General features: G+C 67.6%; 54 protein-coding genes (1 of these 54 only partly in view). 31 read left to right on the top strand and 23 right to left on the bottom strand.

What is annotated here, in order from left to right:
* The first annotated feature begins 358 nt into the window (after positions 1–358).
* Positions 359–2,053, top strand: a complete 1,695-nt coding sequence (locus HUW53_RS00825; protein WP_237343837.1) for a methyl-accepting chemotaxis protein — start codon at positions 359–361, stop codon at positions 2,051–2,053.
* A gap of 86 nt (positions 2,054–2,139) precedes the next feature.
* On the opposite strand, the gene HUW53_RS00830 is transcribed toward HUW53_RS00825, so the two are convergent.
* From HUW53_RS00830 to HUW53_RS00850, 5 genes are all read right to left on the bottom strand, one after another.
* Positions 2,140–3,336 carry an amidohydrolase family protein gene (locus HUW53_RS00830; RefSeq protein WP_237343838.1) on the bottom strand — a complete coding sequence of 399 codons (1,197 nt, stop codon included), beginning with the start codon at positions 3,334–3,336 and terminating at the stop codon, positions 2,140–2,142.
* Positions 3,337–3,455: 119 nt separating this feature from the next.
* Positions 3,456–4,229, bottom strand: coding sequence for a ferredoxin--NADP reductase (locus tag HUW53_RS00835; protein WP_237343839.1), 774 nt, complete (start codon positions 4,227–4,229; stop codon positions 3,456–3,458).
* A gap of 38 nt (positions 4,230–4,267) precedes the next feature.
* Positions 4,268–4,597: a ferredoxin FdxA gene (gene fdxA, locus HUW53_RS00840; protein ID WP_237343840.1), complete on the bottom strand. Its 330-nt coding sequence runs from the start codon at positions 4,595–4,597 to the stop codon at positions 4,268–4,270.
* Positions 4,598–4,769: 172 nt separating this feature from the next.
* The gene (locus tag HUW53_RS00845; RefSeq protein WP_237343841.1) at positions 4,770–8,345 is read right to left on the bottom strand and encodes a molybdopterin cofactor-binding domain-containing protein; all 3,576 of its coding nucleotides are present in this window, start codon (positions 8,343–8,345) and stop codon (positions 4,770–4,772) included.
* A complete protein-coding gene (locus HUW53_RS00850; RefSeq protein ID WP_237343922.1) occupies positions 8,338–8,907 on the bottom strand; it encodes a (2Fe-2S)-binding protein in 570 nt (189 codons plus the stop codon). The genes HUW53_RS00845 and HUW53_RS00850 overlap by 8 nt, the downstream gene beginning before the upstream one ends.
* Positions 8,908–8,984: 77 nt before the next feature.
* Here HUW53_RS00850 and HUW53_RS21720 point away from each other — a divergent pair, with 77 nt between their 5' ends.
* The 10 genes from HUW53_RS21720 to HUW53_RS00895 all read left to right on the top strand — a co-directional run bounded on the left by HUW53_RS21720 (position 8,985) and on the right by HUW53_RS00895 (position 18,080).
* Positions 8,985–9,113, top strand: a complete 129-nt coding sequence (locus HUW53_RS21720) for a hypothetical protein (protein WP_272903685.1) — start codon at positions 8,985–8,987, stop codon at positions 9,111–9,113.
* Positions 9,114–9,219: 106 nt separating this feature from the next.
* A complete protein-coding gene (locus HUW53_RS00855) occupies positions 9,220–10,716 on the top strand; it encodes a 6-hydroxynicotinate reductase (protein ID WP_237343842.1) in 1,497 nt (498 codons plus the stop codon).
* A 3-nt stretch (positions 10,717–10,719) separates the two neighbouring features.
* A complete protein-coding gene (locus tag HUW53_RS00860; RefSeq protein ID WP_237343843.1) occupies positions 10,720–11,664 on the top strand; it encodes a UPF0280 family protein in 945 nt (314 codons plus the stop codon).
* Positions 11,657–12,241, top strand: a complete 585-nt coding sequence (locus HUW53_RS00865) for an amino acid synthesis family protein (RefSeq protein ID WP_237343844.1) — start codon at positions 11,657–11,659, stop codon at positions 12,239–12,241. Before HUW53_RS00860 ends, HUW53_RS00865 begins: the two co-directional genes overlap by 8 nt.
* Complete coding sequence (locus HUW53_RS00870; RefSeq protein WP_237343845.1) at positions 12,238–12,822, top strand: amino acid synthesis family protein; 585 nt, start codon at positions 12,238–12,240, stop codon at positions 12,820–12,822. Before HUW53_RS00865 ends, HUW53_RS00870 begins: the two co-directional genes overlap by 4 nt.
* A gap of 67 nt (positions 12,823–12,889) precedes the next feature.
* Positions 12,890–14,083 (top strand): ABC transporter substrate-binding protein, encoded by a 1,194-nt coding sequence (locus tag HUW53_RS00875; RefSeq protein WP_370877822.1) that lies wholly within the window; start codon positions 12,890–12,892, stop codon positions 14,081–14,083.
* Between the two features lie 100 nt (positions 14,084–14,183).
* The gene (locus HUW53_RS00880; RefSeq protein ID WP_237343846.1) at positions 14,184–16,109 is read left to right on the top strand and encodes an ABC transporter permease; all 1,926 of its coding nucleotides are present in this window, start codon (positions 14,184–14,186) and stop codon (positions 16,107–16,109) included.
* Positions 16,106–16,888 carry an ABC transporter ATP-binding protein gene (locus tag HUW53_RS00885; RefSeq protein WP_237343847.1) on the top strand — a complete coding sequence of 261 codons (783 nt, stop codon included), beginning with the start codon at positions 16,106–16,108 and terminating at the stop codon, positions 16,886–16,888. The genes HUW53_RS00880 and HUW53_RS00885 overlap by 4 nt, the downstream gene beginning before the upstream one ends.
* Positions 16,885–17,589, top strand: a complete 705-nt coding sequence (locus HUW53_RS00890; protein WP_237343848.1) for an ABC transporter ATP-binding protein — start codon at positions 16,885–16,887, stop codon at positions 17,587–17,589. Before HUW53_RS00885 ends, HUW53_RS00890 begins: the two co-directional genes overlap by 4 nt.
* Positions 17,586–18,080 (top strand): MarR family winged helix-turn-helix transcriptional regulator, encoded by a 495-nt coding sequence (locus HUW53_RS00895; protein WP_370877821.1) that lies wholly within the window; start codon positions 17,586–17,588, stop codon positions 18,078–18,080. Before HUW53_RS00890 ends, HUW53_RS00895 begins: the two co-directional genes overlap by 4 nt.
* A 74-nt stretch (positions 18,081–18,154) precedes the next feature.
* On the opposite strand, the gene HUW53_RS00900 is transcribed toward HUW53_RS00895, so the two are convergent.
* The 3 genes from HUW53_RS00900 to folB form a co-directional block, all read right to left on the bottom strand.
* Positions 18,155–19,768, bottom strand: coding sequence for an acyl-CoA synthetase (locus tag HUW53_RS00900; RefSeq protein WP_237343849.1), 1,614 nt, complete (start codon positions 19,766–19,768; stop codon positions 18,155–18,157).
* A gap of 212 nt (positions 19,769–19,980) precedes the next feature.
* On the bottom strand, positions 19,981–20,976 hold the full coding sequence (locus tag HUW53_RS00905; RefSeq protein WP_237343850.1) for a class 1 fructose-bisphosphatase: 996 nt from the start codon (positions 20,974–20,976) through the stop codon (positions 19,981–19,983).
* 95 nt (positions 20,977–21,071) lie between these two features.
* Positions 21,072–21,512 (bottom strand): dihydroneopterin aldolase, encoded by a 441-nt coding sequence (folB, locus tag HUW53_RS00910; protein WP_237343851.1) that lies wholly within the window; start codon positions 21,510–21,512, stop codon positions 21,072–21,074.
* A gap of 338 nt (positions 21,513–21,850) precedes the next feature.
* Between folB and HUW53_RS00915 the strand changes: the two genes are divergently transcribed.
* Positions 21,851–22,549 (top strand): HisA/HisF-related TIM barrel protein, encoded by a 699-nt coding sequence (locus HUW53_RS00915; RefSeq protein ID WP_237343852.1) that lies wholly within the window; start codon positions 21,851–21,853, stop codon positions 22,547–22,549.
* Positions 22,550–22,574: 25 nt separating this feature from the next.
* Here HUW53_RS00915 and HUW53_RS00920 read toward each other — a convergent pair whose 3' ends face one another.
* Complete coding sequence (locus tag HUW53_RS00920) at positions 22,575–23,273, bottom strand: toll/interleukin-1 receptor domain-containing protein (RefSeq protein WP_237343853.1); 699 nt, start codon at positions 23,271–23,273, stop codon at positions 22,575–22,577.
* Between the two features lie 647 nt (positions 23,274–23,920).
* Positions 23,921–24,631 carry a L,D-transpeptidase gene (locus tag HUW53_RS00925; RefSeq protein ID WP_237343925.1) on the bottom strand — a complete coding sequence of 237 codons (711 nt, stop codon included), beginning with the start codon at positions 24,629–24,631 and terminating at the stop codon, positions 23,921–23,923.
* Between the two features lie 475 nt (positions 24,632–25,106).
* On the opposite strand from HUW53_RS00925, the gene fabD reads away from it, so the two are divergent.
* The 10 genes from fabD to HUW53_RS00975 all read left to right on the top strand — a co-directional run bounded on the left by fabD (position 25,107) and on the right by HUW53_RS00975 (position 33,877).
* On the top strand, positions 25,107–26,090 hold the full coding sequence (gene fabD / locus HUW53_RS00930) for an ACP S-malonyltransferase (RefSeq protein WP_237343854.1): 984 nt from the start codon (positions 25,107–25,109) through the stop codon (positions 26,088–26,090).
* Positions 26,091–26,365: 275 nt separating this feature from the next.
* A complete protein-coding gene (gene fabG, locus HUW53_RS00935; protein ID WP_237343855.1) occupies positions 26,366–27,109 on the top strand; it encodes a 3-oxoacyl-[acyl-carrier-protein] reductase in 744 nt (247 codons plus the stop codon).
* 287 nt (positions 27,110–27,396) lie between these two features.
* Entirely contained in the window at positions 27,397–27,633 is a 237-nt protein-coding gene (locus HUW53_RS00940) for an acyl carrier protein (RefSeq protein WP_237343856.1), read from the top strand.
* 180 nt (positions 27,634–27,813) lie between these two features.
* On the top strand, positions 27,814–29,076 hold the full coding sequence (gene fabF / locus HUW53_RS00945; protein ID WP_237343857.1) for a beta-ketoacyl-ACP synthase II: 1,263 nt from the start codon (positions 27,814–27,816) through the stop codon (positions 29,074–29,076).
* A 78-nt stretch (positions 29,077–29,154) separates the two neighbouring features.
* Positions 29,155–30,309 (top strand): endolytic transglycosylase MltG, encoded by a 1,155-nt coding sequence (mltG, locus tag HUW53_RS00950; RefSeq protein WP_237343858.1) that lies wholly within the window; start codon positions 29,155–29,157, stop codon positions 30,307–30,309.
* A gap of 38 nt (positions 30,310–30,347) precedes the next feature.
* Positions 30,348–31,274, top strand: a complete 927-nt coding sequence (locus tag HUW53_RS00955; protein WP_237343859.1) for a YicC/YloC family endoribonuclease — start codon at positions 30,348–30,350, stop codon at positions 31,272–31,274.
* A gap of 23 nt (positions 31,275–31,297) precedes the next feature.
* On the top strand, positions 31,298–31,972 hold the full coding sequence (gene gmk, locus HUW53_RS00960; protein WP_237343926.1) for a guanylate kinase: 675 nt from the start codon (positions 31,298–31,300) through the stop codon (positions 31,970–31,972).
* 93 nt (positions 31,973–32,065) lie between these two features.
* Entirely contained in the window at positions 32,066–32,365 is a 300-nt protein-coding gene (locus HUW53_RS00965; protein WP_237343860.1) for a hypothetical protein, read from the top strand.
* Positions 32,366–32,491: 126 nt separating this feature from the next.
* Positions 32,492–32,986 (top strand): ion channel, encoded by a 495-nt coding sequence (locus HUW53_RS00970; protein ID WP_237343861.1) that lies wholly within the window; start codon positions 32,492–32,494, stop codon positions 32,984–32,986.
* Between the two features lie 201 nt (positions 32,987–33,187).
* Positions 33,188–33,877 carry a sulfotransferase family protein gene (locus HUW53_RS00975; RefSeq protein ID WP_237343862.1) on the top strand — a complete coding sequence of 230 codons (690 nt, stop codon included), beginning with the start codon at positions 33,188–33,190 and terminating at the stop codon, positions 33,875–33,877.
* A gap of 81 nt (positions 33,878–33,958) precedes the next feature.
* Here HUW53_RS00975 and guaB read toward each other — a convergent pair whose 3' ends face one another.
* A complete protein-coding gene (guaB, locus tag HUW53_RS00980; protein WP_237343863.1) occupies positions 33,959–35,485 on the bottom strand; it encodes an IMP dehydrogenase in 1,527 nt (508 codons plus the stop codon).
* 270 nt (positions 35,486–35,755) lie between these two features.
* Positions 35,756–36,259, bottom strand: a complete 504-nt coding sequence (locus HUW53_RS00985; RefSeq protein ID WP_237343864.1) for a L,D-transpeptidase — start codon at positions 36,257–36,259, stop codon at positions 35,756–35,758.
* A gap of 197 nt (positions 36,260–36,456) precedes the next feature.
* Between HUW53_RS00985 and HUW53_RS00990 the strand changes: the two genes are divergently transcribed.
* Both HUW53_RS00990 and panB read left to right on the top strand, forming a co-directional pair.
* On the top strand, positions 36,457–37,023 hold the full coding sequence (locus HUW53_RS00990) for an NnrU family protein (RefSeq protein ID WP_237343865.1): 567 nt from the start codon (positions 36,457–36,459) through the stop codon (positions 37,021–37,023).
* Between the two features lie 87 nt (positions 37,024–37,110).
* Positions 37,111–37,950 (top strand): 3-methyl-2-oxobutanoate hydroxymethyltransferase, encoded by an 840-nt coding sequence (gene panB, locus HUW53_RS00995; RefSeq protein WP_237343866.1) that lies wholly within the window; start codon positions 37,111–37,113, stop codon positions 37,948–37,950.
* A 68-nt stretch (positions 37,951–38,018) separates the two neighbouring features.
* Here the strand turns inward: panB and HUW53_RS01000 are convergent, their stop codons facing one another.
* Both HUW53_RS01000 and HUW53_RS01005 read right to left on the bottom strand, forming a co-directional pair.
* On the bottom strand, positions 38,019–38,576 hold the full coding sequence (locus tag HUW53_RS01000; protein WP_237343867.1) for a TetR/AcrR family transcriptional regulator: 558 nt from the start codon (positions 38,574–38,576) through the stop codon (positions 38,019–38,021).
* Positions 38,576–39,043 (bottom strand): nuclear transport factor 2 family protein, encoded by a 468-nt coding sequence (locus tag HUW53_RS01005; RefSeq protein ID WP_237343868.1) that lies wholly within the window; start codon positions 39,041–39,043, stop codon positions 38,576–38,578. Before HUW53_RS01005 ends, HUW53_RS01000 begins: the two co-directional genes overlap by 1 nt.
* A 242-nt stretch (positions 39,044–39,285) precedes the next feature.
* Here HUW53_RS01005 and thrC point away from each other — a divergent pair, with 242 nt between their 5' ends.
* The 3 genes from thrC to HUW53_RS01020 all read left to right on the top strand — a co-directional run bounded on the left by thrC (position 39,286) and on the right by HUW53_RS01020 (position 42,700).
* On the top strand, positions 39,286–40,698 hold the full coding sequence (gene thrC / locus HUW53_RS01010; RefSeq protein ID WP_237343869.1) for a threonine synthase: 1,413 nt from the start codon (positions 39,286–39,288) through the stop codon (positions 40,696–40,698).
* Between the two features lie 8 nt (positions 40,699–40,706).
* Entirely contained in the window at positions 40,707–41,969 is a 1,263-nt protein-coding gene (locus tag HUW53_RS01015; protein ID WP_370877827.1) for a M16 family metallopeptidase, read from the top strand.
* 107 nt (positions 41,970–42,076) lie between these two features.
* Positions 42,077–42,700 carry a GNAT family N-acetyltransferase gene (locus HUW53_RS01020; protein WP_237343871.1) on the top strand — a complete coding sequence of 208 codons (624 nt, stop codon included), beginning with the start codon at positions 42,077–42,079 and terminating at the stop codon, positions 42,698–42,700.
* 29 nt (positions 42,701–42,729) lie between these two features.
* Here the strand turns inward: HUW53_RS01020 and HUW53_RS01025 are convergent, their stop codons facing one another.
* From HUW53_RS01025 to HUW53_RS01040, 4 genes are all read right to left on the bottom strand, one after another.
* A complete protein-coding gene (locus tag HUW53_RS01025; protein ID WP_237343872.1) occupies positions 42,730–44,664 on the bottom strand; it encodes an AsmA family protein in 1,935 nt (644 codons plus the stop codon).
* 331 nt (positions 44,665–44,995) lie between these two features.
* Positions 44,996–45,478, bottom strand: a complete 483-nt coding sequence (gene bfr / locus HUW53_RS01030; RefSeq protein WP_237343873.1) for a bacterioferritin — start codon at positions 45,476–45,478, stop codon at positions 44,996–44,998.
* Positions 45,479–45,637: 159 nt separating this feature from the next.
* Positions 45,638–45,874, bottom strand: a complete 237-nt coding sequence (locus HUW53_RS01035; RefSeq protein ID WP_237343874.1) for a (2Fe-2S)-binding protein — start codon at positions 45,872–45,874, stop codon at positions 45,638–45,640.
* Positions 45,875–46,133: 259 nt separating this feature from the next.
* On the bottom strand, positions 46,134–48,644 hold the full coding sequence (locus HUW53_RS01040) for a PAS domain-containing protein (RefSeq protein WP_237343875.1): 2,511 nt from the start codon (positions 48,642–48,644) through the stop codon (positions 46,134–46,136).
* A gap of 197 nt (positions 48,645–48,841) precedes the next feature.
* Between HUW53_RS01040 and HUW53_RS01045 the strand changes: the two genes are divergently transcribed.
* Positions 48,842–49,381: a phasin family protein gene (locus HUW53_RS01045; RefSeq protein WP_237343876.1), complete on the top strand. Its 540-nt coding sequence runs from the start codon at positions 48,842–48,844 to the stop codon at positions 49,379–49,381.
* A 235-nt stretch (positions 49,382–49,616) separates the two neighbouring features.
* Positions 49,617–50,090, top strand: a complete 474-nt coding sequence (locus HUW53_RS01050; protein ID WP_237343877.1) for a phasin — start codon at positions 49,617–49,619, stop codon at positions 50,088–50,090.
* Between the two features lie 98 nt (positions 50,091–50,188).
* Here HUW53_RS01050 and HUW53_RS01055 read toward each other — a convergent pair whose 3' ends face one another.
* Complete coding sequence (locus tag HUW53_RS01055) at positions 50,189–51,361, bottom strand: vWA domain-containing protein (RefSeq protein ID WP_237343878.1); 1,173 nt, start codon at positions 51,359–51,361, stop codon at positions 50,189–50,191.
* An 80-nt stretch (positions 51,362–51,441) separates the two neighbouring features.
* Positions 51,442–52,203 (bottom strand): metallophosphoesterase, encoded by a 762-nt coding sequence (locus HUW53_RS01060; protein WP_237343879.1) that lies wholly within the window; start codon positions 52,201–52,203, stop codon positions 51,442–51,444.
* 242 nt (positions 52,204–52,445) lie between these two features.
* On the opposite strand from HUW53_RS01060, the gene cbiB reads away from it, so the two are divergent.
* The gene (gene cbiB / locus HUW53_RS01065) at positions 52,446–53,411 is read left to right on the top strand and encodes an adenosylcobinamide-phosphate synthase CbiB (protein WP_237343880.1); all 966 of its coding nucleotides are present in this window, start codon (positions 52,446–52,448) and stop codon (positions 53,409–53,411) included.
* 4 nt (positions 53,412–53,415) lie between these two features.
* Here cbiB and cobU read toward each other — a convergent pair whose 3' ends face one another.
* Complete coding sequence (cobU, locus tag HUW53_RS01070) at positions 53,416–53,928, bottom strand: bifunctional adenosylcobinamide kinase/adenosylcobinamide-phosphate guanylyltransferase (protein ID WP_237343881.1); 513 nt, start codon at positions 53,926–53,928, stop codon at positions 53,416–53,418.
* A gap of 194 nt (positions 53,929–54,122) precedes the next feature.
* Here cobU and argE point away from each other — a divergent pair, with 194 nt between their 5' ends.
* Entirely contained in the window at positions 54,123–55,280 is a 1,158-nt protein-coding gene (gene argE, locus HUW53_RS01075) for an acetylornithine deacetylase (RefSeq protein ID WP_237343882.1), read from the top strand.
* 25 nt (positions 55,281–55,305) lie between these two features.
* Here the strand turns inward: argE and HUW53_RS21725 are convergent, their stop codons facing one another.
* Both HUW53_RS21725 and rfaE1 read right to left on the bottom strand, forming a co-directional pair.
* Positions 55,306–55,590 (bottom strand): tautomerase family protein, encoded by a 285-nt coding sequence (locus HUW53_RS21725; RefSeq protein WP_307500413.1) that lies wholly within the window; start codon positions 55,588–55,590, stop codon positions 55,306–55,308.
* Positions 55,587–55,606: the 3' end of a D-glycero-beta-D-manno-heptose-7-phosphate kinase gene (gene rfaE1, locus HUW53_RS01085; RefSeq protein ID WP_237343884.1), read on the bottom strand. The gene runs 1,417 nt beyond the window's last position; only the last 20 of its 1,437 coding nucleotides appear in the window; its start codon lies beyond the right edge, outside the window; the stop codon is at positions 55,587–55,589. Before rfaE1 ends, HUW53_RS21725 begins: the two co-directional genes overlap by 4 nt.

The raw sequence follows: 55,606 nt of genomic DNA on the forward strand, positions 1-55,606 counted from the left end.
TTTTCATGTCTGTTGGGAGACGAGTGATGGAGGGGAGGTAAAATATAACTGTAATATGAATTTTTGGTTGCAAAATAAGTAATTACATCAATAAATTATATACTGAGGCCGCATGTAAGCGAATATATGTGAGCGACATTGTATTATTTATGGCCGAATACACAAATATGACGTTACGTAATTTGAGATAAAACAAATATAATTGAATTTCGGTGACCTAAGTTGGGCACTGTGGGGAGATGTTGTCATCTGCAAGGTGGCGCGCGACGGGCGATCAGAGCGGAGCGACGACACAGCTTCTCATTTGAAGCTGCGAAGCGCCGCACCGGCGCAGTCGGTCGAACAAGAGAGGGCAAAAATGTCGTTCAAGAACTGGCCTCTGGCCTGGAAAGTGGTGAGTCTTCTTTTGCTTTTGGGTGTGGTGAGCCTCGGGGGCGCCTATTACGCGATCTCGCAGACGCTGTGGGCCGACGCTCAATATTCCAGGTTGCTCAACGACGAGGCGACCGGCTCCCTGAAACTGGCGCGGGTGGCGCGCTTCGTTGCGCAGTTCAAGGGCGCCATCTACGAGCAGGCGGCATCGGACACGGAGCAGACCGTTCGCACTGCACTGGAAAGCCAGAAAACACAACGGGAAGGTGTGCGGAGCAATTTCGCCGATGCGATCGAGAACCTGCCCGCGTTTCGGACGGACATCGAAGCCGTGCACGCGAGCTTCACGCAGGCCGCTGACGGAGTGTGCAAGGAGGCGAGCCGTCTGGCGATGGGGACCTCAGCGGAAGAAAATATAAAGGCCGGCATGGTCATGCGCGACACCTGCTCGCCCGCGCTTGATGCGGTGGTGGCAAGTCTCGTGGACTTCAATGGCCGCCTGACCCAGAGGCTCGATGCGGAGAGCGACGACCTGACGGCGGCGCTGCATCGCGTGTTCTGGACCACCCTGCTGGGTATCCTGGCCGCGGTGCTGGTGGTGACCGCGCTGGCGGTGCTCGTGGTGCGCGCGGGGGTTGTTGGTCCGCTCCAGAAGGGCATCAATGTCATGTCTTCGCTCGGGCGCGGAGAGCTGAATGTGGAGGTGGAGGGCCAGGAACGCGCCGATGAGATCGGCACCATCGCCAAGGCGCTGGCCACCCTGCGCGGCCAACTCCAGGAGGCCGCGCACCTGCGTGAGCAGGCGGCCACGCGTGAGCGGGCGGAGCGCGAGGCGCTCGCCCGTCGCGAGACCCTCGCAACGGCCTTCGTCGAGCGGATGCAGAATCTGGCCGCCGGCTTTGCCCGGTCGTCCGGCGAGGTGGCGTCCGCCGCGCGGAACCTGTCCGCCACGGCCGAGGAAACCTCGCATCAGGCCCAGGCGGTGGCTGCCGCCGCCGAGCAGGCTTCGTCCAACGTGCAGACGGTGGCCTCGTCGGCGGAGGAGATGGCGGCATCGGTGCGGGAGATCAACGGCCAGGTGACCCGTTCTGCGATGGTCGCCGACACCGCCTTCACCGAGGCCGAATCGTCCAACGCGCGCATCGGTCTGCTCGCGTCCGCCGCGGTCGCCATCGGCGATGTGGTGGACCTCATCAAGGGCATCGCGGCGCAGACCAACCTTCTTGCCCTCAACGCCACCATCGAGGCGGCCCGCGCGGGTGACGCCGGCAAGGGCTTCGCGGTGGTCGCCGCCGAGGTGAAGCAGCTTGCCGAGCAGACCGGTAGGGCCACCGATGAAATCGCCGGCAAGGTCGGCGAGATCCAGGAGGCCACCGAGGGCACGGTAAAGTCCATGGGCGAGATCGTGCGCGTGATCGCGAGCATCAAGGAGACCTCCACCGCCATCGCCGGGGCGGTGGAGCAGCAGGGGGTGGCCACCTCCGAGATCGCCCACAACTGCCAGCAGGCCGCCACCGGCACCCAGCAGGTGACGCAGAACATCACCGGCGTGCATCAGGCCGCCGGAATGACGGGGTCCGCCTCGGCGCAGCTCATGAGCCTGTCCACCGGACTTTCCGAGCAGGCCGGCGACCTCAAGGGGGTGGTGGATACCTTCGTGCGGGAGTTCGCTGCGGCCTGATCGCGCCCGCCCGGCCGCCATCGGCCGGGCGGGCTGTCGGAGCCTCTCCCCTTGACCGTCACCGGGCGAACGCCGCCCGGTGACGGTCATTTCACGATGGTGGGCACGCGGGTGGCCGGGGGGGTGTTGCGCGAACGCTCGGTGCGCACGAGGCCATCGATGATGGTCATGCCGATGCCCGGCAGGTCGCCGAGCTGGACGCTCTCCAGCAGGGTCTTGCCGGCGGAGTGCTGGGCCGTGTCCATGATGACGAAATCGGCGCTGCGCCCCACCTCGATCAGTCCGCAGTCGAGCCCGCGCATGCGCGCCGTGTTGCCGGTGGCGAGGCAAAAGGCCTGCTCAGCCGGCAGCTCACCCATGGACGACAACAGCGCGACCATGCGCAGAATGCCCAGCGGCTGCACGCCGGAGCCGGCCGGGCCGTCGGTGCCGAGAATGACGCGGTTCAGCTCGCCCATCTCCCGCGCGGTGCGCAGGGTGAACAGGGCGGAGCGCTCGTTGCCGTTGTGGACCAGCTCCAGGCCCCGCTTGCAACCTTCGCAGATGCAGCGGATCTGGCCATCGGGAAGGGCGGTGTGGCCGCCGTTGATGTGGCCGACCACGTCGGCGTCGGTCTCCAGCACCACGTCCTTGTCGATGAGCCCGGATCCGGCGATGGAGGGGCCGCCAGTGTGAATGGTGGACTGGATGCCGTATTTGCGGGCCCAGTTCACCATCTTGTTGGCGGTGGGGCCATCCTTCACGCCGCCGAGGCCGATCTCGCCCAGGAGTTTCACGCCCGCCGCCGCGAGCTCCTTGAAGTCGTTCTCCTCCATCTCGTGCTCGATGACGGGGGCGCCCGCATGGAGCTTCACGCCACCGGGGCGAAAGGCGGAAAAGGTGCGCTGGGCGGTGATGGCGAGCGCCTTGATGCCGATGACGTCGCGCGGGCGGCCGGGATAATGCACCTCGCCCGCCGAGATCATGGTGGTGACGCCGCCATGCAGCGACGAATCGATCCAGTTCATCTGGCTCTGGCGCGGGGTCCAGTCGCCGGCGACGGGGTGGACATGGCTGTCGATGAGCCCCGGCGTCACGGTCGCGCCATTGGCGTCGATGGTGGTCGTGGCGCCCTCGGTGTCCGCGTCCTTCAGCCGGCCGATGGCGCTGATGCGTCCGTTCTCGGCGACGATGGTGTCGGCATCGAGGATCGGCCGGTCGAGGTCGCCGCTGATGATGAGGCCGATGTTGCGGATGACGAGCTTGGTGTGGCCCTTGGGGCCGGCTGGGGCGTCGTGTGCCATGCCTTCAATCTCCGGAAGCAATGAGCCGGAGAGGCGAGGTCGACCCCGGCCGTTTATTTGTAGGCATATAAATTCTAGGCCGCCCCGAAGCGGTTGAAAACCGCCTCGGGGGAATTTTTTCAGCGCTCGGCGAAGGCCTTCTCCAGCACGAAGTCGCCGGCCTCGCCATGGTTGCCTTCGACGAAATCGAGGGCGGTCAGGCGGTTCTTGAGGTCCACCATCATCTGCGGCGAGCCGCACAGCATCACCCGGTCGCGGGCCTTGTCGAGGGGGGGCAGGCCGATGTCGGCAAAGAGCTTGCCGCTCTCCATGAGGGTGGTGATGCGGCCCTGGTTGCGGAACGGCTCGCGGGTGACGGTGGGATAATAGACCAGCTTGACCTTCGCCTCCTCACCCAGAAACTCATGGGCCTGGAGCGCCGCGACCATCTCTTCGCCGTACGCGAGCTCGGACACCTGCCGGCAGCCGTGGATCAGCACGATCTTTTCGAACCGGTCATAGGTCTGTGGGTCGCGGATGATGGAGAGGAAAGGCGCAAGCCCGGTGCCGGTGCCCAGCAGGTAGAGGTTCGCGCCGGGGTTGAGGTTGTCGATGACGAGGGTGCCGGTGGCCTTGCGGCCGATGATGATGGGGTCGCCCGCCTTCAGGTGCTGGAGGCGGGAGGTGAGGGGGCCGTCGGGCACCTTGATGGAATAGAATTCCAGGGTTTCCTCATAGTTCGGGCTCACCACCGAATAGGCGCGCATCAGCGGGCGACCCTCCACCTTGATGCCGATCATGGTGAATTCGCCGTTGCGGAAGCGGAAGCCGGCGTCGCGGCTGGTGGTGAAGCTGAACAGGCGGTCGGTCCAGTGGCGCACGTTGAGCACGCGCTCTTCCATCAGGTTGCTCAAGGCAGGGCTCCGGAGGTTCGGGAATGGGGGAGGGGGTGTCAGGCCGCGGGGGCGGACGAGAGCAGGTCGCGCTTGCCATCCTTGCCGTTCCAGGCGTCGGCATCGGCGGGCGGGTCGATCTTCTCGGTGATGTTGGGCCATTGCGCCGCATATTCGGCGTTGAGCGCGGCCCAGTTCGCGGCACGCGGATCGGAATCGGGCATGATGGCGCCGGCCGGGCACTCGGGCTCGCAGACGCCGCAGTCGATGCATTCGTCGGGGTGGATCACCAGCATGTTCTCGCCGGCATAAAAGCAGTCCACCGGGCACACGGCCACGCAGTCCGTGTATTTGCAGCGGATGCAGTTCTCGGTCACCACATAGGCCATGGCAGGCTCGCTCTCACCGCCGCGCGCAGCGGCATTTTGTTTGTGTACAAATGAAATAGAGCGCAGGCGGACCCCTGTCAACGCGGGGAAAGGCTGCGCGATGCAGACATTTCAGGCATCGGTGCCGGGAGTTTGGGCAGGGGCGACGCGTGCCGCCCGCGCGCCGCTGTCGTCAGTGGGTGCCCGGAGTGGCGCGCAGGCGGGCCACCGCCGCCTCGACGCCGCTCCAGGCGGGGGCCTGCGGCGCGAAGGTGCCGCGCAGGTAGCGCACCAGGGCCGCCACCTGCCCGTCGTCCAGGCTGTCGCGGAAGGCGGGCATGTCGCCGAGATCACGGGCGGCGGGGTTCGGGATGCCGTCCAGGATGACGCGGATGAGATTGTCCGGCCGCGCGGCGTGGACATTGGTGTTGAGCGCCAGTGCCGGGCGCACGCCGAACAGGGTCGGGCCGTCATCCGCGTGACAGGCGGCGCAGGCGCCCTCATAGAGCTTGCCGCCGAGCGAATCGAGCGGGCGCAGGGCGGTGGTCGCCGCGGCCTGGAGCGTGGCGGCGCGTGCGGCGGGCTCGGCCTGGGCCGGCGGCGCGAATGATGCCAGATAGGTCGCCATGGCGCGGATGTCGGCGTCGGGCAAAGCGGACAATTCCTCTACCACCGGCGCCATGGGGCCGGCGGCGGTGCCGTGGAAGCGCGAAAATCCCGTGCGCAGGTAGGAGAACAATTCCTCTTCCGTCCAGGGAATGGGGGCCATGGACAAGGTGTTGAGGGCGGGGGCCTCCCAGCCATCCACCATGCCGCCACCGAGATAGGCGGCGCCCGCCTTCTCGGCACCCAGGGCGTTGCGCGGCGTGTGGCAGGCGCCGCAATGGCCGAGGCTTTCCACCAGATAGGCCCCGCGATTGAATTGGGGCGTGCGCGCCGGGTCGGCCTCGATCTGTCCGGGGCGCAGGAACAAGCTGTTCCAGCCGGCCATGAGCGGGCGGATGTTGAACGGGAAGCTCATGTTCGCTTTGGGCGTCGGCGCCACCACCGGCGCTTGCGACATCAGGAAGGCGTAGAGGGCCTGGAGGTCGGTGTCGGAGGTCCGGGTGAAGGAAGTGTAGGGAAAAGCGGGGTAGAGGTGGTGCCCGTCGCGCGAGATGCCTTCGCGCATGGCGCGCTCGAACGCGGCGTAGGACCAGCGGCCGATGCCGGTTTCCGGGTCGGGCGTGAGGTTGGTGGAATAGACCGTGCCGAAGGGCGTCTCCATGGGCCGCCCGCCGGTGTTCACGGCCCCGCCGGGCCCGGTGTGGCATACGGCGCAATCGCCAAGGGCCGCGAGCTGGCGCCCGCGGGCGATCATGTCGGCGGAGAAGGACGAGGGGTCCGGTGGCGTGATGGGGGCGATGGCGCCCCGGATGGGCAGGGCCACCGCCGCCATGCCCAGCGCGCCCGCCAGCGCCGCGCCGGCCAGAGCGAACCAGGAACGGGTCTTCGGCGGTGGCGGCGCGTCTTCCTGCGGCAACGGGTTGCCGAGCGCCGCGCGCACCCGCTCGGGGGTGAAGGGCGGTTCGCGCAGGCGCACGCCGGTGGCGTCGAAGATGGCGTTGGCGATGGCGGCGGCCGAGGGGACAGAGGCCGATTCGCCCGAGCCCAAGGGCGGATCATCGGGGCGCGGCATCAGCACCACGTTGATGACCGGCACCTCGGGGAAGGTGAGGATGGGGTAGGCGCCCCATTCCTTGTCGGCGACGGCGGTGTCGGTGAAGCTCACCTCTTCCTTCAGCACGCGGCTGGTGGATTGGATGACGTTGCCGTGGATCTGGTGCTCGATGCCGGCCGGGTTGATCATGAGCCCGGAATCCTGGCCCACCACCACCCGCTTCACGGCCACGTCGCCGGTGGCGGTGTTCACCTCCACCTCGGCCACCCAGGCCGACCAGGCGGCGCCGTAGCCGGGGAACTTGGAATGCACATAAAGGGCATAGGCGAAGCCCTGCCCGCGCACCACGTCGCCCTCCACCGCCTCGCGGCGCGGGCCGGTGCGATGCACCCAGCCGGCGCGGGCCGCAACTTCCTTGACGAGGTCCACCGCGCGCGGGTCGTGGAGATAGCGCAGGCGGTACTCCACTGGATCGACGCCGGCGGCGGCCGCCAGTTCGTCGATATAGCTTTCGTGGGCGAAGGAATTGGGCAAGGCTGAGACGCCGCGCAGCCACGCGGCCCGCACGATAGGCGCCATGTCGAGGGCCTGAACGCGGATGTTGTCGTAGGCGTAGGGCGGAATGGCCGTGCGGTCGCCCATCTGGAACACGGGATTGTCGGCCGGCACCCGTCCGGTCAGCAGCAGCGCCAGGGTGGTGGCGGCGTTGGAGGGATAGCGGGTCGAGAAATCATACGCGGCCGGGGTGCCGTCCGCATTGAGGCCGCCGGAAACCTCCATGAGCTGGGCCGAGCCCTTGGGCTCCCAGGCGTGTTCCTGCTCGCGGGTCAGTTGGACCCGCACCGGGCGGCCCACGGCGCGGGAGAGCAATGCGGCGTCGGCGGCCACGTCGTCGGCGCAGTTGCGGCCATAGCAGCCCGCCGCCTCGAACCGCAGCACCTCGATCCGCTCTTCCGGAATGCCGAGCAGGACCGAGATGTCGAGCCGCAGCGGATAGGGGTTCTGCGTGCCCGACCAGATGGTGGCGCCACCGTCGCGGACATCGGCGACGGCGCAGGAGGGGCCGATGGAGCCGTGCATCTGGTAGGGCCACACATAGGTGCGGTCCATGGGTACGGCGGCATGGGCGCGGGCGGTCGCCACATCGCCCTTGTCGAGCAGCAGGCGGGGCGTGCTCGGATTGGCGCGCAGGGCTTTTGCGATATCGCCGAGATCGGGCAGCGGCGGGGGCGCGGTCCACTCCACCTTCAGGGCCAGGGCGGCGGCCGCCGCCTGCTCCTCGCGCTCGGCCACCACGCCGACGAAGTCGCCCATGGTGACCACCGCCACCACGCCGGGAATGTGGGCGACGGAGGCCTCGTCCACGGCGATGAGGCTCTTGCCGATGAAGTCGCCGGCATCCACGCCGGCATAAGGCGGGCGCACCACGCGACCGTGCAGCATGCCGGGCACGCGCACATCGTGGACATAGGTGAAGGCGCCGGTGGCCTTGGCGGGAATATCCACGCGCGGCATGCGCTGGCCGACGATGCGATGCTCCGATGCCGGTTTCACCGCCACGCGCTCGGCTAGCATCAGGCGGTCCCGGCGCCCCTCCAGCAATGCGGCGTAGGAGCGGCTTACGTTGCCCCCGGCGCGCGGGTGCACCACGCCGTCGGTGACGGTGAGGTCGGCGGCCGGCAGTTCCAGCGCCGCCGCCGCGAGGGACACAAGATGGTGCCGGGCTTGGGCCGCGGCATGGCGCAGCGGAATCGCCGACATCTGGATGCTGTCGCTGGCGATGGTGGCGCCCTGGTTGGGCGTGCCGGAGGTGTGGCCGAGCACCATGGTGACGGCCGACAACGGCACATCCAGTTCTTCCGCCACGATCTGCGCCAAGGCCGTGCGGATGCCGGTGCCGAGATCCACATGGCCGTTGAAGGCCAGGATCCGCCCACCGTCGTCCAGGAACAGGAACAGGTCGAGGGCGCCATCGGGCGGCGGTGCGGTGGGCACCAGCCCCTTCACATGCTGCGCCGGCCGCAGCACCGCCAGGGTGCCGGCGCGCGCGAGCAGGTCGGCCGGGGAGGGGGTCGGCTCGCTGACCGGGTCGCTCAGGTGTTCAGTCATGGGGCTGGCTCTCCGGACGCTCACCTGCATCGCGCTCGCCCGAAGCGGTCGGCGCGCCCTCCGGCGAATCGCTGGCAGCCCCGCCAAACGCTTCGGCGGCGGACATCACGGCGCGCAGGATTTCCACATGGGTGCCGCAGCGGCAGAGATTGTAGCGCAGGGCGTGGCGGACCTGTTCGAGGGTGGGGGCGGGGTGGCGCAAAAGGAAGGCGGTGGCGGTCATGATCATGCCGTTCAGGCAATAGCCGCACTGGGCCGCCTGGGCGGCGATGAAGGCCGCCTGCACCGGGTGCGGGCTCTCCCGCGTGCCGAGCCCCTCAAGGGTGGTGACGGCGCGATTTTCCGCGGTTTTCAGGGTGGTCACGCAGGCGCGGGCCGCCACCCCGTCGATGAGCACGGTGCAGGCCCCGCACTCCCCGAGGCCGCAGCCGAACTTGGGGCCGTTGAGCTGAAGGTCGTTGCGCAGCACATAGATGAGCTTGGTGTCACGCGGCAGGTCGAAGCTGTACGCGATGCCGTTCACCGTCAGCTGAACCGGGCCATCATTGGCATGTCTGGGCATCTCAGGCACGATCAAGGCTCCGCGCAGGGCAGCGGAACCGGCGGGCCATCGCCCGTGTTGGACGTCCAAGGTCGGTCATGTCTGCCCTTCTGGATGCTGCGGCAGCGCTGTTGTTTTCGCAGATTGTTTCTATACAAATGAAACTCGTCAAGGGTCCTTTGCGCGAAGATGCCCTTTCAGGCAGCGTGCCCATTCCTTGTGCTTGACAGGATCGGGGATGGTGATTTCATTAGTACACATATGAACTGCGCCGTCGCCGGGAGCCACCCAGGCAAGGTGCATGCGGCGACAAGAGCGACGAGCGAGAGCGTGATGGGTGACGAAGCGACCACCGGCATGCGGCCGGCCGGCGACGAGAAGATCCGGTGCGATGCCTGTCCGGTCATGTGCTACATCAAGCCCGGCATGACAGGGGCCTGCGACCGTTATGCCAACCAGGCCGGCGAGCTGATCCGCGTCGATCCCCATGTGGTGCTCGACCGCACGCTGGCGCAGGGTGGGCCGGTGGTGGCCTTCCATCGCGGCGGGGATTGGGACGGCAAGCTGGTCTCGACCCCCGACACCTTCGTGACCGCCATCGGCGCCGGCACCACCTATCCCGATTACAAGCCCGCCCCCTTCATCGTCTCCTCGCAGGTGGACGGGGTGGACATGGTGACTGTCGTCACCGAAGGCATCTTCAGCTATTGCGGCGTGAAGGTGAAGATCGACACTGATCGGTTCCTCGGGCCAGAGCAAGCCACCGTGCGCGCGGCGGGCGAGGCGGTGGGCCATGTGACCACCTCCGAATATGGCTCGCAGATGCTGTCCCTGGGCGGGGTCCATCATCTCACTGGCGGCGGCAAGAAGGAAGGCCGCGTAACCTGCGAGGCGCTGCTCGACCTGTGCAACGGCAAGCCGGTGGAGCTGACCATCGACGGCGGGGCGACGGTGCTGGTGGAGGCCGGCAAGGCGCCGATCGTCAATGGCGCCCTGGAAGAGCGGATGCGGGTCGGCTGCGGCTCCGCCACCATCGGCATGTTCGCCAAGCAATGGTTCGATAAGGCCGACGAGGTGGTGGTGGTGGACGACCACATCACCGGCGTCCTGTCGGAGCATCAGGCGGGCAAGCTGCTCGGCGTGCGCGAGACCGGCATCAAGATGAAGGGTCGCCGCTCCACGCCCGGCCGTTACTTCCAGGTGGCCGCGCCCGGCACCGGCTGGGGCGGCACCGACATTTCCGATCCGCTGTCCATCATCGGTCCGTTCGATCCCAAGCTGGCCTGGCCGGGGCTGCGCCTGTTCTTCATTTCCACCACCGGCGAGCATGCCGCCTATTTCGAGCTCGACGAGACCCTGACCCCGGTGGAGAAGGCGCTGCCGCCGGAGCTTGCCGCCTCCACCCAGCGGGTGAAGGACAATTGCGAGCCGGCCCTGTCCACCGTGCTGTTCATGGCGGGTGCCGGCGGCTCCCTGCGGGCCGGCGTCACCGAAGACCCGGTGCGCCTCACCCGCTCGGTGAAGGATGCGCTGACCTATGTCACCTGCGGCGGCGCGCCGGTCTATGTGTATCCCGGCGGCGGCATCACCTTCATGGTGGATGTGACGCGGCTGCCCGAGAATGCGTTCGGCTATGTGCCGACGCCGGCCCTGGTGGCGCCCATCGAGTTCACCTTGCGCCTCGACGATTACCAGGCCCTCGGAGGCCATATGGCGGAGGTGCGGCCCCTGTCCTCGGTCAAGAGCGAGGAGGCGCTGAAGCCGGTCGCGCCCCTGTCCGACAATCCCTGGCCGCTGGCGCCCCAGGCGGCCAAGCGGTCGCACGGCTGAGCCATGGCCGCCCCGCGCCCCCTTCCCGATCTCGCGCGCCGCGCGCCGCAGGTGGCCCTGCTGCCCGACGGCCGCCGCCTGCACCTGCAGGACGGCCCCATCGATCTCGTCATCGAGGCGATGGGGGAGGATGGGGCCGTGCAGCGAGCCTATGGGGCGGCGGCGGCGCGTTTCACGGGCCTGCTCTACGCCCTTTGCGAGGAGCTGGATGTCTTGCGGATGCCGGCGGGTCGCCATGGGCCGGCGCTGACCCATCGGGTGGCGCAACGCATGGGCCGGGCGGTGGCGCCGTTCGCGGACGCCGTCTTCATCACCCCCATGGCCGCTGTCGCCGGCGCGGTGGCGGAAGAGGTGCTCGAGGCCCTGATCGCGCCGGGCGTCCACCGCGCCTATGTGAACAACGGCGGCGATATCGCGCTGTACCTAGCGGCCGGCGCGCGGTTCGCGGTGGGGCTGGTGGACCGGCCCGACCAGCCGCGCCTGATCGGCGCGGCGGAGGTCGATGCCGACGACCCCGTGCGCGGCGTGGCGACCAGCGGCTGGCGCGGGCGCAGCTTCTCCCTCGGCATCGCCGATGCCGTGACCATCCTCGCCCCCACCGCGGCCATGGCCGACGCGGCGGCCACCGTGGTGGCCAATGCGGTGGATCTGCCGGGGCATCCCGGCGTGGTGCGCGTGTCCGCCTGCCAGATGCAGCCGGACAGCGACCTTGGCACCCTCCCGGTGACGCGGGCGGTTCCCGAACTGACCGCCGCCGAGCGGGCGCAGGCGCTGACCGCCGGTCTGGCGGTGGCGCGCGATCTTTCGGCACGCGGTCTCATCTGCGCCGCGGCCTTGCACCTGCAAGGCGAAACCATGAGCACCGGAGATGGTCTTCTGTCTCTCCCGCCGCATGCGGCGGCGGTTCCACTTCCCTCAAAGCCAGAAAAAGAGTGCGCCCATGCCTGAGGTGAAAGTTCGCAAGAAGATTCTGATGATCGAGGAGATTTTCCACGAGGGCGGGCCCGTGGCCGCCACTCCGCGCAAGCGCGGGGCGATCATCAACGTGATCGAGAACCCGTTTGCCGGGCGCTATGTGGAAGACATCGCCGGCTTCATGGATGATTTGACGCCGCTTGGCGTGGCCATGGCGGCGGAGCTGCTGAAGGCGCTGGGTGGCGATCCGGCCACCATCGACGGTTACGGCAAGGGCGCCATCGTCGGCGCCGCGGGCGAGCTGGAGCATGGGGCGCTGTGGCATGTGCCCGGCGGCTACGCCATGCGCGAGATCCTGGGCGATGCCAAGGCCATCGTGCCCTCCACCAAGAAGGTGGGCGGACCCGGCACGCGGCTTGATGTGCCGGTGACCCATGTGAACGCCTCGTATGTGAGAAGCCATTTCGACGCCATGGAAGTGGGCGTGCCCGACGGCCCCAAGGCCGACGAGATCGTGCTGGTGCTGGTGATGACCAGCGGTCCGCGGGTCCATGCCCGCGTCGGCGGGCTCGCCGCGGCGGACATCAAGGGCGAGGACGGCCTGCGATGAGCGCGAAGATCCGCAAGATCATCACGATCGTCGAAGAGACCCATATGGAGATGGGGCGCGCCATCTCCCCGCCCACCCGGCGGGCCGCGGTGGTGGCGGTGATCGAGAACCCGTTCGCGGGCCGCTATGTGGAAGATCTGTCCGAGCTCGTCGCCATCGGCGAGGAACTGGGTGGCCTGCTGGCGCAGAAGGCGGTGGACGCCCTCGGCATCGCCGGGCCGGCGGCCCAGAGCTACGGCAAGGCGGCCCTGGTGGGCGAGAATGGCGAGCTGGAGCATGCCGCCGCTTTGCTGCATCCCAAGATGGGCACGCCGGTGCGCAAGGTGCTGGGCAAGGGCGCGGCGCTCATTCCCTCCTCCAAGCGACGCGGCGGGCTCGGCGCCGAGCTCGACATTCCGCTGGGGCATAAGGACGCGGCCTATGTGCGCAGCCATTTCGACGGCATGCAGGTGAGCGTGCCGGACGCGCCCCGCGCCAATGAGATCGTGGTGGCGGTGGCGGTGACGGACTCGGGGCGGCCGCTGCCGCGGGTGGGGGGCCTCACCACGGCCGACATCAAAGGCGAGGACGGGTTGCGCTAAAATCACGGCGGCTTCGACGTGCGCGTGACGAAATACGGTGCATCGAAAAACCAGAGGGGATGATCGTATGAAACGGATGATGGGACTGGCGCTTGCCGCCCTGCTGATGGCTTCCGGCGCCGCGCGCGCCGAAGGCGAGATCAAGGTGGGCGAGATCAATTCGTATTCCGCCCTGCCGGGCTTCACCGATCCCTATCGCAAGGGCATGGAGCTGGCGCTGAAGGAGATCAACGATGCCGGTGGCATCAAGGGCAAAAAGCTCGTCATCATTTCCAAGGATGACGGCGGCAAGCCCGGCGATGCCTTGACCGCCGCCAACGAGCTGGTCTCGCGCGACGGCGTGGTGATGATCGCCGGTGGCTTCCTGTCCAATGTCGGGCTCGCGCTCTCCGACTTCGCCAAGCAGAAGAAGGTGATGTATCTGGCGTCCGAGCCGCTCACCGACGCGCTCGTGTGGTCGAAGGGCAATCCGTACACCTTCCGCCTGCGCACCTCCAACTACATGCAGGCGGCCATGCTGGCGGAAGAGGCGGCCAAGCTCCCCGCCAAGCGCTGGGCCACCATCGCCCCCAATTACGAGTTCGGCCAGTCGTTCGTCGCCGCGTTCAAGGACCTCCTGAAGAAGCGCCGTCCCGATGTGGAGTTCGTGGCCGAGCAGTGGCCGCCGCTGAACAAGATCGACGCCGGCCCCGTGCTCCAGGCCATCGACGCCGCCAATCCCGACGCCATCCTCAACGCCACCTTCGCCGGCGACCTCGTGAAGCTGGTGCGCGAGGGCAATACCCGTGGCGTGTTCAAGAACCGCGCGGTGGTGAGCTATCTCACCGGCGAGCCGGAATATCTCGACCCGCTGAAGGGTGAGACCCCCGAAGGCTGGATCGTCACCGGATACCCCTGGTATTCCATCGACACGCCCGAGCATAAGGCGTTCCTGGATGCCTACCAGCAGCTCAACAAGGACTATCCGCGGCTCGGCTCCATCGTCGGCTATTCCACGGTGAAGAGCATCGCGGCGGTGCTGAACGCCACCGACGACCACTCCAACGAGGGCCTCGTCAAGGCGATGAAGAACCTCAAGGTGTCCACCCCGTTCGGCGAGATCGTCTATCGCGGCGCCGACCACCAGTCGACGCTTGGCGCCTTCGTGGGCAAGACCGCGCTCAAGGACGGCAAGGGCATCATGGTGGACGTGGTCTTCAAGAAGGGCGCCGATTACCTGCCCAGCGAGGACGATGCCGCCAAGATGCGCCCGGCGAACTGAAGCGCCCTCTCTCTCGGCACACAAGACCGGCCTCCCGCCCTCGACGGCGGGCGGCCTCAAAAAACAGAACCTTCCCTCCCGGTGAACGAAAGGCGGAGCCGTGGACTTTCTCCTGATCCAGGCCCTGAGTGGACTGGCCAGCGCCGCATCCCTGTTTCTGGTGGCTTCCGGCCTGTCGATCATCTTCGGCGTCACGCGTATCGTGAATTTCGCCCACGGCGCCTTCTACATGCTCGGCGCCTATGTGGCCTTCACCCTCACCGACCGCTTCGCCGGCCCGCTCGGCTTCTGGGGCGGGCTGCTGGTGGCGAGCCTGGTGGTGGCGGCGCTGGGCGCGCTGATGGAAATGGTGCTGCTGCGGCGCATCTATCAGGCGCCCGAGCTGTTCCAGCTCCTCGCCACCTTCGGCGTGACACTGATGGTGCAGGATCTGGTGGTGCTGATCTGGGGGCCTGATGACCTCATGGGCCCGCGCGCGCCCGGCCTCAGCGGCGCCTTCAGCCTGTTCGGCCGGCTCGTGCCCTCCTACGACATTCTGTTGATCCTGCTGGGGCCGGCGGTGCTGGGCCTGCTGTGGCTCCTGTTCCACCGCACCCGCTGGGGTGTGCTGGTGCGCGCCGCCACCCAGGATCGCGAGATGGTGGCCAGCCTGGGCGTGAACCAGAAGTGGCTATTCACCTCAGTGTTCGCCCTTGGCGTGTTCCTGGCCGCCCTCGGCGGCGCGCTACAGATCCCGCGCACCACCGTCACCCATTACATGGACCTGTCCATCATTGTGGAAGTGTTCGTGGTGGTGGTCATCGGCGGGCTCGGCTCGGTCACGGGCGCCTTTATCGCCGCCGTGCTGGTGTCGGAATTGAACGCGTTCGGCATCCTGGTGCTGCCGAAGATCTCCATGATCACCGTGTTCCTGGTGATGGCGGTGGTGCTGGTGGTGCGGCCCTGGGGCCTGTTCGGCAAGCCCGATGCGGCGCCGCGCGCCAGCGCCGGCATCTCGGTGCGCCCCTGGAAGCCGATGTCGGTGCTGGAGCGCTCCGGGGTGGCGCTGGTGGTGCTGCTGGCGGCGCTGCTGCCGTTGGTTTCCGGCAGCTATGCGCTGAGTGTCGGGTCGGAAATCCTGGTGTTCGTGCTGTTTGCCGCGAGCCTGCACTTCATGATGACGGTGGGCGGCCTCTCCTCCTTCGGCCACGCGGCCTATTTCGGGCTTGGCGCCTATGGGGCGGCGTTCGCCGTCACCTATTTCGGCGCGCCCATGGAGGCGGCGCTGCTGCTCGGTCCGCTGCTGGGCCTTGCGGGGGCGGTGCTGTTCGGCTGGTTCTGCGTGCGGCTCTCGGGCGTCTATTTCGCCATGCTCACCCTCGCCTTCGCCCAGATCACCTGGTCGGTGGCGTTCCAATGGGTGGAGGTGACGGGCGGCGACAACGGCATCCTCGGCATCTGGCCGTCGGCCTGGGCGTCGACCCCGCAAGGTTTCTACTGGCTCACCCTGGCGGTGGTGGTGGTGGGCGTCGCGCTGCTGCGGATGCTGGTGTTCTCGCCGTTCGGCTTCGGTCTGCGGGCGGCGCGCGACAGCGCCCTGCGCGCGGAGGCCATCGGCATCGACGGCAAGCGCACCCAGTGGGCCGCCTTCATGGTGGCGGGCACCTTCGCCGGCATTGCCGGGGCCCTGTTCGCCTTCCTGAAGGGCAGCGTGTTTCCGGAAACCCTGGCCATCCCCATGTCGGTGGACGGCCTCGTCATGGTGCTGCTCGGCGGTATCGAGACGGTGTCGGGCGCGGTGGTGGGCGCGGTGGTCTACAAGGCGCTCGCCATCTGGCTGATGAGCCAGACCGAGCTGTCGAAGCTGGTGCTCGGCGGCATCATCGTGCTGCTGGTGGTGGCCTTCCCGAAAGGCATCGTCGGCTTCCTGGAGGACTGGCGCCATCGCCGGCCCCCGGCGCCGAACGGGGCCGGACCCAAGGCCGCCGGCAAGGCGGCCACCGAGGCGGCGCCTGTCGGCATCGCAAAGCTGGAGGCGGCCCGATGAACGCGCTGCTTGAAGTGAAGGGGCTGGTGAAGTCCTATTCCGGGGTCCATGCCGTGCGCGGCGTGTCGTTCTCGCTCCAGGCGGGCGAGATTCTGGCGCTCATCGGCCCCAATGGCGCCGGCAAGAGCACCTGCTTCAACATGCTGAATGGGCAGATCCGCCCCAATGCGGGCTCCATCCGGCTCAACGGCGAGGAAATGGTGGGCCTGCCACCGCGCACGGTGTGGCGTCGCGGCGTGGGGCGGACCTTCCAGATCACCGCCACCTTCTCCTCCATGACGGTGCGGGAGAATGTGCAGGTGGCGCTCCTGTCCTATCACCGCCGGCTGTGGTCGGTGCTGGGTTATGCGGGCGCGGCCCATCGGGAGGAGGCCGACGACCTCCTGACCCTGGTGGGCATGGACCAGCAGGCGGAACGACCCTGCGGGGAGCTGGCCTATGGCGACCTGAAACGGCTCGAACTGGCGGTGGCGCTGGCCAACCAGCCGCGCCTGCTGCTGATGGACGAGCCCACTGCCGGCATGGCGCCCAAGGAGCGGGTGGAGCTGATGCGCCTCACCGCCGCCATCGCCCGCAAGAAGGACATGGGCGTGCTCTTCACCGAGCACGACATGGATGTGGTGTTCGAGCATGCCGACGCGGTGATGGTGCTGAACCGGGGCGAGTTGATCGCCCGCGGCTCGCCGCAGGAGGTGCGCCGCGATCCCCATGTGCAGGCCATCTATCTGGGCGAGGGCCTGCTCTACGATGCCAAGCACCGCGAGGAGGCCGTGCAATGAAGCTCGAAGTCTCGGGGCTCAACAGCTTCTACGGTCAGGCCCACATTCTGTTCGATGTGGCGTTCGAGGTCGGCGAGGGCGAGGTGGTGGCCCTGCTCGGCCGCAACGGCGCCGGCAAGAGCACCAGCTTCCGCTCGGTGGCGGGCCTCGTGCCCCAGCGCACCGGCAAGGTGGTGTTCGAGGGCGAGGACGTCTCGCGCCTGCCGCCTTACGAGATCGCGCGGCGCGGCCTGGGCTATGTGCCGGAAGACCGGCGCATCTTCACCGAGCTGACGGTGGAGGAGAATTTCGAGGTGGGCCGGCAAGAGCCGCGCCCCGGCGTCGCCACCTGGACGCCGGAGCGCATCTACAAGCTGTTCCCCAACCTCGGCGAGATGCGCAAGCGGGCCGGCGGCCACATGAGCGGCGGCGAGCAGCAGATGCTCACCATCGGCCGCACCCTCATGGGCAATCCGTCCCTGGTGCTGCTCGACGAGCCGTCCGAGGGCCTCGCGCCCAAGATCGTGGAGCAGATGGCGGAAGCCATCATGACCATGAAGCGGGAAGGGCTCAGCATCATCATCTCGGAGCAGAACCTGCATTTTGCAAAGCTGATCTCCGACCGCGCCTATATTATCGAGAAGGGTCGGATCCGATTCTCCGGGACCATGGGCGAGCTGGAGGCCAATCCCGAGATCCGGGATGCGTACTTGGCAGTATGAGCACACAGGACGGGGGAGCGGGACGGGTGAGCGCGAAGCCAGCTTCCGGGACCCGGCGCCGACGCACCAAGGCGCCGGCGCCCGCTTACATCCTTGAGACCCAGGCCGGCTTCATGCTGCGGCAGGTGATGCAGCGGCACACCACCATCTTTGCCGCCCGCATGGGGGAGGAACTGACCGCGACCCAATGGGCCGCGCTGTCCAAGCTGTTCGAGAACGGGCCTTGCTCGCAGAACCTGCTGGGGCGGCTGACGGCGATGGACGCCGCCACCATCAAGGGCGTGGTGGATCGCCTCGTGAAGCGCAGCCTGGTGGAAACCTGCCCCGATCCGGAGGACGGACGGCGCCTCGTGGTGGCGCTCACGGGGGAGGGCGCCGCACTGGTGGAGCGTTGCATCCCCATCGCCCACACCATCACGGATGAAACCCTCGCGCCGCTCGATGCACAGGAGCGGGCGACCTTCCTGGCGCTGCTGGACCGCTTGAAATAGCGGGGCGGCAGCCTACGCCATTGGCCCCGAGTCTTGACCAAAGGCCCATGCTTCAACCTCATGGGCCTTCGGCATCACCCCCGCGCCCGGAGTTCCCGGCGCAGAATCTTGCCGGTGGCGGTCATGGGCAGCTCTTCGGCGAAGGCCACCTGGCGCGGGTATTCGTGGGCCGACAGGCGGGCTTTCACATGCTCCTGTAGCTCGCTGGCCAGTTCCGGCGTGCCGCTGAAGCCGGGCTTCAGCACCAGCCATGCCTTCACCGCCTCGGTGCGCACCGGGTCCGGCACGCCCACCACCGCCGCCAGCGCCACCGCCGGATGCTTCAACAGGCAATCCTCGATCTCCCCCGGCCCGATGCGGTAGCCGGCGGAGGTGATGACATCGTCGGCCCGGCCCACATACCAGAGGTAGCCGTCTTCATCCTGGCGGCCGCGATCCCCGGTGAGGAGGACCTCGCCCGCATATTTCTGCGCGGTGGCCTCGGGGTTGCGCCAGTATTCCAGCATCATCACCGGATCACCCGCGCGGATGGCGATGTGGCCCTCTTCGCCCACGGGCAGCGCCACGCCTGCGTCATCCACGATGCGGACATCGTGGCCGGGCATGGGCTTGCCCATGGCGCCGGCGCGGATGGGGAAGAAATTGGAATTGGAGCCCACCACCAGGTTGCATTCCGTCTGGCCGTAGATCTCCCGCGCCTCCACGCCCAGCCGCTCGGCCACGAAGGCGCCGAGCTCCGCGCCCAGGCTCTCGCCGCCGGTGAGCAGCGAGCGCAGCTTCAGCGCGCGGGGCTTCACATCCGCCTGCCGCAGCAGCTTCAGGGCCGTGGGCGGCAGGAACACGTTGCGCACGCCGTGATCGGCCATCAGCGCCATGGCCGCTTCGGGGTCGAACTTCCGCGCGCGATGGGCCAGCACCGGCACGCCCAGGTGCAGGGTGGGGAACAGCACATCGAACAGGCCGCCGATCCAGGCCCAATCGGCGGGGGTCCAATGCAGGTCGCCGGGCTGGGGCATGCCCTGGTGGATCACCTGGAGGCACGGCAGGTGGCCGAGCAGAACCCGGTGGCCGTGCAGCGCGCCCTTGGGATTGCCCGTGGTGCCGGAGGTAAAGATGATGATGCCGGGATCGTCCGGCGTGGTGTCCACCGGCGTGAAGCGGTCGGAGGCGGCTGCCAGCGCTGCATCGAACAGCCGGGCGTGGCCGGCGCCCGGATCAGAGCCGATGACAAACACATGCTCCAGCTCCGGCAGGCGATCGCGCACCCGCTCCAGCTTGGCGAGGCCGGACAGGTCCGTCACCAGCGCCCGCGCGCCCGAGGCGGCAAGCCGGTATTCCAGCGCCTCGTCGCCGAACAGGGTGAAGAGCGGAACGGAGATCAGGCCCGCCTTGAACGCGCCGATATGGGCGATGGCGGTTTCCGGCGCCTGGGGCAGGAACACGGCCACCCGGTCGCCGCGCGCGAGCCCGCCGGCGACCAGCGCATTGGCGAAGCGGTTGGTGAGCGCCTTCAGCTCATCGAAGGAATAGGTGCGCGTGGCGCCGCTCTCTTCCACGAAGATCAGCGCGGGCTTGCCGGTGCCGTCGGCATGGGCGTCGGAACAGGCGACCCCCATGTTGTAGCGCTTGGGGATGTTCCAGGAGAAGGCGCGCCGAAGGGTTTCATAGCAGGGCGAGGCAGGCGACATCGGTTTCCTCCGCATGGCGCCATCTTGTCTCGCGCCCCGCCCGCCGGATTCCGGCGGACGGGGCGGGTGGGCGCCTTGGATGCGTTCAGGAAACGATCGAACGTTTTTTTCCGCGGCAGGTCAAGGGGGCGGAGCAGCAAACGGCGCCGGTGGAGGGCCGGCGCCGCGCATGCTGCACGCTGTCCGATCCGCGACCGCCGCGGCGGCACGCCTCAATAATAGGAGGCGATCTTCTCCACCTCGGCCTTCGAGCCGAACACCAGCGGGATGCGCTGGTGAATGTGGTGGGGCACGATGTCGAGGATGCGGGTCTTGCCGTCGGTGGCGGCGCCCTTGGCCTGCTCGGTGAGGAAGGCGACGGGGTTCGCCTCATAGATCAGCCGCAGCCGGCCGTTCTCATAGCCCTTGCGCTTGTCGGAGGGGTAGACGTAGACGCCGCCGCGGGTGAAGATGCGGAAGGCATCGGCCACCATGGAGCCCACCCAGCGCATGTTGAAGTCCTTGGCCCGCGGCCCGTCCTTGCCGGCGAGGCAATCGGCGATATAGGCCGCCATGGGGGCGTGCCACTGGCGCACGTTGGACTGGTTGACGCCATATTCCTTGGTCTCGGCGGGGATTTCCACCTGGTCGCGGGCCAGGAAGAAATCGGCCTTGTCCCGGTCGTAGACGAACACCTGGGTGCCCTCGCCCAGGGTGGAGACCAGGATGGTGGCCGGGCCATAGGCCAGGAAGCCGGCCGCCACCTGATGGCTGCCGGTGCGCATCACCGCCGCCGCCGGGTTGGCGTGGGCCGCCGCGTCATAGGGCAGGATGGAATAGATGGTGCCGACCGACACGTTGGTGTCGATGTTGGACGAGCCGTCGAGGGGATCCACCGCCACCACCAGCCGCCCGGATGTGTTCACGGGAATCAGCTCCTCGCTCTCCTCGGAGGCGAGAAAGGCGACCTCGGTGCCCTTCAGGGCCGTGACGATGCGTTCCTCGGCGATGACGTCGAGTTCCTTCTGCGCGTCGCCGCCGGCATTGGGATCGGTGCCGCGGATCTTGGCGAGCCCCTCTTCCAGCGGACCGCGCGCCACCAGATCGGCGATGCCGACCCCGGTGGTGGCGATGGTGCGCACCGCGCCGGCGACCGCTTTGCGGCCGGCGTCCGTTCCCGCCCAGCGGTCGAGATACGCCTGAAGGGTCACGATCTCACTCACCCTCATCTCCCTGACACAACCGGCGGGCCGTGCCGCCAGCGTCGTTATGGTCCAACGTCAGCTGAACGGCAAAGCCCTTGTCGCCGCGGCGAGCCGGGCGCTCACCGCCGGCGGATGATCTCGATGCCCACGTCGCCGAACACGCCGGTCACCGGCGCGCCGGGCTTGTGCACCACCACCCGCACCTGCTCCAGCAGGTGGAAATGGTCGAGCAGCCGGGTGGCGATGCGCTCCGCCAGGGTCTCGATGAGGCTCACGGGGTCGTCGTTCACCACCGCGCTCACATGCTCATAGACCTGCTGGTAGGAGATGGTGAGGGCCTCGTCGTCCGCCCAGGCGGCGGGGCGGGTATCAAGCCACCAGTCCACATCAATGACGAATCGCTGCCCCAGCTCCCGCTCGGCCGCGTGCACCCCGTGGCGGGCGAAGAAGGGCAAGGCGCGCAGGAACAGCCGGCCGGACTGCGCGGGCTTGCCGGCCGGCAGGTCATCGGCGGAAACGGCGGCGTCGGCCAGGATGTCGGGTTCGTCAGATGGTGTCATTCACGCCTCACGCGCGCAGCAGAACGCCGGATTGCGCGGACGCTCGACCGCAAGGGGGCAGCCCGCCGGCCCGGCCTGGTGGAGAGGCGGGCCGGAACCGGCTCGGGTGCCGCGCGCACCGTGGATTTCCTGTCTTCCTATTGTGTTCCGTGGGAGCTTTCAACGCATCATCGCCGCTGATGCACGCTGCACCGCACGCGGCGGGCCTTGCGGCGGTGCGCACCGGCGCCGCGCGGGCTTTGACTGAGGGCCGGTTGAGGGCAAGCGGGGGAGGGGGCTGGCGTTGCCGGCCGGCAAGGTGCGATCCTGCGCCGCGTCTTGCGGCGGGGGTGGGGTGAATGCAGCTTATTCCGGTCATCGATCTCAAGGGGGGCAGGGTGGTGCATGCCCGCCGGGGGGCGCGCGATACCTATGCGCCGCTGGAAAGCCCCCTGTGCGTCTCGCCGGCCCCGGCGGACGTGGCGGCCGGCCTGTTGTCCCTGGCGCCGTTCCGCACCCTTTATGTGGCCGATATCGATGCCATCACCGGCGCCGGGCACAATGCCGACGCCATCGCCGCATTGCGCCGCGCTGCGCCGGAGGTGGAACTGTGGGTGGATGCCGGCGAGACCACCGCCGAGGCGGTGCGCGCCCGCGCCATGGCCGGGCTGGGGGTGAGCGTGGCCGGCACCGAATCGCTGCCCGATGACGCGCGCGCCGCCGCGGTGCTGAAGGCCGGCGCCATCCTGTCCCTGGATCACGACGCCACCGGCCCCCTCGGCCCGCGCGCGCTGCACGAGAATGCGGCGCTGTGGCCGCCGCGCGTCATCGTGATGACCCTGGCCCGCGTCGGCTCCGGCGAAGGCCCGGACCTCGCCGCCCTCCACGCCATCCAGGCCCGCCGCCCCGACATCGCCCTTTTCGCCGCCGGCGGCGTGCGCGGTCCCGACGACCTCAACGCTTTGGCCACCGCCGGCACCGCCGGCGTCCTCGTCGCCACCGCCCTCCACGACGGCCGGATCAACGCCGCCTGCGCGCGGGGGTGGGGGGGAGGTTGAGCCGAAAGCGAATTTGGAAAGTTGGCTAATGCCGTCTAGCCTGTGCGGCTTCGCGAATACCCTTCGCTACCGTGGTCAGCGCCTCGTCCTGATTTTCCCAAGAGGTAACTGGTTTAGCGTCAGTGGGCAGCGCTTGCAGCTTGCCAAACGGCAGCTCGCTCCAGAGGCAATGGCGTAGAATGACGGGGATAACCGTTGCCTTTTTGGCCTCGTGCCGTTCGAGTACCTTTCCAAGTTCCTTCGTATAACAATAATCTGATGCAATAAAATCAGAAGAAATTAGCAAAAGCACAAGATCAGCTCTCGCAACCTGCGTTAGAATGGCCTTTTCCCATTCGTCGCCAGGCTTGATCTCCTGGTCGTGCCAATCGTCGATCAGGCCTAGGCGCTTGAGTGGCGCTAAATGCTTGAGTAGATCAGTTTTTAGCTTGGCGTCGACGTGACTGTAAGAAATAAATGCAGTGACTGGATGCTTCTTCGGTGCCTGAGCCGCTTCACCGGCCAGATCCGCAGCTCCGCCCATAAGTTCAAGCGATCCGCCAGCACCGCCTACCACTCCCTTGATGACGCCCGCATTGATCAACTGGCGACGGATTTTATCATAACGATCTTCCGACCAAGCCAACGTGTCCTTCAACGCCTTACTCGAAACCTTTTCCGGCGGGTCACCCGCCATATAGGTGAGTTGATCCAAAAAGATCTGTTCGTTTGTGCGTCGCGCCAACTGGCCCTCCCCGAATCCAAGATCACCAGAATATTTGATGGTAGAGCCGAGCACAAGTCCAGCTTAAAATACAAGTGTCTGCATCCTTCGCGCGCGCGATGAACCACCTTTGAATAGACGATGCGCGAGGAGGCCGCGTGTCGGCAGAGAACTCGCCCCCAATGGATCGACTTGGGGCGATGCATTGAATCTGCGCTGAAGCCCATCGTCTTTCTGCAGTTGCTTTGGTATCTGTCGTTCCCCCATCGCCCTCCTTACTCATTCTCTCTTTAAGTTGCTCATGCGCTGGCGATCTTAAAATACGAAAATCTATTCAGCATGTTGCCAAACGAGTTGCTACTCTCTCCACCAACCATGGCAGTTGGCATCGGTGAACATCAAGGCGAATGAGGCGGTGCTTCGCAAATGGTGAATTCTGACTGCGTACCGTGGGCCTCTACTTCAATGCCCGAACGTCTCCATTTCGCTTACGAAACGGATCCGCAATGGGCGCAGTGGCCGAACTGCGCTTCTTCTGACCCTCGCCCCTAGCGCCCAGATCTGCGACCTTCCAGGGAGCGCCATAGCACCATCCGCTAAGCCCCTAAGGACACGCCTGGCCTTCACGTCACCCGCACCGGCGCTGCCCGCCCCGGAACGGGCCGCCACTACGCCGGCAGGACGACCACCTTTGTTTTGACGGGCGTTCGCGCGTACAGGTCCAGCATGTCCTGGCTGAGGAGGCCGACACAGCCGCTGGTGACGCCGGTGCCGATGGATTCGGGGTCGCTGGTGGCGTAGATGGTGTAGAGCGTGTAGGTGCCGTTCTGGTAGAGATAGAGCGTGCGGGCGCCGAGGGGGTTGTCGAGGCCGCCGGGCATGCCGTTGGCGTATTTGGCCGCCTCGGGCTGGCGCTTGATCATTTCCTTGGGTGGGGTCCAGGTCGCCCATTCGCCCTTGCGCCCGACATAAGCATCGCCGCTCCACAGGAACCCGCTGCGGCCGACATTGGCGCCATAGCGGGTGGCGGAGCCCTCCTCCTCGATGCGGTAGACATAATAATTGCTGGGATCGACGATGATCGTGCCGGGCGCTTCCTTGGTTTCGTAGCGCACCGTGCGACGGTAATATTTGGGATTGACCTTGGCGACCTCGACCGCCGGGATCGGGAATTTCTCTGTGGGCACCGGCCCATAGAGCTTCTCCGCCTCCGCAAGGCTCATGCCGTCATATGTGCCGCAGCCGGCGAGCCCGAGCGTGCCGAGACCGATGGCCGAGCCGACCAGAAACGACCGGCGGCTGAGCGCCACCGACCGAAGCCCAGGCAATGCGACCTCGTCCATTTCGCCAGCCGCGGCGTTCCCACCGTCCATAATCATGATGTGGCCGTTTCCCATGTTGTGGTGCCCGACGAGAACATCCCCGGCCGCCACCTGCTGAGCCTCTTGCTGCGCGGAGATTGCCGCCACACGGCGCGGCTGGCAAGCCGGGCCTTCGTCGCGCCCGCCCGCCCTGGCCCCAGGGTCGGCCATCTTCGCGCGGCGGCGCGGTGCCCTGTCGCGCGGGCCGAGACAAAACATCCAGTTCACGGCATCCGCCCGGCCTGCTCTGGCCAAGAGTTGGGCTCTGGCCAAGAGTTGGGCTCTGGCCAAGAGTGGCCGGAAAGCGTTCGGGAATGGGGGCGACACCCTCCCGCGTCCCAGGTCGGTCCGCTTGGGTCATGTCGCCGCCGCGCTCGGGGTCCGCTCGCCCCGCCTTGACTCCCCCTCATTCCCGGTGTCTCTGCGCCCGCGATTTCAACCTGCCTTTAAAGCATCGGAGGGCCGCCCCATGGCTCATGGAACGAGCGACGCAATGAGCGATGGACCGCGTTTGACCTCTCGGACCGCCTTCATCTTTCCCGGACAGGGCAGCCAGGCCGTGGGCATGGGCAAGGCCCTTGCCGAGAATTTTCCCGCCGCCAAGGCCGTGTTCGACGCGGTGGATGAGGCCCTCGCCGCGCCTCTCAGCCGCATCATGTGGGAGGGGCCGGCCGAGACCTTGACCCTCACCGCCAATGCGCAGCCGGCCTTGATGGCGGTGTCGCTGGCCGCCTTGCGCGTGCTGGAGGCCGAGGCGGGGCTCGACCTTGCGCGGGAGGCCGCGTTCGTGGCCGGTCATTCGCTGGGCGAATATTCGGCGCTGGCGGCGGCTGGCGCGCTCACGGTGTCCGATGCGGCGCGCCTGCTGCGCATCCGCGGCCTCGCCATGCAGGAGGCGGTGCCGGTGGGCGAGGGGGCCATGGCGGCCCTGCTCGGCCTCGACTACGACCAGGCCGTGGCGGTGGCGGCGGAAGCCGCCGGCGACGATGTGTGCGAGGCGGCCAACGACAATGCCCCCGGACAGGTGGTGGTATCCGGCTCCAAGGCGGCGGTGGAACGGGCCATCGTCATCGCCAAGGCGAAGGGCGCCCTGAAGGCGGTTCTGCTGCCCGTGTCCGCGCCCTTCCATTGCCGGCTGATGGCGCCGGCCGCGCGGGCCATGGAGGTCGCCCTTGCCGGCGCCACGGTGAAGGCCCCGTGCGTGCCGCTGGTCTCCAATGTGCGGGCCGCCGCCGTGACCGACCCGGCGGACATCGTGCGCCTGCTGGTGGAACAGGTGACCGGCACCGTGCGCTGGCGCGAGAGCGTCGCTTATATGGCGGGCGCGGGCGTGAACCGCATGGTCGAGGTAGGCGCCGGCAAGGTGCTCTGCGGCCTTGTGAAGCGCGTCGACAAGGCGATCACCTCCACCAATGTCGGCACCCCGGAAGACGTGGCCGCCTTCATCGCCGCCCGCAACGCGGCGCCGGTGGCCTGAGACGGTTTAATCGTACCAAAGTACGGCCGGATCATGGGTTCGGACCGCTGGCGCGCGTTCGCGTCGCAGCGTCGTTTTTCCGCGCGTCCTGTCCCCTCCGGCTTGCGGAAACGGGACCGGCCGGCGCAAAAGGGGATCGAAGGCGGATCCGCCGGCAGGCCGCGCCCGCCGGCGCTCCGGGGCGTCGGCCGTTCGCGGCGCGCGGCGGAGCATTGGCGCCGAATCCATCCTTGCCGGCACGCCTGCCGGCCAACCCAACAGAGGACTGGGCTTTCATGTTCGATCTGACCGGCAAGACCGCGCTCGTCACCGGCGCCACCGGGGGTATCGGCGGCGCCATCGCCAAGGCGCTGCACGCCCAGGGCGCTACCGTGGCCGTCTCCGGCACCCGCCGCGAGGCGCTCGAGGCCCTGGCGGCCGAACTGGGCGGTGAGCGGGTGGCGGTTCTGCCCTGCAATCTCGGCAGCACTGAAGAGGTGGAAAAGCTGGTGCCCGCCGCCGAGGAGGCGTTGGGAGGCCATGTCGATATTCTTGTGAACAACGCCGGCATCACCCGCGACAACATTTTCATGCGCCTCTCCGACGAGGCCTGGGATCAGGTGATCGCGGTGAACCTCACGGCGGCGTTCCGGCTGTCGCGCGCGGCGGTGCGCACCATGATGCGGCGCCGTTCGGGTCGCATCATCTCGATTACCTCCATCGTCGGCGTCACTGGCAATGCGGGGCAGGGCAATTATGCCGCGGCCAAGGCGGGTATGATCGGCATGTCCAAGTCGCTGGCCCAGGAAGTGGCCTCGCGCGGGGTGACGGTGAACTGCATCGCCCCCGGTTTCATCGCCACGCCCATGACCGACGCGTTGAACGAAAAGCAGCGTGAGAGCATCCTCAAGGCGGTACCCGCGGCCAAGCTCGGCACGCCGGAAGATATCGCCGCCGCCTGCGTCTACCTGGCCTCCAATGAAGCCGCCTATGTGACGGGGCAGACCCTGCATGTGAACGGCGGAATGGCCATGATCTGAAATGCCGCGCCGCGGCGCCGCGCCCTCGCTGGTCAGGGCGTCGCGAGTATGGTACGAGCCGCTCAGCCGATTCCGGATCCGCAGGCGCCTCAAGGTGTCTGCGGTCCGTCACGCAACGTCAGGGGACATGCGGTGCGGCGCCATTTCGGCGGGCTTGATCGCCGGCGGCGCCAAACCCCATGTTCCGGATGTGGACGAGGGGGCTGGGCACGGCGGAGAAAAGGCATTATGCCCACCTCCAGCCGCCGAACGGCAACGGGATTATCCGAACAACGAGGGTTGCATCGATGAGTGACATCGCCGAGCGGGTGAAGAAGATCGTCGCCGAGCATTTGGGCGTCGAAGCTGAGAAGGTGACCGATGGTGCCTCCTTCATCGACGATCTCGGCGCCGACAGCCTCGACACCGTCGAGCTCGTGATGGCCTTTGAAGAGGCCTTCAACTGCGAGATCCCCGATGACGCCGCCGAGACCATCCTCACGGTGGGCGACGCCATCAAGTTCCTGGAGAAGAACGCGGCGTGAGTCGCGGCTGAGGTTCAGGTCGCGGTCGCGTGGCGCTGAGCGCCCGCGGCCGTTGTCGTCAGACGGCCCGCCGCGGTTGCGATGGCGGCGGGATCCGAAAGCAGGCGTGATGGGCACCATCTGTGGGGCCTGCAGCCATGGTGTTTGCACGCTTTTCGAGCGTCGGTCGGAGTTTTCCCCATGAGACGTGTCGTCGTCACCGGTCTCGGCATGGTGACGCCCCTCGGCTGCGGCGTGGAACCCACGTGGCGCCGCCTCCTCGCCGGCGAAAGCGGCGTGAAGGCCGTGACGCATTTCGATGTCTCCGACCTCGCGTGCAAGGTCGCGGCGAACGTTCCGCGTGGTGACGGCTCCGACGGGACCTACAATCCCGACCAGTGGATGGAGCCGAAGGAGCAGCGCAAGGTGGACGAGTTCATCGTCTTCGCCATGGCTGCCGCGTCCCAGGCCCTGGATGATGCCGGCTGGCATCCCTCGACCTACGAGGACCAGATCAACACCGGTGTGCTGATCGGCTCGGGCATCGGGGGAATCGAGGGCATCGCGGAAGCCTCCATCACCTTGAAGGAGCGCGGTCCGCGGCGCATTTCGCCGTTCTTCATTCCCGGCCGCCTCATCAATCTGGCGGGTGGTTACGTGTCCATCGCCCACGGGCTCAAGGGCCCGAACCACGCGGTCGTCACCGCTTGCTCCACCGGCGCCCATGCCATTGGCGACGCCGGCCGTCTGATCGCCCTCGGCGATGCGGATGTGATGGTGGCGGGCGGTACCGAATCGCCCATCAACCGTCTGGCTCTTGCCGGTTTTGCGGCCTGCAAGGCGCTGTGCACCGCGTTCAATGACGAGCCGGCGCGGGCATCGCGCCCCTATGACCGGGACCGCGACGGATTCGTCATGGGCGAAGGGGCCGGCGTGGTGGTGCTGGAAGAGCTGGAGCACGCCAAGGCGCGCGGGGCGCGGATCTATGCCGAGCTGGTGGGCTACGGCCTTTCCGGCGACGCATACCACATTACCGCGCCCTCGGCGGACGGCGACGGCGCCTACCGGTGCATGTCGGCGGCGCTGAAGCGGGCTGGCATTTCCGCCGATGAGGTGGACTATATCAACGCCCACGGCACGTCGACCATGGCCGACGAGATTGAGCTCAAGGCCGTGGAACGCGTGCTGGGGAATGCGGCGGGCAAGACCGCGATGTCCTCCACCAAATCGTCCATCGGCCATCTCCTGGGGGCGGCCGGTGCGGTGGAAGCCATCTTCTCGGTGCTGTCCATTCGCGACCAGATCGCGCCGGCGACTCTCAATCTGGAGAACCCGTCGGTGGACACGCCCATCGATTTGGTGCCGTTGAAGGCGCAGCCGCGCAAGATCGACACGGTGCTGTCCAATTCGTTTGGTTTTGGTGGCACCAACGCGTCGCTGGTCTTCCGGCGCTACGCGGCCTGAGGCGGATCCGCCGCGTCCATGTGGCGGACGCGGGAGCCCGGCCTCGGGTTGTAGGACGCCGCGCGTGGGAGGCCCGTGATGGAAACGCCTGAGACCAAAGCCCCAAAGGATGGCGTTGCGCCGACCTTTCACGTCGGCGGTCGGCGGGACAAGGGCAAGGCCCGGCGGCCGTCGCAGGCGGCGCGCCATCCGGCCGTGACCATTGGCAGCGGCATCTTCACCTTCCTGTTGTTCGCCTTACTGGGGGGCGGCTTGGCCGTCTGGTACGGCGAGCATGCCTATAACGGTCCCGGCCCCCTTGAAGCGGAGAAGACGGTTCTGATCCCGCGGGGCGCGGGCGTGCGCGACATGGCGGAAATCCTGGAGCGCGAAGGCATCATCGACAATTGGCTGGTCTTCATCGTCGGGCAGAAGGTGACCCGTCCGGAGGCCAGCATGAAGGCGGGCGAATACCTGTTCAAGCCGGGCCAGTCCATGGCGAGCGTGGCCGATGCCATCGCATCGGGCAAGGTGGTGGTGCATCAGGTCACCATTCCCGAGGGGCTGTCCAGCCAGCAGGTGGTGCAGCGCCTGATGGCCAACGACCTGTTGACGGGCACCCCGGTCGTGCCACTTGAGGGCACGCTGCTGCCCGAGACCTATCGGATTCATCGTGGCATGTCTCGCGACGAGGTCTTGAGGCAGATGGCCGATGCCCAGCAAAAGCTGGTGAAGGCTTTGTGGGAGAAGCGGGCGCCAGGCCTGCCCCTGAAGAACCCGCAGGAAATGATCATCCTCGCCTCCATCGTCGAGAAGGAGACCGGGGACGCGGACGAGCGCCCCAAGGTCGCGGCGGTGTTCATCAATCGGCTCAACAAGAAGATGCGGCTCCAGTCGGACCCGACCATCATCTATGGGCTGGTGGGCGGAAAGGGCTCCCTGGGGCGGCCGATCACCCGGTCTGACATTGTCACGCCCACCGCCTACAACACCTACGCGGTGGACGGGCTGCCGCCCGGGGCCATCGCCAATCCCGGACGTGAGGCGTTGGCGGCGGTGGCCGATCCGGCCCATACGAAGGATCTCTACTTCGTGGCCGATGGCACCGGCGGCCACGCGTTCGCGGAAACGCTGAACGATCACAACAGGAATGTTGCCCGCTGGCGGGCGATCGAGGCGGCGCAGCCCGGTTCTGCACCGCAGTCCGGTTCGGCCGCAGCTCCCCAAAGCGGTGCATCCCAGCCCGCCAACTGAAGAAGGCGCGCAGCCGGTGGCGGTTCGCGCGATCAGCCATGACCGAGCCTCCTCCCTCCTCGCCGGAGGCCCGCGCCTCCGTGCTCGCCAGCATGACCGCGTTTGCGCGCGCCTCCGGCTCGGACGGGCGCTGGCGGTTCAGTTGGGAAGTGCGCTCGGTCAACGGCAAGGGTCTTGATCTGCGCCTGCGGTTGCCGCCGGGCTGCGAGGATCTGGAAGCGGCGGTGCGCGCGCGCGCCGCGGCGATGCTGGTCCGCGGCTCGGTGTCCGCCACGCTGACCGCCACGCGGGAAGGCGAGGATGTGGCGATCCGCGTCAATGAGGCGGGACTCGAGAGCCTGATGCGCGCCGTGCGTCGCACGGCCGAGAAGCTGGACGCTCCGGCGCCGGGTCTTGATGCGCTGCTTGCGGTCAAGGGTATCATCGAGGTGGCGGAAGTGGAGGAAAGCGCGGAGGAGCGGCACGCGCGGTGCGACGCCTGCCTGGCCGCCTTCGACGTTGCGCTGGCCGAGCTTGTGGATATGCGCGAGCGCGAGGGGCGCGCGCTCCAGAGCATTCTGCTCGCGCGGCTTGATGCCATCAGCGCCCTGGTGGAGGGCGCCGAGCGACTGCCGGAGCGCATGGTCGAGACCATCCGCGCGCGGCTCGTCGAACAGGTGCGCGCGCTCTTGGACGCGGCGCCGCAGCTCGATCCGGAGCGACTCCACCAGGAGGCGGTGTTGATCGCCACCAAGGCGGATGTGCGCGAGGAACTGGATCGGCTCGCCGCCCATGTGGCCGCCGCGCGGGAATTGTTGCTGGCCGGTGGCCCGGTGGGCCGGCGGCTGGATTTCCTGGCCCAGGAGTTCAATCGCGAGGCCAACACCCTGTGTTCCAAGTCAAATGCGGTGGCGCTCACGCAGATCGGCCTTGACCTGAAGCTGCTGGTGGATCAGTTCCGCGAGCAGGTCCAGAATCTGGAGTGACCGCGGTGACCACGCCTTCCTCCATGTCCGCTCATTTCGCTTTGCCCGGATGGAAGCCCGGAACCGGTGCGGGCCTCGCCCGGCGCGGCCTGATGCTGGTGTTGTCGTCCCCGTCCGGGGCGGGCAAGACCACCTTGTCGCGTCGGCTGCTTGCAGCCGATTCGCGGATCACCATGTCGGTGTCCGTCACCACCCGCCCGCCGCGCCCTGGCGAGGTGGAGGGCAAGGACTATTTTTTCGTGGATGTCCCCACCTTCGAGCGCATGCGCAACGAGGGCGAGCTCCTGGAACACGCCGTGGTGTTCAATAACCTCTATGGCACGCCGCGTCGGGCCGTGGAGGAGGCGCTGTCGCAGGGGCGGGACGTCCTGTTCGACATCGACTGGCAGGGCACCCAGCAATTGGGCGAGAGCGCTCAGCAGGATCTGGTGAAAGTGTTCCTGCTGCCCCCCAGCGCGGCGGATCTTGAGCAGCGCCTGCGCACGCGCGCCCAGGATTCCGACGAGGTGGTGCACCAGCGCATGGCCAAGGCCTCGGACGAAATCAGCCACTATGATGAGTATGATTACATCCTCATCAACCGGGAGATTGACGACAGTCTCGCCAAGCTGCGCTCCATCCTGGAGGCGGAGCGGCTCAAGCGGCGGCGCCTGACTGGCCTGTCCACGTTCGTGAAGCAGCTGCGCGACGGGCTTTGACGCCGCGCGCGCCGGGTCCCGAGCGTACATGACGCAGGGGGGCTTTGAGCCGGGCGCCCAAAGTCCGCCGGAATGTTCGCGGAAGATGGAGCCATGAAACAGCTTCTCAACGTCTTTGGCGGTTTCGCCGGTCTCGCTGTGGCGGCCCTTGTGGGCTTTGCTCTGTTCACGCTCGTCGGTGGCCTCATCATCGTGGCCGGCGTGGTGGTGACGGCTTTGCTGCTCGGCGGGGGCATTTACGCCCTGGTCACAGGGCGTAAGAGCTTCAGCGTGCGCCGGGCGCGCTTCGAGGGGGTGCGCATCTTCGACCTGCGCACCGGGCGTCCCGTGGATACTCCGTTTGAGAACGACATGATCGACGTGACCCCGCCGAAGGGTCCCAAGGGCGGCTGACCCGGCGCGCCCGAGGGCCACGCGGGGCGCGTGGGCCGTAACCAGCCTGGGGCGCTGCTGCTTTTGCCCGATGGCTGATAGTCTGCCTCCATCGCCGAATCCCGGCGCGGGGAGGATGCGGCGTCAATGGTGCACGGGATCGATTTCGCCCACGTGTTTCTGGTGTGTCTCGCGCTCGCCTTCCTCACTGTCGTGATCCATATGTCGGGCGTGTTCCTCTTGCGCCGATGGATCCGGAAGATGCTGCGCAGCGGCAGTTTCAGCCATCATGTGATGCGGGAGACGTTTGTCGTGAGCGCTCTCGTCATTGGCCTGTGCGTGGTCCATTTGACCGAGGTTCTGGCCTGGGCCTGCGGCTATTTCGGCATCGGCGCGCTCTCTTCCTTTGACGATGCCGTCTATTTTTCCCTCACCACCTACACCACGGTGGGTCCCGACGGGCTGTCCATCGGCCGCGCCTATCGCGGGATCGCCGGCTTTGAATCCCTGCTCGGCCCGATGATGGTCGCGTGGTCCACCGCCTTCATGGTGCAATATGTGACGCGCGTCATCACCCCCGAACCCGACCCCCAGCACGATGCGCCGGCGCACGGGGCCGCCGATCGCGCGCGCGCGGGCTGAGCTGCTCCGCGATCGCGCGCCGAAACGCAATGTTCGGCATAAGAAGATAAAGTATAGAAACATTATGTAAATTGCATCGGTCTGTGGGACATGCCACAGAGTCGCCAGGGTGCCCCAGCGGAGCGGGATCGAGCGCGGATGCGGTTATGGACTGCGGCGCGCGCCTGCTGAACAGATGGCGCCAAGAGGCGTGCCCTTGCGATGATCTATTCCAAGCTCAACCATTTCATCTTCTTGAAGACCCGTAAAACGGGCGGCACCAGTGTGGAACTCGCCTTGCGCGGCATCTGTGGCCCGCGGGACATCATTACCCCGGTGGACGAGCAGGGGCCTTCGAGCGTCACCGAGCAGAACTACATGATGCGGCGCCGCGACTGGCGCCTGAAGAACCGCGTCCGCTGGAGCCTTGGCTTTCGCGCGCCGCGCTTCAGCCCCTTCATTCCCATTCCCGACCACATTCACGCGGCCGACCTGCGGCGCCTTGTGGGGGCCAAGGCATTCGATGGCGCCTATCGCTTCTCCATCGAGCGCAATCCCTGGGATCGGCAGGTGTCGAACTATTTCTGGCAAATCCGGTCGCTCCCGGAGGAGCGGAAGCCGTCGTTCGCGGACTGGCTCGCATCCGACGATCCCGAGCTGAAGGTGGATAACTGGCGGATCTATGCCATTGACGACCGGCTCGCGGTGCACCGCGTGCTGCGCTACGAGCATCTGGCCGACGATCTGGCTCAGCTCGCCCGCGAGCGGGGATGGGCGCTGCCTCCACTGCCCCGTGCCAAGGGCCATTTGCGGCCGCAGGGCGGCTATCGCGAGTATTACACGCCGCAGACGCGGGACCTCGTGGCGTCCTGGTATCGCCATGAGATCGAGGTCTTCGACTATGATTTCTGAGGATCGCGGCGGGTGACGGGTCAAAGAAAAGGGCCGGTGGCGGGATGCCACCGGCCCTTTTCGCATGCGTTTGGCCGGTGCTCAGACCGAGGTCGGATAGTTCGGGCTCTCGCGGGTGATGAGCACGTCGTGCACATGGCTCTCGCGCAGGCCGGCCGAGGAAATGCGCACGAAGCGCGCCTTCTCGCGGAACTCCTGGAGGTCGCGCCCGCCCACATAGCCCATGGCGGCGCGCAGGCCACCGGCGAGCTGGTGCAGCACCGCGCCCACCGGACCCTTGTAGGCCACCTGGCCCTCGATGCCTTCCGGCACCAGCTTCAGGGTGTCGCGCACTTCCGCTTGGAAGTAGCGGTCGGCCGAGCCGCGCGCCATGGCACCCACCGATCCCATGCCGCGATAGGCCTTGTAGGAGCGGCCCTGGTAGAGAAACACCTCGCCGGGGCTCTCGTCGGTGCCGGCCAGCAGCGAGCCCACCATGGCGGCGGATGCGCCCGCCGCCAGCGCCTTGGCGAGGTCGCCGGAATACTTGATGCCGCCGTCGGCCACGATCGGCGTGCCGGTGGCATAGGCGGCTTCCACGGCGTCCATCACGGCGGTGAGCTGGGGCACGCCCACGCCCGCCACGATGCGGGTGGTGCAGATGGAGCCCGGCCCGATGCCCACCTTCACCGCGTCGGCGCCGGCATCGATGAGGGCCTTGGCGCCATCGGCGGTGGCGATGTTGCCGGCGAGGATCTGGGTGGTATTGGAGAGGCGCTTGATGCGGCTGACCTGATCCAGGACCTTCTTGGAATGGCCGTGGGCGGTATCCACCACCACCAGGTCCACGCCCGCGTCGATCAGGCGCTCGGTGCGCTCGAAGCCGTCGGCGCCGACCGTGGTGGCGGCGGCGACCCTGAGGCGGCCCTGCTCGTCCTTGGCGGCGCTGGGATAGGCCACCGCCTTCTCGATGTCCTTCACCGTGATGAGGCCGACGCAGCGATAATCGGCATCCACCACCAGCAGCTTCTCGATGCGGTTCTGGTGGAGCAGGCGCTTGGCGTCGTCCTGGGTCACCTCGCCCTCGCGGACGGTGATGAGGTTCTCCTTGGTCATCAATTCGGACACGCGCTGATCCGGATTATGAGCAAAGCGCACGTCACGGTTGGTGAGCACGCCCACGAGCCGGCCGGGCAGGCTGCCGGTGGTGCGCTCCACCACCGGAATGCCGGAGATGGCGTAGCGCTTCATCAAGGTGAGGGCGTCGGAAAGGGTCTCGTCCGGGTGGATGGTGACCGGGTTCACCACCATGCCCGACTCATACTTCTTGACGATCTTGACCTGCTCGGCCTGAAGCTCCGGCGTGAGATTGCGGTGGATCACGCCGATGCCGCCGGCCTGGGCCATGGCGATGGCGAGGCGGGCTTCCGTCACCGTATCCATGGCGGCGGAGATGATGGGCAAATTGAGGGTGATGGACTTGGTGAGCTTGGTCACCGTGTCCACTTCGCCGGGCATCACCTCGGAGGCGCCGGGGGTCAGCAGCACGTCGTCGAACGTGAGCGCTTCGCGGAAGCGGTCCGAACGAGCGGCGGACGAGAGGGGTGCGGAAGAGAGGGGCGCAGTCATGGCCAACTCCTGTTGGCGACGCCCGGAATGCGCGTCGCGGCGACTTCGGTCGGAACGGTCGGTCGCGACGATTGTCGTCCCGGCCCCCATTTCGAGTTGGCAGTGGCCGATACCATGGGTGCGCGACGAAAAGAAGACCTGACGCGCAGAGTTTTCGCGCAATTGGGCCATGCGTCCCGCACATGCGTCCCGCACCGGCGTGGCGATTCCGCAGCGTCATGCGGTCTCGAGCCGCCGGGGCAAGTGTAGGCATGATTCCGGGGGAATGTCTCAGCGGGTGATCTGGATCAGGGTATTCTGCGGCCCGTAGCTCTGGATCAGGCCATAGAGGGTGGCGGCGTTGCCAGGGTGCAGCCGGATGCAGCCGTGGGAGGCCGGCGCGCCGAGCTGGTTGACCGCGTAGCTGCCGTGGATGGCGTATCCGCCCCGGAAGAACACCGCATGGGGCATGGGCGAGTTGTAATATTTCTTGGAATAGTAGCTGCGGTAGAGCCGCTGCGGCCGATAGGTGCCGGTCGGGGTGACATAGCCGCGCCGGGCAGTGGAGACAGGCCAATTGTAACGCGGCACTCCGTTCACCGAGACCGTCATGCGCTGGCTGGAGAGATCGACGCGGGCCACCACGCCCGCCTGTGCGATGACGGTGCAGAGCACCCACAGAAGGGGCGCAGCCCAGACGAGCGCGACAGCTCGCCGGATTGTGCCGCGCGCCGCCTGGCGGCGCGCCCCATGGTTTTCCGCGTGGGGCCGCGCTCTCGTCGCCGATACCCCCATGGTCTTCTCCTCCGTGACACATAGTGGCACGGCAGGGGTGCAACGCAAGCGCGAACGGCGGGTGCTTTGCTCCCGCCGAGGGGTGGAGGCGGCGGACCGCACGCCGTTATGTCCGGTTCACGTCCGGTCGGCCTTGCAGCGGCGCCGCCGGTCGTGCACTTGAGGTGGCTGGGGACGCCATCGGCGGAGGTCGAGCCATGTTGATGATGCTGCTGGGGTTGGTCGTCTTCATCGGGATCCATGTGGTCGCGAGCCTGCGGGGGCTGAGGGCGCAGCTCATCGCGTCCGTGGGGGAGGGGGCGTACAAGGGCTTCTTCTCGCTGCTCGCGGCGAGCGGCCTGCTGCTGACGGTCTATGGCTTCGTGCTGTGGCGCGCGTCGGGCTCCGCCCACATCTGGACCCCGCCCCTCGGCCTGAGGCATGTGACGCTGCTCCTGATGCTGCTCGCCTCGATCGCGGCGGTGGCGGCCTATGTGCCGAGCCACCTGCGCACATGGCTGAAGCATCCGCTGCTGGTGGCGGTGAAGACCTGGGCCTTCGCCCATCTGCTGGCGAACGGCGATGCCGCCTCCATGGTGTTGTTCGGCGCGGTGCTGGCGTGGGCGGTCTATGACCGCATCGCCCTGAAGCGGCGCGGTGCCCCGGTGCCCCCGGCTCCGGCGGGCTGGGTGGGGGATGCCCTTGCGGTCGGCGGCGGGGTGGTGCTCTATGCGCTCCTCGCCTTCGTGTTCCATCCCCATGTGATCGGGGTGCCCGTCATGTGACCGGGCCGGGAGCCGGCCGGAGCGGGCACAAGGCGAAGGTGCTCAGGCCAAAATCGAGAGCCACGTCAAAAAAGCTAGAGGAACGTCATGTCCAGCCAGGCAGACAGCCGCCGCATCACCGCGCCGGAAATCCAGGCCCGCAAGGGGGGCGAGCCGATCGTATCGCTGACCTCCTACCACGCCCACACCGCGCGCCTGCTGGACCGCCATGTGGACGTGATTCTGGTGGGCGACAGCCTCGGCATGGTGATGCACGGGCTGGAAACCACCGTTCCGGTCACGGTGGAGATGATGATTGTGCACGGCCGTGCCGTGGTGCGCGGCACCAAGCGGGCGCTCGTCACCGTGGACCTGCCGTTCGGCAGCTACGAGGCGAGCCCCACCGAGGCGTTCCACACCGCCGCGCGGGTGCTGAAGGAGACCGGCGCCGGCGCGGTGAAGCTTGAGGGCGGCCGCCGCATGGCCGAGACCGTGCGCTTCCTGGTGGATCGCGGCGTGCCGGTGATGGGCCATGTGGGCCTGACCCCCCAGGCGATCAACACCTTGGGCTCGTTCAAGGCGCGCGGGCGGGACGATGTCGAGGCGTCGGTCATTCTCGATGACGCGCGCGCCGTCGCGGATGCCGGGGCTTTCGCCATCGTGCTTGAGGCCATTGCCGAGCCGCTGGCGCGGCGCATCACGGAAGAAGTGGCGCCGCCCACCATCGGCATCGGCGGTTCGGCCGCCTGCGACGGGCAGATCCTGGTGCTGGAGGACATGCTGGGCCTTGGCGACCGGGTGCCCAAGTTCGTGAAGAAGTATGCCAACATGGGTCCGGAGATCGAAAAGGCCGTGGCCACCTACGCGGACGAGGTGCGCGCGCGCGCGTTCCCCGGTCCGGAACACGTCTACGCGCCGCGCCTCGTGCAGAAGGCCAAGGCCTCCTGATCCGCTTCGGGGGGTGACCAGGGCGGGGCACGTCCCGGCCCTTTGTCTTGGGCGCGGGCCGTTCGCGCTCAGGCGAGCAGGCGGCGGCCCAGGCGCTCCAGGGTGCGGGTGAAGACCTCCGGATCGCGCAGCGCGCGGGCGAGGGTCAGCGCGCCCTGGATGGCGAGCACGGCCTCTTCCGCCTGCTCGGCGGCATCCGCTTCCGATCGTCCCGCGCGGCGCAGGGCGCCGGCGAGGGCGTCGCGCCACGCGGCGAAATAACCCTCGACCTGGTCCGAGAAGCGGTCCCGCACCTCGCCGAGGGCGAACACGCCCACGAGGCATACCCGCCGTCCCGAGCGGAAATAGGCATCCACCTTCGCCAGCATGTCCCGGATCGCGCTCGGCGCATCCGCGCCCTCGCGCAGGGGGGCGAAGACCTGGGCCTCGAACCAGCCGTCGATCTCGGCCAGCACGGCGGCGGCCATCTCTTCCTTTCCGCCGGGAAAGAAATGATACAGCGAGCCCTTGCCAAGGCCGGTGCGGGCCGTGATGGCGGCAAGGCTTGCCCCCTCGAAGCCGTGTTCCCGGAACACTTCGCCGAGGAGGGGCACGACATCCCCCCGCTCCATCACGATCCGCGCCATCACATCCCCAATTGGGTGAGGCCCGGATGGTCCGCCGGGCGGGGCCCCGCCGGCCACAGGAACTTGCGCTCCTCGATCCGGATCGGCACGTCGTTGATGGAGGCTTCGCGCCGCCGCATCAAGCCGTTCTCGTCGAATTCCCATTGCTCGTTGCCGTAGGAGCGGAACCAGGCGCCCGCCCCGTCGCGCCACTCATACTGAAAGCGCACGGCAATGTGGTTGTCCGCATGGGCCCACAATTCCTTGATGAGGCGGTAGTCCTGCTCCCGCTGCCACTTGGCGGCAAGAAAGGCGACGATGGCCGCGCGGCCGGCGAGAAAGTCGGACCGGTTCCGCCAGCGGCTGTCGGGGGTGTAGGCGAGGGACACCCGCTCCGGATCGCGGGTGTTCCAGGCATCTTCCGCCAGCCGCACCTTTTGGGCGGCGGTCTCGGCGGTGAAGGGCGGAAGCGGGGGGCGCTGGGTCATGATTGATACCGATTGGTTTGTTACGTACCAATCAGTACAATTATGGCCGCGCCTGTCAAGAGCGTGCGTGCGCGGGGCCGCCGATGGGGCCGGGCGGGGTTCGGACGCGGTGCGAATCGGCTATCGCTGCGCCCTGCCGTCGGGCATTCGGCGGCGAAGCCTTTCGCGCGCGGCGGCTTGCGTTTAGGCTGCGTGGTCACGCCGCCCCCGAACGCGGCGGCAAGAACTCCGGCGAGGACCTTTTGCGTTACGTTTCCACTCGCGGCGAAGCCCCGGCCCTGTCCTTTTCCGACGCCCTGCTCGCTGGGCTTGCCCGCGATGGCGGGCTCTATGTGCCCGAGACCTGGCCGACCCTGTCGCCCGAGGCCATCGCCGCCCTTGCCGGCAAGCCGTATCCCGTCGTGGCCAAGGCGGTGATCGCGCCGTTCGTGGGCGATGCGCTGCCCGAGCGCGCGCTCGACTTGATGATCGCGGATGCCTATGCGGGCTTCCGTCATCCGGCGGTGGCGCCCCTGGTGCAGGTGGCGCCCAACCGGTTCGTGCTGGAGCTGTTCCACGGGCCGACCCTGGCCTTCAAGGATGTGGCCATGCAGCTGCTCTCGCGGCTGATGGACCATGTGCTCAACGCCCGCGGCGCCCGCGCCACCATCGTCGGCGCCACCTCCGGCGACACCGGCAGCGCCGCCATCGAGGCGTTTCGCGTCTGCGACGCGGTGGATGTGTTCATCCTGTTTCCGCACGGCCGCGTGTCCGAGGTGCAGCGGCGGCAGATGACCACCGTGGCCTCGCCCAACGTGCACGCCATCGCGGTGGAGGGCACGTTCGACGACTGCCAGGGCCTGGTGAAGGCCATGTTCAATCACCACGCCTTCCGCGATCAGCTTGCGCTGGCGGGCGTGAACTCCATCAACTGGGCCCGCATCGTGGCCCAGGTGGGCTATTACTTCTACGCGGCGACGGCGCTCGGCGCGCCCCATCGCGAGGTGTCGTTCGTGGTGCCCACCGGCAATTTCGGCGATATCCTCGCCGGCTGGGTGGCCAAGAAGATGGGCCTGCCCATCCGCGATCTCACCATCGCCACCAATGTGAACGACATTCTGGTGCGCACCCTCGACACCGGCCGCTACGAGGTGAAGGGCGTAACCCCCTCCCTCTCGCCCTCCATGGACATTCAGGTCTCGTCCAATTTCGAGCGTCTGCTGTTCGAGGCGGTGGACCGCGACGCCGCCGTCATCCGCCAGCTCATGGGCGCGCTCGCCCAGTCGGGCTGTTTCACGCTGCCGCAGCCGGCGCTCGCCGCCATTGCCGCCGATTTCTCCGCCGCGCGGGCGGACGAGCCGGAAACCACGGCCACCATCGCCAAGCTCTACAAGAGCGCCGGCTACCTGGTGGACCCGCACACTGCGGTGGGCCTCTCCGTGGCGGACAAGGTGGAGCATCTCGCTACCGTGCCGCAGGTGGTGTTGTCCACCGCCCATGCCGCCAAGTTCCCCGATGCGGTGGCCGCCGCCACCGGACATCGGCCGCCGCTGCCGCCCCACATGGCGGACCTGATGACCCGGCGGGAAACCGTCACCGTGCTGCCCAACGACCTTGCTGCCGTGGAGGCCTTCATTCGCGGCCGCGCCCGCATCGCCGCTGGCGCCGCAGCCTGAGGCAGATGATGGGCGTAGAGATTTCGACCCTCGACAACGGCATCACCGTCGTCACCGATTCCATGACGCATCTGGGCACCGCCTCCCTCGGCATCTGGGTAGGCACCGGCGCCCGCGACGAGAACGAGGACGAGCACGGCATCTCGCACCTCTTGGAGCACATGGCCTTCAAGGGCACGCGCCGCCGCTCGGCCCGCCGCATCGCCGAGGAGATCGAGCAGGTGGGCGGCGACATCAACGCCGCCACCTCGGTGGAACAGACCAGCTACAATGTGCGCGTGCTGGGGGAAGATGTGCCCCTCGGCCTCGACATCCTCGCCGACATCCTCACCGAGCCCGCCTTCGCCGCCGACGAGCTGGCGCGGGAGAAGGGGGTGATCGTCCAGGAGATCGGGGCCGTCATGGACACGCCCGACGACCTGGTGTTCGACCTGTTCCAGGAGCAGGCCTTTCCGGGGCAGGCGGTGGGCCGCTCCATCCTCGGCACGCCGGAGACGGTGCGCGGCTTCAACCGCGACCAGCTCGGCGCCTACCTCAGCCGCACCTATCGCGGGCCGCGCATGGTGGTCGCCGCCGCCGGGGCGGTCGATCATCAGCAGGTGGTGGCGGAGGCGGCGGCGCGGCTGAAGTCGGTCGGCGGCGCGGCCAAGCCGGAGCTGCCGAAGGCCGCTTATACCGGCGGCATCCAGCTTGCTCCGCGCGAGCTGGAGCAGGTGCATGTGCTCATCGGGCTGGAAGGCTGCTCCTACCACCACGGCGACTATCACGCGCTCCAGGTGCTCACGAACGTCTTGGGCGGGGGCATGTCCTCGCGCCTGTTCCAGGATGTGCGGGAGGAGCGGGGGCTGTGCTACTCCATCTATTCCTTCCACTGGAGCTATGCGGATACCGGCCTGTTCGGCATCTATGCCGGCACCGACACCGGTGACGTGGGCGAGTTGTCGGAGGCGGTCATCGACCAGCTGTTCGCGGCCGGCGAAACCATCACCGAGGTCGAAGTGGCGCGCGCCAAGGCGCAGATGAAGGTGGGACTGCTCGCCGCGCTCGAAAGCTCCGGCGCGCGCGCCGACCAGCTTGCGCGGCAGATCCTTGGTTTCGGTCGGGTGATCCCGGTGGACGAAATCGTGGCCAAGGTGGATGCCGTGGATGTTGCGATGGTGCGGCAAGCAGCGCAAACTCTGGTTGCACGGGGCCGACCCACCCTGACCGCCCTCGGTCCCGAGTCCGGGTTGGCGCCAGCGGCGCGGGCGGTGGAACGCCTGAGGGGCTAGCGGGCGCGGTTTGTGCCCGCATGGCAGGGCTCGCGGATCGTCCGATGCCGCCGGAACGGCGGTCGGGCGGTCCAGGTGGAACTGACGAAGCTGCGAGTGCGTCGATCATGTGGCCGCTGAGTACGCTCTTCGCACCGGACGTTCTGCCGACCATCGAGGGCGAGAGGGTGTATCTGCGCGTACCGCAGATGAAGGACTTTCCCGTCTGGTGCGATGTCCGCGCGGCGAGCCGGGCCTTCCTGACCCCCTGGGAGCCGATCTGGCCGGCGGACGATTTGACCCGCGGTGCTTTCCGCCGCCGGTTGCGTCGCTATGCGCGCGACATGATGGCGGATGAAGCCTACCCACTCTTCGTGTTCCGCCGGTCCGACCACCAATTGGTTGGGGGACTCACCTTGTCCAATGTGCGGCGCGGCGTATGCCAGGCGGCGAGCCTCGGCTATTGGATGGGGGCGGACTTCGCGGGGCAAGGCTACATGAAGGCGGCGGTGACCGCGGTTCTGCCGGTCGCCCATGAGGTGCTGCACCTGCATCGGGTGGAAGCCGCCTGCATGCCCGGCAACCAGCCCTCCATCCGCCTGCTGGAAGGCTGCGGCTTCATGCGCGAGGGTTATTCGCGCCAGTATCTATGCATCAACGGGGTGTGGGAGGACCATTTGGTCTTCGCCCGGCTGCGCCAGGACGCAATTCGCCCGGTGCGCCGCCCGCGGGAGGCGTCCGCCGCCCAATAGGGCCGGAACGGTGGGCGGACAGGCGGCTTTCAGTTCGCCGCGCCAGCGGCATCCACCGGCGACGGGCTGATCGGCTTCACCAGTTTCTCGATCACGGTGTGCAGGGCGACACCTGCCTTGTGGCTCTTCACCGCTTCCAGCAACGGCTGGGCCGCGCCCGAACGCTCGATGAGGCTGACAGGGTCGGCCATGATGCGCGGCGATGCCCACGGGCCTTCCACCACGAACGGCAAAGCGATGTCCTGGAGGTCGTCGGCTTTGGGATCGCTGGCCTTGGGGCTGGTCTTCAGGGCGGCTTCGCCGGACAGGTCGAGGGTGCGCTGGGCCACATCGATGGTGCCAGCCATGTCGAGGTGCACCTGCTTGCCGTCGATGGACATGGCGCTGAGCGTGGCGAGGCCATGGCGCAGGCTGGCCTTCACCGCAAGCTGGGTGAAGGGGGTGCGGCCGCCGCGCGGGTCGGCGGCTCCCGACAGAGGGCGTCGTTCGATTCGCCGGAGCACCTGGGCCACGTCAAAGCCCACGATGTCGCCGCCGCCGCTGGCGAGGGCTACCGTGCCCATCAGGCTTTGGGCGACCTCGTGGGCGTTGCGGCCTTCACCCTGAAGGTCGAACTGGAGCGTCCCGGTCCCCTCGAACGTGCCGATGCCGGCCAGGTCGTCGAGCGCCTGCTCCAGGGAAATGTCCGTGCATTCCGCTTCGATGCGGACCGAAAGGCCATGTCCGTCGGCGCTCCGTGCCGACCGGAGCGGGGTCAAGGTGGCGGTGCCCCGCAGCATGCCGTTCCAGCCGCTGGTCTGGCCGAGGGCCAGCGCCAGACGCCCATTGGAGAGCACCGCGCTCGCGGCCACCGTGGTGAAGGTGGTGTCCTCCGCGGTGACCTGTCCGGCGGACAGGCGCAAGTCCAGGTCGAAGGCCGCGAGAGCAGAAAGGTCGAAGGGGTCGCGAGCCCACTCCCGGCCGCTGTCGCTGGTGAGGCGCATGTGCCCGTAGGGGTTGAGGTTGAGCTTCTCGGCCGCAAAGGTTCCCTGGATCACCGGCCGGCCGCCGTCGAGTTTCACGAGCAGGCCACCTTCACTGCGGTTGCTGTCGAGATCAAGGGCGGTATCGGTGAAGGAGAGAATACCGCCCTCGAGCACCACATGGGAATTGAGGGCGAAGGCGCTCAGGCCACGGCTGGTGGGCGGGGTGATGCCCACCCAGGTGAGCCAGGCGCGCAGGGAATCGGCATCGGCGGTGAGGGTGCCCTCGGCGGCGGGAGCCGTGCCGAAGCTGGCCTGCCCACGGAAGCGGATGCTGGCGGTGTTTGAGATCAGGGCCGCGCGGGTGGGTGTGGGCATCCCGCCCAGAAAGGCCTTCATGTCGTCCACGGACAGGTGCGCCTCGACAGCGCCGCCGCGCCAGTCGAACACCGCGCTGACCGTGATGCCCTGTCCCGCCGTGATGCGATCGAGACTGCCCACGATTCCGCTGACGAGTTCCCGGGTGAGGCCGCTCTCCGAGCGCCACGCAATGGTGCCGTCCACGATCCGCAATTCCGGCCCATTCGCGCCGGAGAGGAAAGGCTCAATGCCCAATTGCGGCGTCTGGTGCTCCCCGGTCAGCACCAGGGACGGGCTTTCCAGGGTGACTTCCGAGACCACGATGCGCCCGAACAGCAGTGGCCACAGGCTGATACGGCTGACCACCGCATCCGCCTCAAGCGACTGTCCTTGCGGCAGCGCGAACGTGACCTTGCGCAGTTCCACGCGCGGAGACGGCAGCAGGCGCAGCACCGGCTCGCCGGAGATGGTAACACCGCGTTCCGTGGTTCCCGCTACCGCGGCGATGGCGGCGCGGCGCAACTCGGCCGCAGGCACGAACAGGGGCACCACCACCAGGGCTGCGACAAGCACCAGAACGGCGAGCCCGCCGATGGCTGTGCCGACCAGCGCGACGCGGCGCGTGTTTTCGCCCAGTCTCAACAATCCACTCTCGAATGATCGGATTTCGGGAAGGGCATGGCACCTCCGCCATTGTCGGCGCTTGTCCGGCGCCACCACGATCCGGAAGGCCGCGACCGCATGGCACCGAAGTGCGCACCGGTCCCCGAAAGCGCTTCAGATGGCGGGCACCTTCGTTTGTTTCTGTGTCGCTTTCATGGCCTGGGCCGAACAGGGTCCGGTGCACGCGGGACGAGGGCGCCATCAGGCCGATCCGGGTGCGCGAGGCTGAGCACTCAAGGCAAGGTACTCAAGACAAAAAACCCGGCGCGAGGCCGGGTTTTCTTGGCGGAACAACCGATGGGCGCGCGACTCAGTCCTTGTCGAGCTCGCCGATGTGGTGCTGCGCGTAGAGCTGCAAGCCGAGCTTGGCCACCAGGTCAAGCTGCGTCTCAAGGAAGTCGATGTGGCCTTCCTCGTCCGCCATCAGCTCCTCGAAGAGGTCGCGGCTCGGGTAATCCTTGGCCGAATGGCAGTAGGTCGCGGCTTCCTGGTAGAGGGCGCGCGCGTCCAGTTCGGCCGCCAGATCGGCGTCGAGGATTTCCTTCACGTCCTGGCCGATCCGCAGCGGATCGAGCACCTGCATGTTCGGGAAACCCTCGAGGAAGAGGATGCGGTCGGTGAACTTGTCGGCGTGCACCATCTCTTCGATGGATTCCGCGCGCCACTTCTTCGCCAGGGCCTTGTAGCCCCAATTGTCGAGCATGCGGTAATGGAGCCAGTACTGATTGATGGCGGTCAACTCCGATCGTAGCCCTCGGTTGAGGTACTCGATGACCTTCGGATCGCCCTTCATAGTGTGCTCCTTGGTACCTGCAATGGCACGTCGAACGTGATTTTGGGCACGTCAATTGTGATTTTGAATCAGTGTTAGACCACTTCTAATCTGAAATCAACACTAGGAAACCACCGTACCGGAAGACCGTTACGGTGGCAAAGGGCCTCTGTCGAGGGATTATTCAGCGGCGACCAATCCGCTCAGCCCGGCCGCGGAGCAGTCCTCCCCGCACTGGCCGCACCCATTGGCCTGCACCTGATCCATGAGGGCGCGGATGGTGCGGGCGCAGCGCCCGCATTGGGGCGCGCAGCCCAGGCATCGATAGACCTCGCCAGGCGTGCGCATGCCCTGAGCGCCGGAAACGGCGTCAATCACCTGCCGGTCTGAAAAGACATTGCATGAACACACGATCATGGTGCGGCCCAGATCAAGTCGTTTGGAAAACTTCAAAAAGAACTGCTTCTGATTATCAATTTACGCAGATGGTGCGCGGTCTCGTCAACAGCGGAAAGCGGTTGAGCCACGTTTCAGAGGAAATCTAAAGTCGGCGCGGTAGCCGATGCCGCTCGCGGGGCCATGACGTGGCTGAAGGGGCGCCGTGGTGATCCGCGCGGCGCCGCTCCCTGCGGACGTCCCGCCGCCAAGGTCTTCGTCGACGCGCGTGGGGCGCGGACTATCGCGGCAGACTGAGGAGGCTTGTCATGCCCCTCGCTTGCCCGCGGCGCAGGGTGAGCGCGGCGCCGAGATCGGCCGCCTCCGCCGCAAGCCGGGCGTAGCGCAGGGGGCGTCCGGCGCGGCTGAAGCGGTCGCTGCCCACGGATGGGGCCGTGGGGTCGCACGCCGCCTCCAGGCCGATTTCGTCCACCGGCTGGCCCGCGTCGCTGACCTGGAGCATGACGGGAGCCGCGTCGGCTTCGGCGTCACAGAGCAGGGACACCGCGATGGCGGTATCCGGCGGGGCGCCATCAAGGGCTTCCTCGATCAAGAGGCGAACCAGGCGCGCGAGCCGCGCGGGCCGGGTCACGATCTGCGGCACCGCGCTGATGTCGGTGCGGACCGCCACATGGCGCCGGCGGGCGAGGGGGAGGGCGTGGGCCAGGGCGGTGCGGACGACGGTGGCCACATCGGTGGCGCTTCCATCCGTCTCGGCCAGGGGCGCGGCCAGCGCCGCGAGGTCGTCAAGGCTGCCTTGCACGCGCTCCAGAGCGTCTCGCACCGGCCCCGGAAGGTCGGGCGCGTCGTCGGGCGCATAGTCGGCGAGGGTCGAGAAAGAGGGGCCGAGGCTCTCGGCCAGCCGCCGGGCGACCAGATGCAGGGCCGGCGGCACGTCCTCTCCAGCGGCGGCGCGTGTCGGCTCGGCCGCCGGGGACAAGATCCGAGCGACGGCCTCAGGTGCCGTGCCGCCGTCGTTGTCCGCGCCGCTCCATGACACGCCGCGCGGCTCCGGCGGGGCGGATGCGGTGGTGCGGACCTCGGTGTCGGCTTCAGGGGACGGCTCGGGGCCGAGCACCACGCAGGTCTGTCCGGTGCCTTCGCCCACGGCGGCCAGCGCGGCCAGGGCGCGAAACGCCTCGCCGTCCCGCGGACGCAGCGCCAGCACCAGGGGGCGGTTGTCGTTCTCGCCCGCCGCGGCGCGGTCGAGCCAGCCAATCGCCTCGCCCCGCGCCTCGGGGGCGATGACAATGGTGATGGGCTCGTGCTCCAACTCACTGGCGGCAAAGCCGAGGCGGACTTCCGCCGCGCGGTTGGCGAACAGGATGCGATGGGCGGCGTCGATCAGCAGCACCGGCCAGGGCACGAGGTCGAGGGCGTCGCGCCGCGGATCCGACAGCTCCGGCGGAAGCGGAAGGATGTCTTCGTCCGCGCGCCGTTGCAGCAGGTGGAGGCGGGCTCCGGGCGCGTAGAAGTCGGCGGCCGATTCGCTGGTATCCACGGGCCATTCATGACCGTCGGCCGCCAGAAGGCGGCTTTCACCATCCGGGTCGGTGTGCAGAACCCCGTCGAGCCCGCCCGCGTCGCGAACGGCGGCGACATCGGGCCAGCCGGTCCATTGCAGGAAGGTGCGGTTGGCGTGGGCGAGGTGCGCGCCATCCGCGAGCAAGGTGGCGACGGGCAGCGCGTCGAGCACGTCGAGGCCGGACGGGGAGGGCGGCGGCGAGGGGGGCTCGGTGGTCGGTCCGGGCTCATCGCGCGGTGCGTCGGACCGCATGGCGGCTTCCAGGGTGCGGCCGATCTCGTCGAAATAATTGCTCTCGCGGGGCGTCAGCCCGTTGAAGGGCAGCACGTTGGACAGTGAACGGCCCATGGCGCGGGCGGCGGAACGCCCGGCGGCGCGCGCGAGCGTCTGTTCCAGGTCGCGATCCATGGGGGCGGTGCCGGCGGCCTGGGACATGCGGACATCGTCATCAGGCGCGATTTCGCATGTGGTCGGCGCCGGCTCGGGCCTCACCGTCCAGCGGCGCAGCACGCCGAAGCCGCGGGTGGCCACCCGGCGTCGCGCCGCGTCGAACAGCGGCACGCCGCCAAGCTCCAGGTCGAGGATCGGCGTGCCGGGCACCGTGACGCGGACGCCGGAAAAGCTGGTGCCGGTGGCCAGGGCGTCGGCGAGCGCCCGGCCGGAGACGATGCGGCCTGCGTCCTCCAATGCCGGGAAGCTGGAGCCGTTCCAGGCATCGGCGCGGGCGCCCAGCGCCATGGCGAGCGCGGGCGAGAGCGCGAGAATCCGGTCGTCGGCGTCGGTCTCGAAGGTGAAGCGCACGGCCGGGTCGAGGGCTTCGAGGCCCCCCCGTGGTGGGGCGGATGGCGCTGGGGCGCCGGCTTCCACGCTGAAGGCGGGATCGTCGAGGAGCGCGGAGGGATCGGCGAGAAGCACCACCGGCCCCCCTTCGAGGTCGAGCACGAGCCCGCGAAACACCCGCGGCGTGAGGCTGCGCGGCAGCCGCAGGCGCACCAGGGCGGCGCCATGGGCATGGGTCCGGCCACCGGCCAGCGCGCGCACCGTTTCCGTGATCTGCGGCGGCAGGCGGTGGTCGACCCCAATGCCAAAACGTCCGCAGGCGGCGGTTACGGCGAGCACCGCGGCGGTCGCGGCATCCACCAGGAAGGACGGGAGGTCGTCACGGCGGAGCGGCGCGAGGCGGGGGTCTGTCAAATCGAGCGCGCGGGCCTTCGTCTCCGTCATCATGTCCCGTCCGCAATGGCCGCCGCGCGGGGCGGTCTCGTGAATCCCAGTGGAGGCCGAGCATGCGCCAAAACGGTTAACACGGACGCAATCGCGTGGATATTGCGTCCATTTTCATATTGGCGAAGACGGGAGGGCGCATACTAATATTCGAGCGGCACGGCCGCCCGCGCCGTCCCCAAGCCCGAGGAGTAAGCGCCATGACGAAGTTCGGTCCGAATCTCGAACTGCCCGCGGAAGTGCGTGCGGTCGCGGAAAAGAATGTCGCCCAGGCCCGCGAGGCGTTCGAGACACTCTTCAAGAACGCGCGCGACGCGGTCGGCCAGAGCGAGGGGCAGCTCGAAGAAGTGTGCGCCGGGGTCAACGATCTGCGGCAGAAGGCCATTGGCCTCATGGAAGCCAACATGGAGTCCGGGTTCGACTTCCTGCAGAAGCTGATGTCGGCGAAGACGCCGCAAGAACTGCTGAGCTTCCAGGCGGAGTTCCTTTCCACCCAGGTGCAGAAGGTGTCCGAGCAGGCGAAGGCCCTGGGCGCCGATGCCAAGGCCCTTGGCGAAACCACCGCGCGCACCCTGGACGAGCGCGCCCGCGCCCTGGCGGAACGGGTGAAAGAGCTCTCCGCGGCCGCCGCCAAGAGCGCGCAGAGTGCGGCGCAGGACCTCAAGACGGTCGGCGAGAGCGTGGTCAATGAAGCCAAGGCGAAAGCCACCGAGGCCCTCGACCCCAATCAGAAGCCCTGAGCCATTTACCGAGTCTTTGTTTTCATTGTGCGGCGCAAGATTACTTTTGCGCCGCACCTCACCTTCGGCTATGTAAAAGGTCGTCAGGGCAAGGCCCCTCTCATTCCAGCTTGTGACCGGTCTTTCGCTGTTCTGGATGCGCCCTGAATGCGGGGAGGGGGGCTTCCGAACGGGGTTCTGGCGGAGAGGCTTGCCTTTTTATGCGACACGACCCCGCGCTCGGCCCGAGGATGACATGAGCGACTCCTTCATCAAGGCATACCAGGACCAGATTGAAGCAGCGAAAAAGGCGTTTTCGGCGAACGGCATTCCTCCTGTCGAGGTGCCGCCGGCGGTGCGCGAGATCGCCGAGAAGGGCCTTGCCACCCTGCGCGAGAATTACGACAAGCTGAAGGTGTCCGCCGAGCAGGTGAATGCCACCCTCGAGGATACCTACACCACCGCCAGCAAGGGCGTGGCCGAGTACAATGCCAAGGTGCTCGAGGCCATGCAGTCGAACGTGAACTCCACCTTCGACTATTTCAGCTCCCTGCTGCAGAGCAAGAGCCTTGCCGAGGCGGTGGAGCTGTCCACCGGCCACGCCCGCAAGCAGTTCGAGACCGCCACCGTCCAGGCGAAGGATCTCACGACCCTGGCGCAGAAGGTCGCGGCCGAATCGTCGGAGCCGATCAAGTCTTCGGTCGAAAAGGCCACGCGTCCGGCCGCTTGAGCCCGCGTTCAGCCCATCGCGAGTTGGAAAAGGCGCCCTTGGGGGCGCCTTTTTTCTTGTGGCGTCTGTTCCTTCCGCATTGTGGCGGGGGCAGGGTGTCAGGTCAGTTCCCGCATGGCGGCGTCGATGCCCTCGACGGTGAGGGGGAACATGCGGTTCTCCATGATGTGGCCGATCAGGCGGATGGAGTCCGTGTAGCTCCAATGGTTTTCCTGTACGGGGTTGAGCCACACCGCGCGCGGGTAGGTGGCCAGCAGCCGGCCAAGCCACGCCTTGCCCGGCTCGGGATTGTTGTGCTCCACTGAGCCGTTGGCATACAGGACCTCATAAGGCCCCATGGAGGCGTCCCCGATGAAAATCAATTTATAGTCGCTGCTATAGGTGTGCAGCACGTTCTCAAGGGGAATGCGCTCGCTGGAGCGCCGGGCGTTGGAGCGCCAGACGGTCTCGTAGACGCAATTGTGAAAATAGAAATGCTCCAGATACTTGAACTCTGAGCGCGCGGCCGAGAACAGCTCCTCGCATTGGGCGATGTGCCAGTCCATGGAGCCGCCGACGTCCAGGAACAGCAGCACCTTCACCGCATTGCGCCGTTCCGGGCGCAGCTTTACGTCGAGATAGCCGGCGCGGGCGGTCTGCCGGATGGTGCCGTCGAGGTCCAGTTCCTCCGCCGCGCCCACCCGAGCAAATTTGCGCAGGCGCCGCAGCGCCACCTTGATGTTGCGGGTGCCGAGCTCCACCTGGTCGTCGAGGTCCCGGAACTCCCGCTTGTCCCAGACCTTCACCGCGCGAAAATTGCGATTGCCGTCCTGGCCGATGCGGACGCCTTCGGGATTGTAGCCGTAAGCGCCGAAGGGCGAGGTGCCGCCGGTGCCGATCCATTTGTTGCCGCCCTGGTGGCGCGCCTTCTGTTCCTTCAGCCGCTCGGCCAGGGTTTCCAGGAGCTTGTCGAGCCCGCCGAGGGCCTCGATCTGCTTCTTCTCTTCATCCGTCAGGTGCTTTTCCGCCAGCTTGCGCAACCACTCGGCGGGAATGGCATGGGCCTCTTCGCCCACGGCGGCTTCCAGGCCCTTGAAGCAGTGGCCGAACACCTGATCGAACTTGTCGAGATGGCGCTCGTCCTTCACCAAGCTGGCACGGGCGAGATAGTAGAACGTTTCTACCTGCCGCCCGGCAAGGTCCCGATCCATGGCCTCCATGAGGGTGAGATACTCGCGCACGGACACCGGAACGCCGGCCGCCTTCAGGGCCTCGAAGAATGCGATGAACATGGCGCCGGTCTCCTCCTGGCGTCAGTGAAGCACGATGCCGCCGGTCGTGTCACCGGTGACGCGGGCCGTGACCGGGCGCTTCAGGTGGAGAGTAAAGTCTGCTCGCTGCCGTCGAGGACGAGGCAGGTCAGGCGCCCGGTGAACACCGCGCCGGTGTCGATGCCGATGCGGTTGGCGCGGAGCTCCGGCACCGGCGCCGGCGTGTGGCCGTGAACCACCACATGGCTGAACGTTTCCTCGGATCTGAGGAAGTCATGGCGGATCCACAGGCAATCGTGCCGGCTCTGCGCCTCGACCGGCACGCCCGGCCGGACGCCGGCATGCACGAAAAGGTAGTCGCCGCACACATGGGTCACCGAAAGGCTGTGCAGGAACGTGAGGTGGGCTTCGGGGATGGCGCGGCGCCAGCGGTCCCAAAGCTCGCGTACCTCCAGTTCGCCCACCACCGGCGCGAGTTCCGGCAGGTATGAAAGGACCGCCGGCAACCCGCCGAGCGCGATCCAGTGGATGAATGCCGCAAGGCCGCGATGTGCCTCCAGCATCATGTCCTCATGGTTGCCGGAAAGGCAGATGGTGCCGCGCGCGCGGCGCCGTTCGATCAGGGTGGAGAGCACCGCCGCGCTGTCTGGTCCGCGGTCCACCATGTCGCCGAGGTAGATTTCCTGCTGGATCCGGTTGCGATGGGCGGCCTGATCGGCTTCCATCTGCCGGTGCAGGTTTCGCAGGATGTCGATCTCGCCGTGGATGTCCCCCACCGCATAGACTCGTATCCCTTCCGCCACGCGTGGAGGCTTGCTTGCGTTCAGGGGCGGCAGTTCCGTCACTCGTTGCACAATGCTCATGGCTGACTTGCCTCCAGCCGATTCATCTGTGCCGCCCGATCCGTCCGTGCCGCCTCGCGGCATATTAGGGCGGGATCGCGTCCTATCGCAGCAATAAATGTCGCGCCGCACCGGTTCCCGGACGCCCCCGCCTTCCCGGCGGTACCGGATTCCCGCAAGTTGCCGCGCTCTGTTGTGGAACGGCTCTCCGGCGCGCGGTAAGCGACAGGTGGGTGACACGAATCGGGGGCAATGGTCGAGGCATGGGATTCCACATCACGGCGGTGGCCCTGATGGTCGAGGCGGCGCTCGGCTATCCGCAGATCCTGGTGCGGCACCTCGGCCACCCGGTGATCTGGATCGGCGCCCTGATCGCGCGGCTCGACCAGGCCTGGAACCGGCCGGAATTCTCCGATCGCCGGCGGCGTCTTCTCGGCGTGGCGACGGTTGCCGTGCTGGTGGCCGTGGCCGGGGTTCCCGCCTTGCTGGTGGAGCGCGCCCTGGGCTTTCTGCCGTTCGGCTGGATCGTCGCGGGCGTCGTCGGAAGCGCCTTCGTCGCCCAGCGCTCCCTGCATTGGCATGTGGAGCGGGTGGCGACCGCGCTGGAGACCGGCGGGCTGGAGGCGGGGCGCGAGGCGGTGCGGCATATCGTGGGTCGCGATCCGCAGCGGCTGGACGAAGCAGGCGTGGCGCGGGCGGCCATCGAGAGCCTCGCCGAGAATTTTTCGGATGGCATTGTCGCGCCGGCGCTGTGGATGTGCGTGGGCGGGCTTGCCGGCGGCGCGGTCTACAAGGCGCTCAACACCGCCGACAGCATGATCGGACATCTCACGCCCCGCCACGCGGCCTTCGGCTGGGCGGCGGCGCGCTGCGACGATTATGTGAATCTTCCGGCGTCGCGCCTTGCGGGCGCCCTTCTCATCGGCGCCGCCGCTCTGCTGCCGGGGGCTTCGCCGCGCGCGGCCTTCATCGCCATGCGGCGCGACGCCCCATGCCATCGCTCGCCCAATGCCGGCTGGTCCGAGGCCGCCATGGCCGGCGCCCTGGGCCTGCAACTGAACGGGCCGAAGGTCTATGGCGGCGTCTTCACCGAAGACGCTTTCATGGGCGAGGGCCGGCGCGCGGCGACCGCCGCCGACATCCGGGCCGCCCTGCGGCTCTATCGCCGGGCCGATGGCCTGCTGGTGGCGCTGGCGCTGGCCGGGGTCGTCCTCGCCGGGCTGATGTGAGCGCTCAGCCGGCCTTCACCATCATGGGCAGGCCGGCGACCATGAACACCACCTGATCCGCCCGCTGCGCCAGGCGCTGGTTGAGCCGCCCGGCGGCGTCGCGGAAGCGCCGGGCGAGGGCGTTGTCGGGCACGATGCCGAGTCCGACCTCGTTGGCGACGCAGACGGTCAGCCCGCTGCGCCGCGCCAGGGCCGCCTCCAGGGCGGCGGTCTCGGCCTCGAGGTCGTGGTTGGCGAGCAGGTGGTTGGTGAGCCAGAGGGTCAGGCAATCCACCAGCGCGGGCTGCTCGGGCGGCAGGGCATCGAGGGCGCCGGCGAGGGCGAGGGGGGTGTCATGGGTCTGCCAGCCGGCCGCGCGCTGGGCCTGGTGGAGGGTGATGCGTTCGGCCATCTCGGCATCCAGCGCCTCGGCGGTCGCAAGATAGGCCCAGGGGTCGGGGGTGGCGGTGATGAGGCGTTCCGCATATCCGCTCTTGCCCGAGCGGGCGCCGCCCAGCACCAGGACAAGGCGGGTCACGCCGTGCCCTCCCGTGTGAGAGATGGGGCCTGCTGATTCATCCCGCTGCCGCTTGCCATCAAGGAATGCGTGCTCCCGTGCGTGCCGACACTAGCGGCGACTGTTGGGACCGCAACCGCCGGCCGAATTTTGTGCACTGCCAGGACGGGTCTCGCGGCTATAATTGGTGGACCGACCATGACGCGGAGACTTTGATGGCGGCCGACCTGACGCTGGAGTGGCTTGCGCGCCTCATCGGCTTCGACACCACCAGCCGGAATTCCAACCTGTCGCTGGTGGCGGCGGTGGAGGATTTCTTTCGCGCCCGTTCCGTCGCCTTCGAGCGGGTGGACGACGTGGCGCAGGGAAAGGCGGCGCTCATCGCCACCATCGGTCCGCGCGAGGTGCCCGGCATCGTGCTGTCGGGGCACACCGACGTGGTGCCGGTGGACGGCCAGGACTGGACCAGCGATCCCTTCACCCTCGCCGCGCGGGACGGCCGCCTTTATGGCCGGGGCGCCTGCGACATGAAGGGCTTTCTCGCCGTCTGCCTGGGGCTGGTTCCGGAGATGCAGGCGCGGACGCTGAAAAAGCCCATCCATCTGGCCCTGTCCTATGACGAAGAGGTGGGATGCCTGGGGGTGCGGCCGATGCTCGCCCACATGGTGGCGCGGGGCTATCGGCCGGAAGGCTGCATCGTCGGCGAGCCGACCTCGATGCAGGTGGTGGTCGGCCACAAGGCCAAGCGCTCCCTGCGCACCCGCGTCACCGGCCGGGGCGGCCATTCCTCCCGGGCGCCGGAACTGGTGAATGCGGTGGAGGTGGCGGCCCTGATCGCGGCGCGGGTCACGGCCCTGGGCGCGCGGCTGCTGCGCGAGGGGCGGCGGGATGCGCTCTATGACATCCCGACTTCCACCGCCCATGTGGGTACCCTGCACGGTGGCACGGCGCTCAACATCGTGCCCGATCACGCGGTGATGGACTGGGAGGTGCGGGCCTTGCCGGAGGAGGACATCGACGCTCTGGTGGCCGAGATCATCGATCATGCGCGCACCGAGCTGGAGCCGGCCATGAAGGAACGGGCGCCGGAGGCCGGCATCGAATTTCACATCACGGGTGCCATTCCCGGCCTTTCCGCTGACCCGTCCGCCCCCATCGTCACGCTGGCCAAGCGCTGGGCCGGGCGCAACGATCACGCCAAGGTGGCCTATGGCACCGAGGCCGGGCTGTTCGTGGAGATGGGCGCCATCCCCACCGTGGTGTGCGGGCCGGGCTCCATCGCGCAGGCGCACCAGCCGGACGAATATGTGGACCTGACCCAGATCGAGGCCTGCGAAGCCTTCGTGCGCAAGATCATCGATTATTGCGGATGAGCACGGGCGGACGGCGGTCGTGGCCTCACACCTCCACCGTGCCGGTCTTTCCGAAGCCGGGACCGAATTTGTCGGCGTGCAATTCGCCGCCGGTGGCCCAGTTTTCCCGGTCGTATTCCTCGATCAGAACCGTGACCCAGTCGGGCGACACGTCCAACGTCTCCGCCACGGCCTGGGTGAGCGCCGCGACAAGGGCACGCTTGGTTTCAATGGGGCGACCCTTGCCGATGCGAACGGTGATGACAGGCATGGTGAACTCCCTGTTCGCGCGGGTCCGAACCGGATGGCCCGGCCTAACCCCGCGCCTCACCCTCGCGCCTTGGCCA

The sequence above is a fragment of the Xanthobacter agilis genome (genome assembly GCF_021730435.1).
GTDB classification, from domain to species: Bacteria; Pseudomonadota; Alphaproteobacteria; order Rhizobiales; family Xanthobacteraceae; genus Xanthobacter; species Xanthobacter agilis.

What these genes read in the sequence shown, in the direction of transcription:
- HUW53_RS00825 (WP_237343837.1), top strand. Translation starts at nt 359, where the DNA reads ATGTCGTTCAAGAACTGGCCTCTGGCCTGGAAAGTGGTGAGTCTTCTT.
- HUW53_RS00830 (WP_237343838.1), bottom strand. Translation starts at nt 3,336, where the DNA reads ATGGCACACGACGCCCCAGCCGGCCCCAAGGGCCACACCAAGCTCGTC.
- fdxA (WP_237343840.1), bottom strand. Translation starts at nt 4,597, where the DNA reads ATGGCCTATGTGGTGACCGAGAACTGCATCCGCTGCAAATACACGGAC.
- HUW53_RS00845 (WP_237343841.1), bottom strand. Translation starts at nt 8,345, where the DNA reads ATGACTGAACACCTGAGCGACCCGGTCAGCGAGCCGACCCCCTCCCCG.
- HUW53_RS00850 (WP_237343922.1), bottom strand. Translation starts at nt 8,907, where the DNA reads ATGCCCAGACATGCCAATGATGGCCCGGTTCAGCTGACGGTGAACGGC.
- HUW53_RS21720 (WP_272903685.1), top strand. Translation starts at nt 8,985, where the DNA reads ATGTCTGCCCTTCTGGATGCTGCGGCAGCGCTGTTGTTTTCGCAGATT.
- HUW53_RS00855 (WP_237343842.1), top strand. Translation starts at nt 9,220, where the DNA reads ATGGGTGACGAAGCGACCACCGGCATGCGGCCGGCCGGCGACGAGAAG.
- HUW53_RS00860 (WP_237343843.1), top strand. Translation starts at nt 10,720, where the DNA reads ATGGCCGCCCCGCGCCCCCTTCCCGATCTCGCGCGCCGCGCGCCGCAG.
- HUW53_RS00865 (WP_237343844.1), top strand. Translation starts at nt 11,657, where the DNA reads ATGCCTGAGGTGAAAGTTCGCAAGAAGATTCTGATGATCGAGGAGATT.
- HUW53_RS00870 (WP_237343845.1), top strand. Translation starts at nt 12,238, where the DNA reads ATGAGCGCGAAGATCCGCAAGATCATCACGATCGTCGAAGAGACCCAT.
- HUW53_RS00875 (WP_370877822.1), top strand. Translation starts at nt 12,890, where the DNA reads ATGAAACGGATGATGGGACTGGCGCTTGCCGCCCTGCTGATGGCTTCC.
- HUW53_RS00885 (WP_237343847.1), top strand. Translation starts at nt 16,106, where the DNA reads ATGAACGCGCTGCTTGAAGTGAAGGGGCTGGTGAAGTCCTATTCCGGG.
- HUW53_RS00890 (WP_237343848.1), top strand. Translation starts at nt 16,885, where the DNA reads ATGAAGCTCGAAGTCTCGGGGCTCAACAGCTTCTACGGTCAGGCCCAC.
- HUW53_RS00895 (WP_370877821.1), top strand. Translation starts at nt 17,586, where the DNA reads ATGAGCACACAGGACGGGGGAGCGGGACGGGTGAGCGCGAAGCCAGCT.
- HUW53_RS00900 (WP_237343849.1), bottom strand. Translation starts at nt 19,768, where the DNA reads ATGTCGCCTGCCTCGCCCTGCTATGAAACCCTTCGGCGCGCCTTCTCC.
- HUW53_RS00905 (WP_237343850.1), bottom strand. Translation starts at nt 20,976, where the DNA reads ATGAGGGTGAGTGAGATCGTGACCCTTCAGGCGTATCTCGACCGCTGG.
- folB (WP_237343851.1), bottom strand. Translation starts at nt 21,512, where the DNA reads ATGACACCATCTGACGAACCCGACATCCTGGCCGACGCCGCCGTTTCC.
- HUW53_RS00915 (WP_237343852.1), top strand. Translation starts at nt 21,851, where the DNA reads ATGCAGCTTATTCCGGTCATCGATCTCAAGGGGGGCAGGGTGGTGCAT.
- HUW53_RS00925 (WP_237343925.1), bottom strand. Translation starts at nt 24,631, where the DNA reads ATGATTATGGACGGTGGGAACGCCGCGGCTGGCGAAATGGACGAGGTC.
- fabD (WP_237343854.1), top strand. Translation starts at nt 25,107, where the DNA reads ATGAGCGATGGACCGCGTTTGACCTCTCGGACCGCCTTCATCTTTCCC.
- fabG (WP_237343855.1), top strand. Translation starts at nt 26,366, where the DNA reads ATGTTCGATCTGACCGGCAAGACCGCGCTCGTCACCGGCGCCACCGGG.
- HUW53_RS00940 (WP_237343856.1), top strand. Translation starts at nt 27,397, where the DNA reads ATGAGTGACATCGCCGAGCGGGTGAAGAAGATCGTCGCCGAGCATTTG.
- fabF (WP_237343857.1), top strand. Translation starts at nt 27,814, where the DNA reads ATGAGACGTGTCGTCGTCACCGGTCTCGGCATGGTGACGCCCCTCGGC.
- mltG (WP_237343858.1), top strand. Translation starts at nt 29,155, where the DNA reads ATGGAAACGCCTGAGACCAAAGCCCCAAAGGATGGCGTTGCGCCGACC.
- HUW53_RS00955 (WP_237343859.1), top strand. Translation starts at nt 30,348, where the DNA reads ATGACCGAGCCTCCTCCCTCCTCGCCGGAGGCCCGCGCCTCCGTGCTC.
- gmk (WP_237343926.1), top strand. Translation starts at nt 31,298, where the DNA reads ATGTCCGCTCATTTCGCTTTGCCCGGATGGAAGCCCGGAACCGGTGCG.
- HUW53_RS00965 (WP_237343860.1), top strand. Translation starts at nt 32,066, where the DNA reads ATGAAACAGCTTCTCAACGTCTTTGGCGGTTTCGCCGGTCTCGCTGTG.
- HUW53_RS00970 (WP_237343861.1), top strand. Translation starts at nt 32,492, where the DNA reads ATGGTGCACGGGATCGATTTCGCCCACGTGTTTCTGGTGTGTCTCGCG.
- HUW53_RS00975 (WP_237343862.1), top strand. Translation starts at nt 33,188, where the DNA reads ATGATCTATTCCAAGCTCAACCATTTCATCTTCTTGAAGACCCGTAAA.
- guaB (WP_237343863.1), bottom strand. Translation starts at nt 35,485, where the DNA reads ATGACTGCGCCCCTCTCTTCCGCACCCCTCTCGTCCGCCGCTCGTTCG.
- HUW53_RS00985 (WP_237343864.1), bottom strand. Translation starts at nt 36,259, where the DNA reads ATGGGGGTATCGGCGACGAGAGCGCGGCCCCACGCGGAAAACCATGGG.
- HUW53_RS00990 (WP_237343865.1), top strand. Translation starts at nt 36,457, where the DNA reads ATGTTGATGATGCTGCTGGGGTTGGTCGTCTTCATCGGGATCCATGTG.
- panB (WP_237343866.1), top strand. Translation starts at nt 37,111, where the DNA reads ATGTCCAGCCAGGCAGACAGCCGCCGCATCACCGCGCCGGAAATCCAG.
- HUW53_RS01000 (WP_237343867.1), bottom strand. Translation starts at nt 38,576, where the DNA reads ATGGCGCGGATCGTGATGGAGCGGGGGGATGTCGTGCCCCTCCTCGGC.
- HUW53_RS01005 (WP_237343868.1), bottom strand. Translation starts at nt 39,043, where the DNA reads ATGACCCAGCGCCCCCCGCTTCCGCCCTTCACCGCCGAGACCGCCGCC.
- HUW53_RS01015 (WP_370877827.1), top strand. Translation starts at nt 40,707, where the DNA reads ATGGGCGTAGAGATTTCGACCCTCGACAACGGCATCACCGTCGTCACC.
- HUW53_RS01020 (WP_237343871.1), top strand. Translation starts at nt 42,077, where the DNA reads ATGTGGCCGCTGAGTACGCTCTTCGCACCGGACGTTCTGCCGACCATC.
- bfr (WP_237343873.1), bottom strand. Translation starts at nt 45,478, where the DNA reads ATGAAGGGCGATCCGAAGGTCATCGAGTACCTCAACCGAGGGCTACGA.
- HUW53_RS01035 (WP_237343874.1), bottom strand. Translation starts at nt 45,874, where the DNA reads ATGATCGTGTGTTCATGCAATGTCTTTTCAGACCGGCAGGTGATTGAC.
- HUW53_RS01040 (WP_237343875.1), bottom strand. Translation starts at nt 48,644, where the DNA reads ATGATGACGGAGACGAAGGCCCGCGCGCTCGATTTGACAGACCCCCGC.
- HUW53_RS01045 (WP_237343876.1), top strand. Translation starts at nt 48,842, where the DNA reads ATGACGAAGTTCGGTCCGAATCTCGAACTGCCCGCGGAAGTGCGTGCG.
- HUW53_RS01050 (WP_237343877.1), top strand. Translation starts at nt 49,617, where the DNA reads ATGAGCGACTCCTTCATCAAGGCATACCAGGACCAGATTGAAGCAGCG.
- HUW53_RS01055 (WP_237343878.1), bottom strand. Translation starts at nt 51,361, where the DNA reads ATGTTCATCGCATTCTTCGAGGCCCTGAAGGCGGCCGGCGTTCCGGTG.
- HUW53_RS01060 (WP_237343879.1), bottom strand. Translation starts at nt 52,203, where the DNA reads ATGAGCATTGTGCAACGAGTGACGGAACTGCCGCCCCTGAACGCAAGC.
- cbiB (WP_237343880.1), top strand. Translation starts at nt 52,446, where the DNA reads ATGGGATTCCACATCACGGCGGTGGCCCTGATGGTCGAGGCGGCGCTC.
- argE (WP_237343882.1), top strand. Translation starts at nt 54,123, where the DNA reads ATGGCGGCCGACCTGACGCTGGAGTGGCTTGCGCGCCTCATCGGCTTC.